This window comes from Stenotrophomonas sp. YJH_SMC_122 (genome assembly GCF_059369535.1).
Genome location: NZ_JCAFST010000012.1, coordinates 1 through 56,816, shown reverse-complemented (window position 1 = coordinate 56,816; position 56,816 = coordinate 1). Strand labels below are relative to the sequence as shown.

Sequence of the window (56,816 nt, the reverse complement as noted above, 5' to 3'; positions counted from 1 at the left end):
CGATCGTTGTCGTGGCGTTCGCGCTGTTCGTCAGCCTGTTCCCGCTCGGCGCGGGCCGCCTTCTGCTCAAGGCACAGGACTGGGCCGCCCTCAACGTCGGCTGGTACTACCTGCTGGCCATGACCCTGTACCTGGTGTTCGTGGTGGGCGTGGCGCTGTCCAAGTACGGTGGCATCAAGCTGGGTGCCGACCATGACGAGCCGGAGTTCAGTTACCTCTCGTGGGCCGGCATGCTGTTCGCCGCCGGCATCAGCATCACCCTGTTCTTCTTCTGCGTCTCCGAGCCGCTGACCCACTACCTGCAGCCGCCGCAGGGCGATCCGGCCGCAGGCGAGGCTGGCGCGCGCCAGGCCATGCAGCTGCTGTTCCTGCACTGGGGCCTGCACGGCTGGGGCGTGTTCGCACTGGCGGCGATGGCGATGGCCTACTTCGCCTATCGCCACAACCTGCCACTGGCCCTGCGCTCGGCGCTGTACCCGCTGATCGGCAAGCGCATCAATGGCCCGATCGGCTACACCGTGGATGCGCTGGGCATCGTCGCGACCGTATTCGGCATCGGCGCCGACATGGGCTTCGGCGTGCTGCACCTCAATGCCGGCCTGTCGCACCTGTTCGACATTCCGCACTCCAACCTGGTGCAGATCATCCTGGTGGTCAGCATGATGGGCGCGGCGGTGGCCGTGGCGGTTTCAGGCGTGGAGAAGGGTGTGCGCTGGATGGCCAACATCAACATGCTGCTGGCGATCGCGCTGGTGCTGTTCATGCTGTTTGCCGGCCCGACGCAGTACCTGTTCAGTACCTTGATGCAGAACCTGGGCGATTACCTGGGCAGCGTGGTCGGCAAGAGTTTCGACGTCTACGCCTACGGCGGTCGCCCGGAATGGCTGGGCGGCTGGACGGTGTTCTACTGGGCCTGGTGGATCGGCTGGGCGCCGTTCGTCGGCCTGTTCATCGCGCGCATCTCACGGGGCCGCACCATCCGCGAATTCGTATTCGGGGTGCTGCTGATCCCGCTCGGCTTCACCCTGGCTTGGCTGTCGATCTTCGGCAACAGCGCGCTGGACCAGGTGCTGCACCACGGCCAGCAACAACTGGCGCAGCTGGCGGTGGATGATCCACCGACGGTGCTGTATGCACTGCTGGATGGCTACCCGTGGAGCCGCACGGTGATCGCCGTGACGGTGCTGGTCAGCTTCATCTTCTTCGTGACCTCCGCTGATTCGGGGGCGGTGGTGTTGTCCACGCTGTCGTCGCATGGTGGATCGCCCGAGGACGATGGTCCGCGCTGGCTGCGCGTGTTCTGGGGCACGGTGATCGCGGTGCTGACCGCCGGGTTGTTGCTGGCCGGCAGCATCGATGCATTGAAATCGGCGGTGGTGCTGGCATCGCTGCCGTTCTCGGCGATCCTGCTGCTGATGATGTGGGGCCTGACCCGCGCCTTCAGTGACGAGTCGCACCGCAAGCGCGCGCTGCAGTACCGGCCCTCGCCGCTGATCGGCGACGACCGCCATCACCAGGGCTGGCGCCAGCGCCTGAGCCAGGCCATGCACTTCCCGGTGCGCGACCAGGTCTACCGCTTCATGGATGACACGGTGAAGCCGGCGATGGAGGCGGTGGCCGAACAGCTGCGCGGGCAGGGTTGGGACGTATCCACCCGCTTCGAGGCCGGCGACATGGAGCTGACGGTCAATCACGGCGAACAGCAGGACTTCCTGTACCGGGTGATCCTGAGCGGCTACCTGACCCCGTCGTTCGCCGCACAGCAGCTGCGCAACCAGCGCTACTACCGCGCTGAAGTGCATCTGTTCGAAGGCAGCCAGGACTACGACCTGGTGGGCTACAGCCGCAAGCAGATCATCAACGACATCATCAGCCAGTACGAACGGCACCTGCAGTTCCTGCACCTGAGCCGGTGATGGTAGTGCCGGCCGCTGGCCGGCAACGCGAACGGGGCGGCGCATCACCGCCGCCCCGTTGCCGAATCAGAACCGGTAGCGCGCACCCAGCGAGACGAACTGCCCGCGCAGGTTGTACTGGCTGATGTCGAAACCGTTGGAGCCACCGGCCGGGTCGAACGGCGGATCCTTGTCGGTCAGGTTCAGCACCGACAGCGACAGCGTGGTCTTCGGAATGCCCTCGTACGCCACGTACAGGTCCAGCTGGTGATACGGCTTGATGCGGTCGCGCAGCCCCGGATTGCTGGTCGCCGTCGCCACGCGCTGGTCGTAGCCGCTCACGTACTGCAGGCTCAGCGTGCTGCTCCAGTCGCCCACCGCCCAGTTCAGCGAGGTGGTGCCGCGGGTGCGCGGCAGCGCGCCGTGGCGGTTGTTGCCGGCGCCGTCATAGGGTGCCTGGCCGGCCACCAGCGGCTGCTTGAAGCTGAGCAGGTGGGTCCAACTGCCGGCGACGGTGAAGTTGCCCCAGCCTTCGGTGCGGAAGGTGCGGTTGGCTTCCAGATCCAAGCCCGAGGTGGTCAGCTCGCCCTGGTTCGCGTACTGGTTGGTGATGAACTGGATGCGTCCCTGTGCATCACGCTGCACGCGGCCGGGGAACAGCGTCGGGTTGTCGACGATGAACTGCGCGCTGTCCGGCTTGACCAGGTTGTCCTGTTCGATGCGGTACCAGTCCAGGCCGATGCTGGTATCGCCATCCGGTGACCACACCGCACCCACGTTGAAGTTGCGCGAGCGCTCGGCCTTCAGGTCCGGGTTGCCGGTGCGGATGTTGGTGACGCCACGGCTGCCGCCGGGCTGCAGCGGATCCAGCGGATCGATCACCGAGCCGTAGCTGACGGTCTGGCCCGGTGCGATTTCCGGCAGCGAGGGGGCGCGGAAGCCACGCGAGAACGAACCACGCAGCAGCAGGCTGTCCAGCGGCTGCCAGCGCAACGCCAGCTTCGGCGAGAACGCCTTGCCGAAGTCATCGTAGTGGTCGCCGCGGCCCGCAACCTGCAGTTCCAGCGTGCGGTGCAGCGGCACGCTCAGTTCGGCGTAGGCGGCGCTGACCTGGCGCTCGCCGTTGACCACGTTGATGGCCGGGCGCAGTTCGGTGCCCGACAGCACCTGCGCACTGGTACGCGCATCCAGCGACTCCTTGCGGAACTCGGCACCCCAGGCGAAGCCGACCGTACCGGCCGGCAGTTCCCACAGCGAGGTCGAGGCCTTTACGTTCAACGCGTGCAGCTTGTACCAGCCCGGACGCTTGGTCTGCAGGCGCAGGGCGTCCAGCGCCCCCGGCGTGCTGGAGGGATCGAGGAAGTTGTAGCTGCCATCGCGCAGGATCTGCTCGAACGCGTAGCGGTTGACGAAGTTGTCCACGTATTCGCGCTGCGCGCTCTGCGAGGTCAGCGCCGCCACTTCCCAGTCCCAGCGCTCGCCACTGCCGCGCACGCCGGCCAGGGCACGGTAGAACACCTGGGTGTTGTCTTTCAGGCGCGGGCCCAGATCGAAGAAGGTGTACTCGAACGGCAGCGGCGTGCTGCCCGGGTTGTTCGGGTGGCCGACCGGCAGCACCGCCGGCACGTCGATCAGGGTGCCGGTGGCCGGGTTGTACGCGCGCAGGCCGGGGCCGACGGTCAGCGGCGCGCTGAAGATCTGGTCGGCCTTGTTGTGGCTGTACAGTACGTCGGCGAACGCTTCGACGCTGTCATTGAAGCGGTAGGTCGCGCTCAACGAGGCCTGCAGGCGCTCGGCACCGGGTTGCAGGGTCTTGAACGGCTGTGCGTTGAAGGCGCAGGCCTGGCCGGGCAGGGTGCTGCCGAAATCGCTGTAGGGGCGCAGTTGGCTGCCGTCGGGGCAGCTGGAGAACGGCTGGGGTGCGCGCGGGTTGGACAGCCAGTTGCCACCGGCGGTGGACCAGCCGGCCAGACGGCCACCGGGCCTGTCGCGGAAATCGCCGCTGCGGGTGTAGGCGCGCTGGTCGGCATCCAGCCGATCGCGCTTGAGCAGGTCCAGCCCGAACAACACGTTCCAGCCCTGCTGTTCGAGGTCACCGAAGCCGGCCAGCAGGTTGGCCTTGCGTTCGTCCAGGCCGCCCTGTGTCGCGGTGCCGAAGCCGCCGCCGACTTCCACGCCCTGGAAGTTCTTTCGCAGGATGATGTTGATGACGCCGGCGATGGCATCGGAACCGTACACCGCCGAGGCGCCATCCTTCAGCACTTCGATGCGTTCGACCGCGCTGATCGGCAGCGCGTTGAGGTCGACGAAGGTGTCCTGGGTATTCAGCGCGAAGCCGAAGTTGGAGACGCGGTAGCCATTGACCAGCACCAGCGTGTTCTTCGGCGACAGGCCACGCAGGCCGATCGAGGCCGAGCCAGCGGCGAAACTGCCGGTGTACTGCTCATCGAAACTGTTGCCGGCATTGGCCGACAGGTTGCGCAGTACGTCGGTGAGGGTGGAGCGGCCGGTCTGCTCGATCTGTTCGCGGCTGACGATCTGCACCGGGTTCGGCCCGGCGGTATCACTGCGTTTGATGTTGGAGCCGGTCACCAGCACGGTGCCGAGGGTGATGTTGTCCTTGCCGGCATCGGCGGTTTCAGCGGCGCCGGCAGCGCCGGCGGTGAGGACCAGCGCAATCGCGCCGGCAAGCAGGTTCAGGGTGGTGCGGTACATGGAAGCGACAACGCCGAACGGGGGAGGAGCCGTCAGTACCGCATGCAGGTACATGCGCCTTCCAATGACGAAAGCGCATTCAGTTATACATCACAGGTTCTTAACGAACGGTGCGAGGAGTGCGGAGCATTGGTGCGCACGCTCCTGTAGAGCCGAGCCTACGCTCGGCTCCGCGCACTGACCGGAAAGCAGCCGAGCGTGGCTCGGCTCTACAGAAGGCAATGCCAGCCCATCAAGGCTGCAGCAGCACCTTGCCGTTGCGGCCCGAGCCTCCTGCGATCTTCACTGCCTCGGCGATGTCGTCCAGCGCGAAGATCTGCTCCACCGGCAGCGTCAGCTCGCCGCCAGCAGCACGCTTCAGCAGTTCGCCGACCAGCCGGCGCTTGTCCTCCACCGCCATCGCCTGGCTGACCTTGCTGCCCCAGAAGCCCTTCACGGTGGCCTCCTTGTAGATCAGGCCGCCGGCAGGAATGTGCATCGGCTCGCCACTCATCACACCGAACGACACCAGCGTGCCGTGGTGGCCGAGCAGGTCGACCAGATCGCCACTGGCGTCGCCGCCGATGGAATCCACTGCGGCCGCGGCCTGTGCTTCGCCAGTGGCTGCGCGCACGCGTTCCTTCCATCCGTCCACCGAGGTGTCGAACACATGATCGACGCCCAGCGCCTGCAACTGCGCGACCGCATCGGCATTGCGCACCAGGTTGGCCACATGCACGCCACGCGCCTTCGCCAACATCGCCAGCGACTTGCCGACCGCGCCGTTGGCGGTGTTCTGCACGATCCACTGGCCTGCTTCGACGTGCAGGAATTCCAGCAGCATCAGCGCGCTCAGCGGCATCGCGATCAACTGTGCGGCCATCTCGTCCGGAATCGCCTCCGGCATCGGAATCACCATGCGTGCCGGTGCAATGAACGCTTCGGCCCAGGTACCGTGCACCGATGCGGCGGCGACGCGTTGGCCGATCTGCAGGCCGTCGACGCCGTCGCCCAGTGCGTCGACCACGCCCAATGCTTCGCTGCCGCCAATCGCCGGCAGCGTCGGCTTGTAGCCATACAGCCCGCGCACGGTCAGCAGGTCGTGATTGTGGATCGAGGCCAGCACAGTGCGGATGCGCACCTCGCCGGGGCCGGGCTCGGGCAGGGCGGCATCGGCAGTGGCGAGGACGTCGGCCGGGTTGCCGAAGGAGGAGTACTGGGCAGCGCGCATGAGCGAGGTTCCGGAGAAAGTGATGTTGTACCGAACTGGGGACGTGCGCCGCGTCGACAAGGTGCTGCGGGTGCAACACGGCATCCTGCGACGGATCGTCGCGGCATGTCGTGATTACCGCATCTTGTGTTGACGGCTTGGAGTATCCCCACTATGTTGTGCCCGTCACTCCCGGTCAGCCGCCGCCGCCGGACATGCAGCAAACGTCCCGCGGCCCGCCCCTGAAGGCTTGCCGTGTCGACGCGGCCGCCACCGTGCGGACGCAGGTCGCCCCCACGGCCCGGATACCGGCCGCAGGCGCAGGCAGATGCCGACGACCTACGTTCCCGTACCCTGGCAATCCACCCGTTCGCCCCGTGCGCCGGTATCGCGTCCAGGGCCGCCATGGCATCGACCGCCAATGCGCGTGCGAGCCTGGAGTTTCACCACCATGACCGACAGTACCTTCCGCGTGGCCGATCCGGCCGGCGCTGGCGACGCCTTGCGCGCCGGTGGCGAGCGCATACCGACCTGGATCACCAAGGAGGCCGGCAACCGCCGCCTGCCGTTCGACGCCGAGCGCCTGCAGCGCAGCATCGATGCCGTGCATGCCGAGTTCCCGCAGCTGGATGTGAGCGATTATCGCCGCGTTGTGCAGGCAATGGTCGAGCGCAAGCCCAGCCTCAGCGCCGATGACCTGGTCGATCTGTTGATCCGCGAGGCCGAATCGCGCGTGGACCTGGTCGCGCCCGAGTGGGAACAGTTCGCCGCGCGCATCTACCTGCGCCGCCTGTACAAGCGTGCCAGCCGCAACCGCTTCTACGATGTCAGCCTGAAGTACGGCTCTTACGTAGGCCTGCAGGAAAGCCTGGCTGACCGCGGCATCTACAGCAACGACATCCTGCGCTGCTATTCGAAGGAAGAGCTGCAGCAGGCCGGTGAGATGATCGATCCGGAACGCGACCGCCTGTTCGCCTACAACGGCTTATACCTGCTGGCCACGCGCTATCTGGCCAGCGACCGCAGCCGCGAGGTCTATGAACTGCCGCAGGAGCGCTGGCTGACCATCGCGCTGTACCTGATGCAGGAGGAAAAGCCGCGCGAACGCCGCATGCAGCTGGTCGGCGAGGCGTACTGGGCGCTGTCCAACCTGTACATGACGGTGGCTACGCCGACCCTGGCCAACGCCGGCAAGGTGGGCGGCCAGCTGTCCAGCTGCTTCATCGACACGGTGGACGACAGCCTGCAGGGCATCTATGACTCCAACACCGATATCGCGCGCGTGTCCAAGCACGGCGGCGGCGTTGGCGCCTACCTGGGCTACGTGCGCAGCAGCGGCGCACCGATCCGTGGCGTGGCCAATTCCTCCGGCGGCGTGGTGCCGTGGATCAAGCAGCTCAACAACACGGCGGTGTCGGTTGATCAGCTTGGCCAGCGCAAGGGCGCGGTGGCGGTGTACCTGGACATCTGGCACCGCGACATCGAAGCCTTCATGGACCTGCGCCTCAACAACGGCGACCAGCGCCTGCGCGCGCACGATGTGTTCACCTCGGTGTGCGTACCCGACCTGTTCATGGAAGCGGTGGAGCGCCGCGCCGACTGGTACCTGTTCGACCCGCACGAGGTGAAGCAGGCCAAGGGCTGGTACCTGCAGGACTTCTACGATGAGAAGCGCGGTTCGGGCAGCTTCCGCGACCGCTATGCCGAGCTGGTGGCCGATGAGCGCATCAGCCGCCGAACGGTGAAGGCCATCGATCTGTTCAAGCGGATCATGCTTAGCCAGCTGGAGACCGGCAACCCGTTCCTGTTCTACCGCGACGAGGTCAATCGCAGGAATCCGAACAAGCACGCGGGCATGATCTATTCCAGCAACCTGTGCACCGAGATCCTGCAGAACATGAGCCCGACGCGGATGATCCAGGAGATCGTCAGCGGCGACCAGATCGTCACCACGCGCCGTGCCGGTGACTTCGTGGTCTGCAACCTCTCCTCGATCAACCTCGGCCGCGCGATCAGTGCACCTGATGACCTGCTGGCCACCGATGTGCTGGAGCGCCTGATCCCGATCCAGGTGCGCATGCTCGACAACGTGATCGACCTCAACGCGTTGCCGGTGCCGCAGGCCACGATCACCAACCGCAAGTACCGCGCCATCGGCCTGGGCACGTTCGGTTGGCACCACCTGCTGGCGCAGCAGGCAATCCAGTGGGAATCTCCGGATGCCGAAGGATTGGCCGACCGTCTCTACGAACGCATCAACTTCCTGACCATCCAGGCCAGCGCGCAACTGGCGAAGGAGAAGGGCAGCTACCCGATGTTCGCCGGCAGCGACTGGCACAACGGACGCTACTTCAGTGACCGGGGCTACAGCGGCGCGGCCTGGGACAGCCTGGCCCGCGAGGTCGCCACGCACGGCCTGCGCAACGGATGGCTGCTGGCCGTGGCGCCGAACATGAGCACCGCGCAGATTGCCGGTTCCACCGCTTCGATCGACCCGATCTACAGCGCGTTCTACTACGAGGAGAAGAAGGACTTCCGGCGGCCGGTGGCAGCACCGGGACTGTCGCTGGAGACCTGGCCGTACTACGAGAAGGGCGCCTACAAGGTCGACCAGTTCGCCAGCGTGCGCCAGAACGCGCGCCGCCAGCGCCATGTCGACCAGTCGATCAGTTTCAACCTGTACGTGCCCAGCACCATCCGTGCGAGCACGCTGCTGGAGCTGCACCTGAGCGCCTGGCGCGAAGGCCTGAAGACCACCTATTACGTGCGCTCCAACGACATCGACATCAGCGAATGCGAGTGGTGCGCCAGCTGACCACCGGCGACCCACGGTAGTGCCGGCCGCTGGCCGGCAACACGATAGAAAGAGAACGAAGGCAGAAGCCCATGGCAACCCCCCTCGAGCGCATCAAGATCCTCGAACCGCGCCATCCCAACCGCAGCACCGGCATCATCAACGGCCAGACCAGCGGCATCCTCAACTGGAACGACATCCCGTACCCGTCGTTCTATCGGGCCTACAAGGAGCTGTCGACCAACTTCTGGATTCCCGACGAGGTGGACATGAAGCTGGACGCGCGCCAGTACGGCGAGCTGTCAGGGCGCGAGAAGAACGCCTACGACTCGATCATCGGCCTGCTGGCCACGCTGGATTCGCCACAGACGCGTTTCATCTACAACGTGGCCGAGTACATCACCGACCCGGCTGCACATGCCAACGCGGCGATCATCGGCCAGCAGGAAGTGATCCACAACGAGAGCTACAGTTACGTGCTGGCCTCGATCACCGACCTGCCGAACCAGAACCGCATCTTCGAGATCGCCCGCACCCACCCGACCATCATCAAGCGCAATGCCCCGATCATGAGCGCGTATGACGACTTCATGCGCGAGAAGACCGCCGAGACCCTGCTCAAGTCGCTGATCCAGTCCTCGATCCTGGAGGGCATCAACTTCTATTCCGGGTTCGCGTACTTCTACAACATGGTGCGGCAGAACCGCATGAACGGCACCGGCAAGATCATCAGCTTCATCAATCGCGACGAGCTGGCCCATACCAAGTTCATCAGCGAGCTGATCCGCGCCATCATCGGCGAAAACCCCGAGCTGCAGACCAATGAATTGACCGCCTATGTGCACCAGTCATTCGAACATGCCATCGAGCTTGAGACGCAGTGGTCGTCGGAGGTGCTGGATGGCATCGATGGCATCGACGTGGACGAGATGACGCGCTACGTGAAGTACCGGGCCAACAAGATGGCCGGCATGCTCGGCATCGAGCGCCTGTACAGCGACACCACCGACAACGTGATGCCATGGATCCGGGCCTACGCCGACAACTTCACCGAGACCAAGACCGACTTCTTCGAGATGCGCAATGCAAGTTACAAGAAGACCAACGTCGACAACGGCTTCGACGATCTCTGAGCCCAGCGCCGCGCTGAGCATCCTGATGGTGGTCGCCTCCTTGAGCGGCAATACCCGCGAGCTCGGCCGGCAGATCGCCGAGCGCTGCCGCGCGGCAGGTCATGCGGTGCACTGGCAGGAGGCCGACGACCTGCGTCAGGCCCCCTCATTGGCGGCCAACGAGGCCGACCTGGTGCTGCTGGGCTGCTGGACCGACAACGCTGGGCGCACGCCAGCGGAGATGAAGGCGTGGGTGGCCGGCATTGCCGAGCGCGGTCAGCAGCCACGCCAGCTGGCGGTGTTCGGTACCGGCGAAACGCAGTGGGGGCAGGAGTACTACTGCGGCGCCGTGCACCGGCTGATCCGCTATTTCCGCAGCGACTATCCGCCGCTCGAGATCGAGCAGATGCCGCATGGCGAGCGTCACGCCGCAGCCATCGACGCCTGGACCGATGCGGTCCTGGCCCACTACTGGAGCAACCACGATGCAGATCATCGACGCCACCACGCCTGAGCAGTTCCAGCAGCTGCTGGCCGAGCACCCGCGGGTGCTGGTGGATTTCCACAAGGACCAGTGCCCGGGGTGCCGGATGCTGGAGATGTCGCTGCACCGGGTGGCCAACAGCGTCGCGGGGCAGGGCACCACGTTGCTGCGCGTGCAGCTGGAGGTGCTGGGTGAGGCGTTCTTCAGGGAACTGGGGCTGCGGCAGACGCCGACGCTGTCTCTGTTCCGTGATGGCGACGAACGCGCGCGCCTGGCCGGGTTCCAGTCGCCGCAGCAGATCGAGGCCGCGATCGCGTTGCATTTGTAGAGCCGAGCATCGCGCTACATTTGTAGAGCCGAGCCATGCTCGGCTGCTGTTCGTGCGGTGTGCGATGAGTCGAGCATGGCTCGACTCTACAAAGGCGTCATTGTCATTTCGCGCTATGCGCCGCTGAAGGCGTCCACCAGCAGCTTCACGTTCAACACCACGATCACCAGCGCGATCACCCAGGCGATTGCGCCCAGCCAGCGCGGGGCCACCAGCGCGCCCATCGTCACCTTGTCGGTCACGATCCGTACCAGCGGGATGATCGCGAATGGCAGCTGCATCGACAGCACCACCTGGCTCAGCACCAGCAGCTTCACCGCGCCCTGGTCGCCGAACAGCAGGATCACCACCACCACCGGAATGATCGCCAGCGCTCGTGTGATCAGCCGTCGCAGCCACGGCGGCATCCGCAGGTGCAGGAAACCTTCCATCACGATCTGGCCGGCCAGCGTCGCGGTCACCGTCGAGTTCAGGCCCGAGGCCAACAAGGCCACGGCGAACAGCGTCGCCGCCGCACCCACGCCCAGCATCGGCGCCAGCAGCTGGTGGGCCTGCTCGATGTCTTCCACGTCGAAACGGCCATTGGCATGGAACACGGCCGCCGCCAGGATCAGGATGCTGGCGTTGATGAACAATGCGAGCGTCAACGCAAGGGTGCTGTCGGTGACCGCCCAGCGCAGTGCGCTGCGGCGGCCTTCATCCGTGCGCGGGTAGGCGCGGGTCTGCACGATGGACGAATGCAGGTACAGGTTATGCGGCATCACCGTGGCACCGATGATGCCGATCGCAATGTACAGCGCGTGCGGATCGGTCACCACCTGAGCGCGCGGAATGAACCCGCCCAGCACCGCCATCACTGGCGGGGCAGCCATCGCGATCTGCACCACGAAGCAGGCGAAGATCACCATCAGCAGCGCGATCACGAACGCTTCCAGCGCGCGGAAGCCGCGGTTCATCAGCAGCAGAACCAGCAGCGTATCCAGCGCAGTGATCACCGCACCCCACAGCAGTGGCAGATCGAACAGCAGCTTCAGCGCGATCGCGGTGCCGATCACCTCGGCCAGGTCGCAGGCGATGATCGCCGCCTCGCACAGCGCCCAAAGTGCCAGGTTCACCGGCTTCGGGTAGCGGGCGCGGCAGGCCTGCGCGAGGTCCATGCCGGTGGCGATGCCGAGCCGTGCCGACAGTGCCTGCAGGATCACCGCCATCAGGTTGGAAATGAGGATGACCGACAGCAGCAGGTAGCCGAAGCGCGAACCACCGGCGAGGTCGGTGGCCCAGTTGCCCGGGTCCATGTAGCCGACCGAGATCATGTAGCCCGGGCCGAGGAAGGCCAGCAGGCGGAACCACCAATGGCCCTTGTCGGGCACCGCGACTGAGGCGTTGAGCGCACCCAGGCTGGCCGGAGTGGAGGCCGAAGGGTCGCGGGGCACCAGGGTGTTCATGGGTCCGAATATAGCTACTGCTATAGTCATTAGCAACGTGAAACAATCGTCTTTATCGTGTGACTGGTCCAGAATTCAGGTTCAACACCGGATCACCCCGGAAGGACAGGCGCAGGCGTGGGCAAGACCGACGATTCGACATCGCTGAAGAGCACCCCCTTGATCGAGGCCGAGCGCCAGGTCGAGAGCTTCCGGCAAGTGCGCGAGGCGCACCGGATGGAGCTGGTGGAAGACTATGTCGAGCTGATCTCGGACCTGCTGGCCGACGGCGGCGAGGCCCGCCAGGTCGACATCGCGACGCGCCTGGGCGTGGCCCAGCCTACGGTGGCGAAGATGCTGCGGCGCCTGGCCCGCGATGGCTGGGTGGTGCAGCGGCCGTACCGTGGCGTGTTCCTGACCCCGGAAGGTGAGGCGCTGGCCCATGCCAGCCGCCAGCGCCACCAGACCGTGGAGCGTTTCCTGCTGGCGCTGGGCGTGGACGCAGACACCGCACGGCGTGATGCGGAGGGCATCGAGCACCATGTCAGCGAGCAGACGCTGGCGTTGTTCGAGGCGTTTGTACGGAAGGCCGAGGGCGGGGCGCCGTAACGGTAGCGCCGGGCCATGCCCGGCGGGCGCGTCGCCGTGTTCATGCCTTTCGCCGGGCATGGCCCGGCGCTACCGTGGTTGGATGGCGCCGTTGGGGCAGCGCGCCTGTTCCTGCGCGCAGGCCCGTTTCGTCCATTCCTTCAACACCGCTTGCAGGCCTTCATAGCGCCGACCTTGCCAGCCATTGGCCAGCACCGTGCCGTCGGCATCGATCAATACCAGATTCGGCGGGGCCAGCCCGGCTAAGGCCTGCAGTGCCGGCATGCGCGCGGCGCGGCGCGGGTCCAGTACCGGCCACGGCATGTCCTGCGCGTGCATGTAGCGGCGAAGCGCGGCCTCGCTCTCATCCAGGCTGATGTAGACCACTTCGGTATCGGCCCCGGCCTCGCGCAACATGTCGCGTACGCTGCGCAGCGTGGGTACGAACGCATGGCACGGTGCGCACCAGTCGGCACCGAAGTACAGCGCGACCAGCTTCGGCGGCGGCGACCACTGCATCGGCCGCAGCGTTCGCTGCTCGGGACGCATCAACGAGGCGGCGACCTGCGTGTGCAGGTCTGCCGCCATCGCCGGTACGGCCAGCAGCAGCGCGCCGGTCAGCAGCAGCGTCCGCAGTGCTTCAGAACGCATAGCGCAGGTTGAGGTACCACGAGCGCGCGAAGCGCGGCCCGTAGACATAGTCGCTGTCCCGCAGCGCCCCCACTTCGAGGTCCTTCTGGCGCTGGTCGAATACGTTCTTGACGCCCGCGGCCACCGACACTTCCTGCTGCGCCTGTGCGCCCAGATGCCGGTGCCAGCGCGCACCGAGGTCGGTGACCAGGAATGACCGCGTGCGGTGCAGCTCGCCCAGCCGGTTGTTCAGCACCGACATCGGCCCGGTATGGCGCAGCGCGACGAAGGTTTCCCACGGTTCGGCCGGCATCCAGCTGAGCTGCGCCAGGCCGGTCCAGCGCGGTGTCTTCAGGTAATCGCGGCTTTCGATCACGGTGTCGCCACCGTCGCCGCTGTCGTCGAAGATGCGTTGCGGCTCGCGGAAGCGCGAGCGGTACCACGAGGCACCGGCGGTCAGGCGCCACTGCGGCGAGGGTTGCCAGCCGAGGTTGGTTTCCGCACCCAGCACGTTCGAGCCGGAGGCGTTGTAGCGCAGCTGGCTCAGCTGGCCGTCATCGCCGCGCTGGATCTCGCCCAGCGCGAAGGTGTCGCGGATGCGTGCATAGGAGGCGGTGGCATCCCAGCTCCACACCGGATCGGCCGGGTCCGAACGCCAGTCGAAGCCGAACAGGGTGGTCAACGCGCGCTCTTCTTTCAGACCGTCCGCGTTGCGCACGCGCACCTGTTCGCCGCCCAGCGTATCGACATGCACATCCTCGACGAAGATCTCCGGCGCACGGAAGCCGGTGGCGATGCCGGCGCGCCACTTCAGGTTCGGCGTGGCCTGCCAGGCCAGCGCGATGCGTGGTGAGAACACCGCGTTGTCCAGTTCCGAGCTCTTGTCCACGCGTGCGCCCAGCACCAGGTCGACGTTGTCGCGCAGGCTCCACTCGTCCTGGATGAAGGCGCCCAGGTTGTGGAAGGTCGCATCCTCCAGCACCGCGAGACGCTGCCCGTCACCGGTACGGTTGTCGTCGCGCAGCGCCTCGTGCTTGTACTGCACACCGAAGGCCAGCGCATGCGCGCCCCGCCGCCAGTTCAACTGGCTGTCGATGTAGTGCAGCGGGTTGTGGGTGCGGCCGTACTGGCGCCACGAACGCGAGGCCGCGCTGCCGGCCACGTCGGGGTCCAGCTGCAACGGGTCATAGCCGGGCGCCGAGGGATCGGTGACCACGTCGCCCAGGCCGCCATAGAAGCTGTCGCGGTCGATGTCGGCGAAGGCATAGGCCAGGCGGAAATCGACGTCGGCAGTGATCTCCTGGTCCCACGACACGCTGCCGCGCCGGTATTTCGTATCCAGCGATTCGGCGATGTTGGCCAGGTATTCGGGCTGGTCCAGGCGGTTGCCGCCGCGGCGGGTTTCATCGGTCACCTGCAGGTCCAGGCGCAGCCGCGTGCCCGGCGTGGGCGCGTACCAGGCCTGCAGCCCGCCGACCTTGAGGTTCTTGCGGGTGATTTCGGTGTAGCCGTCGCCGTTGTAGTCGATGCCACTGTTCCAGTTGCGCTGGGCAATCACCGACAGGCCGGCGTCTGCGTCCTTGGCAACCAGGTCCAGCCGCACGTCGGCGTTCTTCTGCGGCGTACCCTTCAGCACATCCACGCCGGCCTGTACATGGCCACCGCTGCGCACCGGCAGCGGCGGAATCAGGTTGATCACACCGGCAACCGCGCCCGGGCCGTACAGCGCCGAGCCGCCGCCCTTGACCACTTCGATGCGGTCGACGAACCCGGCCGGGATCTGTTCCAGGCCGTACACGCTGCCCAGCGTGGACAGCAGCGGAATGCCATCGAACAGGAGCTGGTTGTAGGCGCCGGGCAGGCCCAGCAGCTGTACTTCGCTGGTGTTGCAGTTCTGGCAGTTGCTTTCCACGCGCAGGCCGTTGATCAGCTCGGCGGCGCGCGAGAAGTCGGTGGCCGCGCGCAGCGCGATGTCTTCCTTGCGCAGCACTTCGGTGCGGATCGGCACGTCCGACAGCAGGCGTTCGCTGCGCGTGGCAGTGCTGACCCTGACCTGCACACGGTCCAGTTCGGTCGGTTTCGGAGTGTCGGCCAGTGCAGGCAGCGGCAGGGTCAGGGCAATGGCGGCGGCCAGCGGCAACCGTCGGAAGCGGTGGGGCATGGAGCACATGAGGGCGTCGTCCTTGGGGGAAGAAAGGCGGCGAGGGCGACCTGGCTGACGCATATGAAAGCAGCGGCTCATGAAGATAGCAAGTGCTATATAAGGAAGCCGCAGCAATTACGACTGGGCGCTGGTCGAGTCAGATTATGGTTGTGTTATAACATTACATAAAACGACCGCAACCCTGCCGGTGGTCATGTCCGCAGGATGGAGTTGCCGTACAGGCGGGGAGGCGGGGTCGGATCGTCAGCCGCGGCGGAATGCGGCGGGCGTGCGGGCGCCGACAATGATCATGCGGATCATCGTGGAGATCTGTTCGACCAGCTCCGGATCCTTCTCCGGCGGCAGATCCATGGCGGTGGCGCCCATCGCGAACACCAGCCGGGTGATGGCCTTGGCCACCAGTTCCGGAGCGTGCAGCACCGCGCCATCCAGTGCGGCCAGGCGCACCAGGTCGTGCTGCAGCTCTTCCTCGAAATAGTGCAGCTCGCGTTCGACCGCGTGCTTGAAGTCGTCCGAACCCACCGCGCCCTCGCGCAGCAGCACGTGCAGCAGCTTGTCGTCGGCGCGCAGCTGTTCCATGAAGGTCTCCACCGAGACCCGCACCACGCTGGTGGCGGTGGAGGTGGCGCGCTGGCGCGCCTCGCCGATGATGGTGCGCAGCGAGCGGCCGGCCGCGTCGATCAGCGCTACGGCCAGTTCGTCCATGTCGCGGAACTGCCGGTAGAAGCTGTTCGGCGCGATGCCGGCCTCGCGTGCCACTTCGCGCAGGCTGAGCGTGGACAGGCTGCGGTGCGGCCCGATCAGCTTCAGGGCGGCGGCCAGCAGATCTTCGCGGCTCACCGTACGGCGGGCCGGGCTGTTGGCATCTTCGGGCGGCGACAAGGCGGTGGCGGCGGCCATGGGGGTTCCGGTGCGGCGAGGCTGAATCATACCCAATCCGGTTCAATATACACATGTATACACAGGTGTATGTGCGCCCGTATAGTGCGCCCATGAGCGCTGTCGTCCGTCCGTCCCTGTTCTCTCCGTACCGCTGGGTCTCGCCGTCGCTGTTCGATTTCTGGGCGGGCCAGCTCAATCCCCTGTGGACCCTGCGCGAGCCGGTGGCCCGCCTGGTCCGGCGCGAGCCGGCCGGCGAGGGCGCGGCGACCCTGGTCCTGCGCACCAACCGGCACTGGGCCGGCATGCGCGCGGGCCAGCACGTCACCCTGGGCGTGGAGATTGAAGGACGCCTGTGGCAGCGCAGCTACAGCCCCACCGTGCTGGGACCGCGCGAACTGGCGATCACCGTCAAGGCGGTCGACGGCGGCCGGGTCAGCCAGCATCTGGTGAACCATGCGCAGCCGGGCGAGCTGTTCCGCCTGGAGGCGGCGTTCGGTGAATTCCAGTTGCCGGCCGCAGCGCCGGTATTGCTGCTGGCGGCCGGCAGTGGCATCACGCCGATGCGCAGCCTGCTGCGCGAAGCCTGCCAGCGCCCGCTGGCCGCGCCGGTGGACCTGTTCTACTGGGAGCGCAGCGCCGCCCACCTGCAGTTCCGTGATGAGCTGCAGGCGTTGGCCGCCAGCCAGCCGAACCTGCGCGTGCACCTGCTGACCACCCGCGAAGGTGATGCGCCTGCCGCACGCATCGATACCCACGATCTGCAGGTGGCAGGCGATGACACCCCGTTGGCGCAGCGCCACGTGCTGGCCTGTGGCCCGGATGGATTCGTTGCCGCTGCGCGCCAACGCCTGGCGCACCAGGTCGCGGGTTTCCAGGCGGAAGCGTTCACTCCGCCGGCGCCGCTGCGTGACGCCAGCAGCGAGGGCGAGGTGTCGCTGACGCTGGCGCGCAGTGGCCGCCAGCTGAGCGTGCCGCGTGGCCGTTCGCTGCTGGAAAGCCTGGAAGCCCATGGCATCAAGCCCAAGCACGGTTGCCGCATGGGCATCTGCAACACCTGCAGCTGCGACCGCGTCAGTGGCGCCACCCGCCACCTGCGCACTGGCGACCTGCAGTCCGAATCGGCACAGCCGGTACGGATCTGCGTGAGCGCACCGACCACCGACCTGACCCTGGATCTCTGAGGACGCCTGCCATGACCCGCGCTACCGACCGTGCCCTGAGTACTGCCGAGATGCATGCCTTCGGTGAGGAACTCGACGCGATCCGCGACCGTGTGATCGGCAGCCTCGGCGCCTCCGACACCCGCTACATCCGCCGCGTGGCCGCCGCCGTGCGCTGGTTCGGCGTGGGTGGCCGTGGCCTGCTGTTCCTGGCGGCGTTTTCGCCGCTGTTCTGGATGCCGCTGCTGTGGCCGGCCGCGATCACCGGCACGCTGCTGCTGGCGCTGTCGAAGATCCTGGAGAACATGGAGCTGGGCCACAACGTGATGCACGGCCAGTTCGACTGGACCGGTGATCCCAAGCTCAATGGCAATACCTACGAGTGGGACATCGTTGCCACCGCCGACAACTGGCGCAAGACCCACAATTTCCGCCACCACACCTACACCAATGTGCGTGGCATGGACGATGACATCGGCTATGGCCTGCTGCGCATCTTCCCGGAACAGCGCTGGAAGCCGTTCTACCTGCTGCAGCCGATCATCGCGCCGATCTTCGCACTGCTGTTCCAGTGGGGTGTGGCCGCCCAGGACCTTCGCCTTGGCCGCTGGCTGAAGGGCCGCATGAGTGCCCGTGCGATGTGGCTGCAGACCCGCCCGGTGGCGCGCAAGATGCTGCGCCAGGTGCTGAAGGACTACGTGTTCTTCCCGCTGCTGGCTGGTCCGTTCTTCCTCACCGTGATGCTGGGCAACCTGGTCGCCAACGGCCTGCGCAACATCTGGACCTACGTGATCATCTTCTGCGGGCACTTCACCGCCGAATCGGAAACCTTCCCCAAGGAGTGCCTGCGCAATGAGTCGCGCGGCCACTGGTACCTGCGCCAGCTGCGCGGTTCGTCCAACATCAGCGGTGGCTTCCTGATCAACGTGCTGTCGGGCAACCTCAGCCACCAGATCGAGCACCATTTCTACCCGGATCTGCCGGCCAACCGCTATGCGGCCATCGCCAAGGAAGTGAAGGACATCTGCCGCCGCTACGGCCAGCACTACAACAACGGCTCGCTGCCGCGCCAGTTCGGCCAGGTGGTCTGGCGCATCCTGCGCCACGCATTCCCGAGCAAGCCGCGCCGCCTGCCGATGCCGGACATCATGTCCGCACCGGCATCGGCCAACGCGGGCTGATCGACTCAGCCCGCCTTCGCCAGGGCCGCCTGCTCGCGGTCCAGGCGGCGCAGGAACACCTGCATTTCCTTGCGTGCCTGCTGGTCGCCCTTGCTGCCGGCCACGCTCAAGCCGCGCTGCCATGCCTCACGGGCCGCCTGTGGCTGGCCACTGGCCAGCCAGGCTTTGCCCAGCAGCTTCCAGGCCGCCGAGTACTGCGGATCAAGCACCACGCAGCGGCCCAGGTGGGTTGCCGCGCGCACCGGGTTGCCGGCATCCAGCCAGCCCTTGCCCAGGCCGAAGCGCAGCAGCGCGCCGTCCTTGCCGGCGGCAAGCATGCATTCCAGAGCTTCGACGTTCATCCGCGCACCTCCACCAGCAGTTCGGCCGGCCCAGGCTGGAACCGGCCGCGATGGAACAGCAGCGGCGCACCGCCGTTCTCGTGCACTTCGATGATGCGGCCAGCCAGAAGCAGGTGATCGCCTACCGGCCACTGCGCGTGGCGCGTACAGGTGAGATGGGCGACCGCACCGGCGATGCGCGGTGGGGCGTTCTCGTCGTCATCCTGCAGTGCCAGGCCGTCGAAGCGGTTGCGGACCTGCGGATCGGCGAAGCGCCGGGCCAGCGCTTCCTGGTCGGCCGCCAGCACGCTGATCGCAAAGCGGGTGGCGCGCTGGAAGGTGGACAGGCTCTGTGCGTGCAACGCCAGGTTCCACAGCACCAACGGCGGCTGCAGTGAGACCGGTACGAACGAGTTGATGGTCAGGCCGACCGGCTTGCCCTGTGCATCGCGCGCGCAGACGATGGCCACGCCGGTCGGGAAATGGCCGAGCAGCCGCCGCAGGGCACGCGGCGGCATCTCGACCGACGGCACCGGGGCCGGGGCGGGGAAGACCCCCGCCCACGGCCCGGCGTACGGCAGTGTCTCGCCGCTCATGAGGCCCGGGCCTGGCGGTAGCGCCGGCCGACCTCGGCCCAGTTGATGATGTTGAAGAAGGCACCGATGTAGTCCGGGCGGCGGTTCTGGTAGTGCAGGTAGTAGGCGTGTTCCCAGACATCGAGTGCGAGAATCGGGGTGTTGCCGGACAGGCCGACGCCTGCACCCATCAGCGGGCTGTCCTGGTTGGCGCTGCTTTCCACCTGCAGGCGGCCATCGCGATCGCTGGTCAGCCAGGCCCAGCCGCTGCCGAAGCGGGTCTGCGCGGCCTTGGTGAAGGCGTCCTTGAAGGCATCGAAGCCGCCAAGGTCACGGTCGATGGCGGCGGCCAGTTCATCATCGGGTGCACCACCGTTGGGGCTGAGCACGGTCCAGAACAGGCTGTGGTTGGCGTGGCCACCGCCGTTGTTGCGCACCGCGCCACGTTGCGCCTCGGGTACGGTATCGAGGTGGGCGATCAGCGCCTCGACGGGCTGTTCGGCGATGCCGGCCTGCTCGATGGCGGCGTTGAGGTTGTTGACGTAGGTCTGGTGGTGCTTGCTGTGGTGGATCTCCATCGTGCGCGCATCGAAGTGCGGCTCAAGGGCGTCGTAGGCGTAGGGGAGCGGGGGAAGCGAGTACGACATCGAAGCAATCTCCGTGGGGAAGGCCAGAAGGCTGGCCGTGGGGAGATCGTTATCGCACCTCAACAATGGTTGAGGTCAAGGGCAGAGGCGATGGACATCGAGGCAGGGCAGTGCCGGCCGCTGGCCGGCAACCCGGCCCGCCCTGATTGCCGGCCAGCGGCCGGCACTACCTTTCACTTCCTCAACTCAACCACTGCTTGCACGCGCCATCTACCTGTTCACCGCACGCCTGCTGCATCCGCTGCTGCAGCCGCGCCAGTGTTTCGGCGCCCTGGTGCTTGCCGCTCCACGCCTTCAACTGCCCGGCCAGGCGTTCGAAGCGCTGGCGGGTGCGCTGGTGGTAGCCCGAAGGCTGCGCTTCCAGTTCCGCGATCAGCGAGGCAGTGGCCTGCTCGATGCGTGGTGCATCGTCCGGTGCCAGCTTCAGCAGGCCCTCCACGTACAGCACGCCCCACTGCACGCGGGTTGCCGGGCCCTGCGCGCCATCGTAGGCGCGCTTCAGCCACGCCAGCGCTCCGGCGGTGTCGCCGCGCTGCTCGGCCAGTTCGGCCAGCTCGGGCATGTAGTAGTACGGCTGTTCGCTGCGCTTCAGTTCGGCCAGCAACAGTGCCTCGGCACCCGCATCATCACCGACCTCGCGCAATGCGTACGCCGCGCTGCTGATCGTCGCCTGGCGTGCGTGCGCATCGGTGGCGGCCGCATCGGCAGCGGCCACGCGCTGCTTGACCCGGTCGACCAGAGCGGCGGGCAGTGCGCCCTTCGGCTGCTGCTGGCGGGCCAGCGATACTTCCGTCAGTGCGCGCGACAATGCGTCGTCGGCGCGGTCGCCGCGCTCGGCATCTGCGCGCTCCAGCGCGACCAGCAGCTGCTGCCCCAGCGTGTTGCGGGTGGCCGGGCCGGCGCTGGCCTGCTTGACCAACGTCGCGCCCGCGTAGCCCAGCAGTTCGCGGTTACGACGGACTTCGGCAGGTTGCGCCAGCACTGCCTGCAGCAGCTCACGCACCTCGGTAGGCGAGCTGGCGGGCGTGTCGGTGGTGGCCAGGGCCAGCAGGGCAAAGCGGCGCTGCAGGGCGGCATCCGGTGCCGCCTTGGACAGCTGGCGCAGTACATCCTGGCTCCTGCGCTCGCCAGCCAGGCGGTTGGCGTCGACTTCCCAGCCGTAGTCGCCCAGCACCTGCCAGTCTTCGGCGGCCAATTTTTCCGGCGTGGCCAGTGCCGTCGCCAGGGTGGCGGCGATGGCGCTGCGGCGCCCGGCCGCGACGGTCAATGCCCGGGTCAGTTCGGCGACGTCGTTGCCACCGGCCACGCGGGTAAGTTCATTGCGCTGCGGGTCCAGCACGATCAGGGTCGGGTAGCCGCGCACCCCGAAGCGCTCGCCCCAGGCCTGTGCCCCTTCCTCGTCGCCATCCAGGTAGACCGGCACGAACTTGCCGGTCAACGCGATGAACGCCGGGTCCTTGAACAGCCCGGCCTTGAGCTGGTTGCACGGCGGGCACCAGACCGCGCCCCAGTACAGCAGCACCGGCTTTCCGCTGTCGGCGGCTTCGGCGAAGGCATCGTCCACATCGCCCTGGCGCCACGCGATTGCCTGGGCCGGCGCAGGTGCCTCGGCGGAGTTGGCGGTGGAAACCGGGGCCGGGGTGCAGGCGCTCAGCGCCGAAGCCAGCAGCAACATGGAAAGCGCGACGCGCATCGGCAGCATCTCGAAGGGCAAGGTGACAGGGCATTGTAGGAACGCGCAGGGAACCCGCTGATTCAGTTTGCTTATGACGGGCATGCGGCGGGGCATGACGCCCCCCGGGCATTGGCCGGGTTCCGTGCCTTCAGGCGGCTGCCCGCACCATCTGCTGGTACACCAACCCGTTGAACTCGCCGACATCACCGTCCAGCTCGAAGCCATAGCGCAGGTAGGTAGGCACTGCGTTGAGCGAGGCGCGCACGGTCAGCACCGGGGTGCGCAGGTGCGGCAGCACGGCTTCGAACAGGGCATGGCCGACGCCCTGGCCCTGGCAGCCGGGATCGACGAACAGCATCGCCAGGTGGCGGCCTTCCTTCAGCTCGACCACGCCGACGATGCGGTCGTCCTGCTCGGCCACCAGGATGTGGTTGTCGCCCTGCAGGCGTGCAGCGAACGCGTCGGCGGCGGCGACACTGCCGAAGGTGGCGATGCCGGCCGCGCTGAGCGAGGGCGCGACCGCCGCAGTGAATGCGGCCAGGCATACCGCGCTGATCGCGGGCAGGTCATCAATGTGGGCGGGGCGGATCCTCGGCATGCAGCGTTCTTCCTGTGGTGCGTGGCGTGTCATCGTCGCCCGGTGCCTGCACGCTAAGCTGGTCGCATGAGTGAATTCAATCCCGCCTACGCTTCGTTGTTTCCGCAACAGGGATTGAGCCTGGGCCTGATGACGCCGGTGGCGTCGCAGGGGCTGGCCGATCCGCATGAGGCGCGGCGCATCGCGCGGTTGGCCGACGATCTTGGTTTCGGCGCGTTATGGGCGCGCGATGTGCCGCTGATGGTGCCGCAGGGGCCGGACGCGACAGCAAGTGCATTGGACGATCCGTTCCTGTGGCTGGGCATGCTGGCCGCTGCGACCGAGCGCATCGTGGTCGGCAGCGCGGCCATCGTGCTGCCATTGCGGCAGCCGCTGCAGGTGGCGAAGTCGGCGTTGAGCCTGGACCGGATCGGCGGCGGGCGGTTCGTGCTGGGGCTGGGTTCGGGTGATCGCCCGGAAGAATTCGCTGCGTTCGGCGAGGATCTGGAGGGCAGGGCAGCGACGTTCCGCGAGCGCTGGTCGCTGCTGCGCGCGGCGCTGTCACGGGAGACCGATGAGCGGACCGCCGTACTGCAGGCGACCGGTGGCTTCGACGTACTTCCGGCGCCGGCAACCCGCGTTCCGATGCTGGTGGTGGGTACCGCACGGCAGAGCCTGCAGTGGATCGCGCGCGAGGCCGAAGGCTGGGCCACCTATCATCGTGAGGAGGCCGCGCAGGAGGGGCGCATCGGCCTGTGGCAGCAGGCGCTGGCGCAGCGCGGCGGACCAGGCAAGCCATTCGTGCAGTCGATGCTGCTGGATCTGCAGGCGGATCCGCAGGCGCCAGCCGAGCCGCTGCCGCTGGGCCTGAGGGTCGGCCGCGATGGCCTGCGTGACTATCTGCTGCGCGTGCATGCGCAGGGCGTGGCGCATGTGATGTTCAATCTGGTCGACAACGGGCGGCCGATGGACGCGGTGCTGCGCGAGATCGGGGAGCAGGTGCTGCCGCATATGCTCCGGTAGGTGTCCACCTTGGTGGAGACGCTCCATCGTTGCCAACGCTGCGCTTGCCGGTGTGCTGGAGGTCCGCATCTGCGTATCATTCGCATTTGATACCCCGCTGCCGGAGCCCCGTGTGACCCAACGTTCCCCCATGCACCCGAGCGGACGCCTGTTCGCCGCGGTCGCTTTCATCGAGGCCGTGACCTGGGCCGGCCTGCTCCTCGGAATGTGGATGAAGTACGGCCCGATGGCCAACGTGGCGCTGGTGAAGGTGTTCGGGCCGCTGCACGGCGTGGCTTTCCTCGTCTATGTGGCGGTGACGCTGTTTGCGGCGGTGCGCCTGCGCTGGCCGTGGTGGGCCAGTGTCCTGGCGCTGCTGGCAGCGATCCCGCCGCTGGTGACGCTGCCGCTGGAGTGGTGGTTCAAGCGCCGTGGCCTGCTCGGCCTGCGTGCAATGCGCTGAACCCACTGTTGCGTGCCCATTCAAGAGAATGGGTATCAAATGCAAATACGAGCCGTTATCATTTAAGGACGGCATCTGGCCCTGAGCAGGGCGGTGCCGGGTGGGACGCGCAGGCGCGTCCGGCCAATTCTTCCCTGTTACGGCTGGTGTTTCATGCACGCACGTCCCGTCGTTCCCGGCTTGCCGGCGCTGGTGTTGGCTGCCCTGATCGGCACCATGGCGATGATGTCCTTCGTCGCCGTGATCGGCCCGGTGGTCCGCATGCTCGGTTTGTCCGAGTGGCATGCCGGGCTGTCGGTCACCGCCGCAGGCGTGTTGTGGATGCTGGCCGCGCGCCCCTGGGGCCAGCTCAGCGACCGCATCGGCCGCAAGCGTGTGCTGATGCTGGCGATGAGTGCCTACACCGTGGTCTACATCGCGCTGGCGGTGTTCATCGACGTGGCCCTGCAGGCGGTGCCGCCGGTGCTGGTGTCAGTGCTGGTGCTGGTTGCTGCGCGCGGCCTGATCGGCCTGTTCTACGCAGCGGTGCCTCCTACCGCGGCCGCGCTGATCGCCGACAAGGCGCCGACCGGGCAACGTGCGAAGTTCCTCGCCCGCCTCGGCAGCGCCAACGCATTGGGCATGGTGCTGGGCCCGGCTGCCGCGGGTTGGCTGGCCTATACGAACCTGTCGCTGGCGCTGTATGTAGCCGCACTGTTGCCACTGCTGGCGTTGGCGCTGCTGGCCTGGCGACTGCCGGCCACACCGCCTGTGATGGGCGTTTCCGCCCGGCACCGCGCGCCAATGAGCCGCCTCGACCCGCGCCTGCGCCTGCCGCAGCTGGCGGCGTTCATCGCCATGGTCTCGGTCACCATCGCGCAGGTCACGGTCGGCTTCTTCGCGATTGATCGCCTGGGCCTGGATGCGGCGGCCGGCGCGCGCATGGCCGGCATCGCGCTGACGGCGGTCGGCGTTGGCCTGATCCTGGCGCAGGCGCTGGTGATGAAGCTGGAGGTGCATCCGCGGCGCTGGATCGTCCTCGGCGCCGTGATCTCCGGCATCGGCTTCGCCTCGGTGGCGGGCGTGCAGCAGGGCTGGCAGTTGCCGGCGGCATATGCGCTGGCAGCGTTCGGCATGGGCTTCGTATTCCCCTCGTTCCAGGCGCTGGCCGCCGACGCGGTGGAAGCACACGAGCAGGGCGCCGCCGCCGGCACCGTCGCGGCAGCGCAGGGCCTGGGCATGGTCGCCGGGCCGATGCTCGGCACGCTGTTGTATCGCGGCGGGCCCAGCCTGCCATACCTGCTGGTCGGCGCGTTGCTGCTGTTGCTGTTCGCGCTGGCTGCAGTGCATCGGATGAAGGAGACCCCATGAACGATTCCCTGATGCAGGGCGCGTGGCCGGAGGCTGCGCCAGCGCCGCAGGAGAGCAGCGACGACGCGTCGCTGTTCCTGCTGCAGCACTCTGGCCAGCACGTGCACGCACGCGGTTGCCGCGCCACGCTGCCGGCCGGTGCGCTGGCGACGTTGGCAGAACGTGTTTCGGTGTTCTTTGCCCAGCAGCGCGGCGGCCCGGGCCTGCTGGTTGGCGCGGTGCCGTTCGAGCCGCGTGCCGACGATGCGCTGTACCAGCCCGAGCGCCTGCTGCCGGCGCTGGCACTGCAGCCGCAGGCCGCGCCAGCGCTGGATGGTGCCCTGCAGGCCGAGCCTGCGGCGCAGGCGTACGCGGCGTCGGTGGCTGCCGCGGTGCAGGCACTGCGCGCGCCCGAACTGGACCTTCAGAAGGTGGTGCTGGCGCGCAGCCTGCTGGCACGCACCCACCGGGCGCTGTCTCCGGACGTGCTGCTGGCACGCCTGGGCGCGGATCCTTCGGTGGCGACCTACGCAGTGCCGTTGCCGGTGGAGCTGGGCCAGGCCCCGGCCTGGCTGGTGGGGGCGACCCCGGAACTGCTGCTGCGCAAGCGCGGCGCCGAACTGTTGTCTCATCCGTTGGCGGGCTCTGCGCGGCGCAGCGCCGATGCCGCCGAAGACGAGCGTGCGGCGCAGGACCTGCTGGCCTCGACCAAGGACCATGACGAGCACCGTCATGTGGTCGAGGCGATCGTCGAGGGTCTGGCGCCGTATTGCAGCCACATCGATGCGCAGCCGCGGCCGGTGCTGCATGCCACCGCCAGCATGTGGCATCTGGGTACACGCATCCATGCCACGCTGAAGGATCCGCACACGTCGGCCGCCGAGCTGCTGGCGCAGCTGCACCCTACGCCGGCGGTCTGCGGTACGCCGCGGTTGGCGGCGCTGCAGTGCATCCGCGAGCTGGAAACGGTGCCGCGCGGCTTCTATGCCGGTGCCGTGGGCTGGTTGGATGCGCAGGGTGACGGCGACTGGTATGTGGCAATCCGCTGCGCACGCCTGCAGGGAATGCAGCTGCGCCTGTTCGCCGGCGCCGGCATCGTTGCCGACTCGCAGCCCGAGGCCGAGGTGGCCGAGACCGCAGCGAAGTTCGCTGCCCTGTTGAACGCGCTGGGTGTCCATGAATCCGCGCCCGCCATCGAGCCTGCCGCATGAGTACCTCCACTGACTCTTCCCGCCTGCCACTGCAGCAGGTGTGGCCGGATGACCTGATGGCGCGCTATCGCGAGGCCGGTCATTGGCGTGGCGAGACCTTCCCGGCGTTCCTGCGCGAGCGGGCAGAGCGTTTCGCCGATGACATCGCGGTGGTCGCCGGCGACGTACGCCTGAGCTACGCGCAGCTGTGGCACGAGGCCGGGCGAATCGGTGCCGGCCTGCTGGCGCTCGGCCTGCAGCCAGGGGAGCGGGTGCTGGTGCAGCTGGGCAACACGGCAGGCTTCATCACCACGGTCTGCGGCCTGTTCCGCGCCGGGCTGGTGCCGGTGTACGTGTTGCCGGCGCACCGCATGACCGAGCTGGTGCACTTCGCCAGCAAGGCCGAAGCCAGTGCCTACATCACCACCGCACTGCACGATGGCTTCGATCATCGCGGGCTGGCGCGAGCGCTGCAGGTCGAAATGCCGGCGGTGCGCCATGTGGTGATCGACGGCGAGGCGGCGGAGTTCATCGCGCTGGAGGCGCTGCAGGGCGATCGCAGCCGGCTGCCGGCCGATCCGGACCCGCAGTCGGTGGCGTTCCTGCAGATTTCCGGTGGGAGCACCGGGCTGTCCAAGCTGATTCCACGCACGCACGACGACTACATCTATTCGTTCCGTGCCAGCAATCAAATCTGCGGCATCGACCGCGACAGCGTCTATCTGGTAGCGCTGCCGGCCGCGCACAATTTCCCGATGAGCTCGCCCGGCTTCTTCGGCGCGTTGTACGCCGGCGCCCGCGTGGTGTTCAGTCCCGGCCCCGGGCCGGATGCGGCCTTCCCGCTGATCGCCCGCGAAAGGGTGACCTGCTGCGGCCTGGTGCCGCCGCTGGCGCTGCTGTGGGCGCAGGCCGCCGCCACCAGCAAGCATGACCTGTCGAGCCTGCAGGTACTGCAGGTGGGCGGTGCCAAACTGGTGCCGGAAGCCGCACGGCGGGTGATCGACGGCCTTGGCTGCACGCTGCAGCAGGTGTTCGGCATGGCCGAAGGCCTGGTCAACTACACACGGCTGGATGATCCGGAGGACCTGATCGTGGCCTGCCAGGGCCGGCCGATCAGTCCGGACGACGAAGTGCGCGTGGTCGATGACCATGACCAGCCGGTGGCCGAAGGCGAGGTGGGGCATCTGCTCACCCGTGGCCCGTACACCATCCGTGGCTACCATAACGATGCAGTGGCCAATGCGCGCTCGTTCACCGACGACGGTTTCTACCGTACCGGTGACCGCGTGCAGCAGCTGCCCGGGGGCTACCTGGTGGTACAGGGGCGTGCGGGTGACCACATCAACCGGGCGGGCGAGAAGATCTCTGCCGAAGAGATCGAGGACCACTTGCTGGCATATCCGGGCGTGTTCGATGCGGCCGTGGTCTCGATTCCCGACGAGTACCTGGGCGAGCGCAGCTGTGCCTTTGTGATCCCGCAAGGCGAACCGTTCAAGGCGCCCGCACTGAAGGCCTGGATGCGCGGGCGCGGCCTGGCTGCGTTCAAGGTGCCCGACCAGGTCGTGTTCGTCGACAGCTTCGATACCACCGCGGTCGGCAAGGTCAGCCGCCGCGAACTGCGCGCGCAGCTGCGTGCGCGTCATCTGCAACAGACAGGAGGAACGCGCTGATGGCGCTGCCCCGTATCACCGACTACCCCTTGCCGACCGCCGCTGAGCTACCGCAGGCGCGCGGGCCGTGGCGTCCCCGGCGCGATCGTGTCGCGCTGCTGGTGCACGACATGCAGCGTTATTTCCTGGCCGCATTCGACGCCGGCAATGCACCGCTGCGACCGGCCGTGGACAACATCGCACGCCTGTTGGCGCATTGCCGCGCGCACGGCATTCCGGTGTTCTACACCGCGCAGCATGGTGACCAGGACCGTCGAGACCGTGGCCTTCAGGCCGACCTGTGGGGGCCGGGCATGCGTCGCAGCGCCGACCATGAACCGATCATCGAGGCGCTGGCACCGCAACCGGGCGAGCACGTGCTGGTGAAGCACCGCTACAGCGCATTCCAGCGCAGCAACCTGGAGACGCTGATGCGGGTGCGTGGACGCGACCAGTTGCTGGTGACCGGCGTGTACGCCCATATCGGCTGCACCGCGACCGTGGTGGATGCCTTCCAGCGTGATATCGAGGCCTTCATCGCCGCTGATGCGGTGGCGGACTTCTCGCGCGCCGATCACGATCAGGCGCTGCATTGGATCGCGCGTACCTGTGGCGTGCCGATGACCACCGACCACCTGCTGGAGGTGCTGTGATGGCCGCGACCGGTGAAGTGCTGGATCTTGAGCGGATGCGTGCCGACGTGGCGCGCGTGCTGGAGTGCACGCCGGCCGAGATCGGTGACGACGACAACCTGATCGACCTGGACCTGGATTCAATGCGCATGCTCGGCCTGGTCCTGGCCTGGGGCAACACTGGCCTTCCGCTGGAGTTCTCGCAGCTGGCCGAGCACACCACGCTGCGCCAGTGGTGGGGTGTGGTGCAGCAACTGCAGGCCGCGCAGAACGCATGAACACCGCAGCGCTGGCCACGCCGGTGGCGTTGACCGAGGCCCAGGCCGGGCTGTGGTTTGCACAGCGGCTGGCACCGGACAATCCGTCATTCAATACCGCGCACGCGGTATGGATCGACGGCCCGCTGGAGGTGGCCGCATTCGTCGCAGCGGCAGACCAGGCTGCGCGCGAGGCGGAGGCCTTCGCATTGCGCTTTGCCGAAGGGGCCGATGGCCAGCCACTACAGTGGCATGACCCGGTACACGTGCCGCTGCTTTCGGTACGCGATGTTTCCGCCGAGCCGGATCCCGCCGCTGCGGCGCGCAGCCTGATGCACACCGACCGGTTGAGCCCGGTTGATCCCACCCGCGACCGGATCAGCCAGCAGGTGCTGCTTGAACTGGGCGGGCAACGCTGGGTGTGGTACCTGCGGGTGCATCATCTGGCCGCCGATGGCTACGGCATGGCGCTGTTCACCGATCGCGTGTGCGCGTTGTACGCCGGCCGCAGGGGTGAGCCACTGCCAGGACTGGCCGGTGTGCTGGCCGATGATGCCGCCTACCGTGCCGATCCGCGCCGCGCGCTGGCCGGGCAGTGGTGGCGTGAGCAGATGCAGGGCGCACCGGCAGGCGCAGGCCTGGCCGGCACGCTCGCGGCCAGTGACGACGCGCTGCGCCGGGTGCAGTCGCTCGATACGGCCTTCCGTGAGCAGTTGCTGCAGGCCTCGGTACGTTGGCTGCAGCCCTGGCCGGATGTGCTGGCCGCGTTGTCGGCCGAGTACCTGCGGCGGATGAGCGCTGCCGATGAAGTGGTGCTGGGCGTGCCCTACATGGGGCGGCTGGGCAACGCGTCGGCGCGGGTGCCGGCGATGGTGATGAATGTGTTGCCGCTGCGCGTGGCGGCCGGCGAGGGCAGCGTCGAGGCCTTTGCCCGGGGCCTGGGTCGCCAGCTCAGCCAGGGCCGCAGGCACGGCCGTTACCGGGGCGAGCAGCTGCGCCGGGACCTGGGCCTGGTCGGCGCGCAGCAGCGCCTGCACGGTCCGCTGGTGAATGTGCAGCCGTTCTACAGGCCGCTGGCGCTGACTGGCGTGCAGGCGGCGCTGGAGGTGCTGTGCACCGGGCCGGTGGATGACCTGGCGCTGGGCTTCCGTGGCGATGGCCAGCATCTGCTGGATCTGGAGATCGAGGCCAATCCCGCGCTGTACAGTCGCGAGGATGTCGAGGCGCACGCGGCGCGGCTGCTGCATTTCGTGTCGGCGGCGCTGCAGGCTGACGATATCGCCGCCATACCCCTGGCGACGCCCATGGAGGCGCAGCAGGTGCTGCACGGTTTCAACGCCACCGCGCACGCGCTCCCGGAGACGACCCTGGTCGCGTTGCTGCAGCAGGGCATGGATCGGGACCCGCACGCGCCAGCGCTGGTGTTCGGCGACACGACGCTGCACTACGCAACGCTGGAAGCGCGCAGTTTCGCGCTGGCGGCACAGTTGCGGGCGATGGGTGTCGGCCCGGGCAGCGTGGTGGCGGTGGCATTGCCGCGTTCGCTGGCGCTGGTGGTCGCGCTGGTCGCGGTGCTGCGCGCAGGCGCCGCCTACCTGCCGCTGGATCTTGCCCATCCCGACGAGCGGCTGGCGCGCATCTTCGCCTCGGCGCAACCGGTGTGCGTTCTGGCTGCGGCGGAGGTTTCGGCGCGCACGGCCGGCGTGCCGGTGCTCGCGCCGGAGCAGTGGACCGCGCTGAGCTTCGCCGCGCCGTGGGCCGATCCTGCGCCCAGCGACGCAGCGTATGTGATCTATACCTCCGGCTCGACCGGGGAACCGAAGGGCGTGGTCATCGAACACCGCGCCATCGTCAACCGCCTGCTATGGATGCGCGAGCAGTACGGCATCCGCGCCGATGACCGCGTGCTGCAGAAGACCCCGGCCACCTTTGATGTCTCGGTCTGGGAGTTCTTCCTGCCGTTGCTGTGCGGGGCCACGCTGGTGGTTGCCGGGCCCGATGCGCATCGCGACCCCACTGAACTGGCGCGCCTGATCCGTGGCCATGGCATCACCACGGTGCATTTCGTGCCGTCGATGCTCGATGCCTTCCTCGCTGCACCGGCCTCCGAAGGCCTGCAGCTGCGACGGGTATTCACCAGTGGCGAGGCGCTGGACGCCGCGTTGCGCGACCGCTTCCACGCGCGCGTGAACGCCGAGCTGCACAACCTGTATGGCCCGACCGAAGCGGCCGTGGACGTCAGCTATTGGCCGGCGTCGGCGCAGGATCGCTCGCGGCCGGTGCCGATCGGGTTCCCGGTCTGGAACACCCGCCTGTACGTGCTGGACGCCCGGATGCAGCCGGTGCCGATAGGCGTGGCCGGTGACCTGTACCTGGGCGGCATGCAACTGGCACGTGGCTATCTCGGTCGCGACGACCTGACCGCCGAGCGCTTCCTCGCCGATCCGTTCCTGCCTGGCGAACGCATCTATCGCACCGGCGACGTAGCTCGTTGGCGCCGCGATGGTGCGGTCGAGTACCTGGGCCGCAGCGACCATCAGGTGAAACTGCGCGGCGTGCGCATCGAACTGGGTGAGATCGAGGCGGCTTTGCGCGAACTGCCGGGCATGGAGCGCGTGGAAGTACTGCTGCGCCAGGACGCGCCCGGCGATGCCCGGCTGGTGGCCTATGTGCCAACCGCGCTTGCCGACCCCGTCATGCTGCGCATCCACCTGGCCACGCGCGTACCGGATTACATGGTGCCCTCGGCGTTTGTCGGCGTGGACCACTGGCCGGTGACCGCCAACGGCAAGCTCGACCGCAACGCATTGCCGAAGCCACCCCAACGTGAAGTTGCCGGCTTGGCGCCGCGCACGCCGTTGGAACAGGAGCTGGCGTTGCTGTTCGCCCAGGCACTCGGGCGTCAAGCGCCGGTGGCGGTGGATGCGGATTTCTTCAGTCTCGGCGGTGACTCGCTGTCGGCGGTGCACCTGCTGCTGGCCATCGAGCAGCGCTGGCGCTGCGATCTGGGTTTGGGTGCCTTGTTCGCGCAGCCCACCGTGGCTGCGCTGGCGGTTCGCCTTGCCGAGCCGCCCGCGCTGGCCGATCACGCACTGGGGCCGGTAATCGCGCTGGCCGCGACCGAAGCGGGCGGGTCCACGCCGCTGTTCGTGCTGCACCCGGCCGGTGGCATCGCCTGGAACTACCGCACCCTGGCCCGGGCACTGCAACCCGCCCGCCCGGTGTATGGCCTGCAGTCGCCGGCACTGGACGCGCGGCTGCCACTGCCGAGCAGTATCGAGGCGATGGCCAACGATTACGTACAGCGCGTGGTCGCACTACAGCCGAAGGGGCCGGTGCATTTGCTGGGCTGGTCGGTGGGCGGCATCCTGGCCCAGGCGATGGCGGTGCGGCTGCATGAGATCGGCCGCGACGTCGGCGAGCTGGTGCTGCTGGACGCCTATCCCAGCGAGTGCTGGCGGGCCGAGCCGGAACCCGATCCCATCGCTGCATTGCGGGCACTGCTGGCGATTGCCGGTCATGACCCGGATGCGCATCCGGAACTGGACAGCCGGGAACGCATTCTCGCGTTCCTGCGTCGTGGTGGCAGTGCACTGGGGAGTCTGCCGGATGTGGTGCTCGATGGCGTGGTGCGCGCCGTGACCGGCACCAATCGACTGATCCGTGAACATATCCACCGGCCGTTCGATGGCACGCTGGTGCATGTGCGTGCGGGCCGGGATCACCAGGCGCGGCCACAGTTGCAGTCGGCGTTGTGGCGGACACACGCGCGCAGGGTGCAGTCGTTGGAACTGCCGTTCCTGCATGCAGAACTGACTGGCCGCGATGCGGTGGCGCAGCTGGCGCCGTGGTTGTCGGCGCGGTTGCGCCAATGGGACGAGCAACAGGAGATCGCAGCATGCAGTTGACCGGCTTTGAAGGTCGCGTGGCACTGGTGACCGGCGCCGCCGGCGGCATCGGCGAGGCACTGGTACGGTTGCTGGCCGCGGCCGGTTGCACCGTGGTGGCGACCGATCGCGAGGCACCGCGCGTGTCAGATACCCGGGTGACGTCGTTTGCACTCGACGTAACCGACAGCGCCGCGGTGGACGCCCTGGTGGACCAGGTCGAGTCCAGCATCGGGCCGATCCTGTTGGCCGCCAGCGTGGCCGGCGTACTGCATGTGGGCGGTGTCACCGAGACCGGCGACGACGACTGGCGCCGTGTATTCGCGGTCAATGCCGATGGCGTGTTCCATGTCGGCCGTGCGCTGGCGCGGGTGATGTCGCCGCGCCGGCAGGGCGCAATCGTTACCGTCAGCTCGAATGCGGCTGGCGTGCCGCGGCACGGCATGGCGGCGTATGCCGCGTCCAAGGCCGCCGCCACGATGTTCACCCGCTGCCTCGGGCTGGAGCTGGCGCCGTTGGGCATCCGCTGCAACATCGTCGCCCCGGGGTCCACGCTGACCCCGATGCAGACCGGCATGTGGCAGGACGAGCACGGCGCCGAACGGGTGATCGTCGGCAGCCTTGAGACCTACAAGGCCGGCATTCCACTGCGCAAACTCGCCACGCCGGAAGACATCGCGCACTCGGTGATGTTCCTGCTCTCCGAGCAGGCCGGGCACGTAGCGATGAGCGACCTGTACGTGGACGGTGGCGCCACCCTGCGCGGCTGAGGTCCTCAGAGCCGAACCCATGACTCGGCTGATTCAGAAGGCAGCCGGTGTAGCTGTGAATGCCAACCCGGCGTGGCATGGGCATTCTTGAATCTGTTTGTTCAGCAATGCTGTTCGATCAGACCGATGATGTGACCGAGTAGGCCATCTAATGAAGTGAATTCTTCGTAGACATTATCGAACGCTACTTTGTCACGGACCTGGTACCGCCCTGTTGCGAATTCAAAGACGTAGCAATCCATATCGCTCTCTCCGAGTTCTACATAGCCGCCCATGGATCCCTGGTCGCAAGCGAGAAGGTTCATTTCCACCAAAGCAAGCGCTGACCCGCCATCGCGGTATGAGCGTGAAGTGCTCGAGTAGAGGAAGACTCCTGCTGCCGCCAAGCCATCGTGGCGTGAAAGAAAGCCCAGATAGGACTCCGGCAGGGTGATACCTAGCGTAGAAAGCACCAAGCTCTGGAGCGCGTCGACGTGAGAACGTCCAAGTGGAGGGCCAAGGTACATCTCGGCTTCGTTGAGATTCGCGCGGAGCTTGAGAAGTCTGGCTTCTACTGAAGGCTGCATTTGTTGAGATTGAATTCGTGTGCAATGAGGGCAGTCAGACACTGTGGAATTCTTCATTCGACGTCAATGGTAGTCGCCCCAAGCTGTTCAAGTTGGTCAACCATTGACGTGGTTGGCTCGCGGTAGCGATTGGACAGCAGCGCTGCTGGGAGTCGATAAGCGCCAAGCAATGTTGGCGTAACCAGCAGCGTGGATCAGGATTGTCGTGTCCAAGGGGCGCCGAACGAGGTCGGCGTAATGTGTTCAACCCGCGCTGCGCGGCTTGCGTGTCCGTTTCGGCTTTGCGGTCTCACCGCCGCTGGCGGCGCTGTCCTGCAGCGCCTGCAGCCAGGACAAGGTGTCCACATAGTCGATGAAATGCCGCAGGTAGCCGGGGCTGGTGGCCTGCATCGTGTCGAGCATGCGTTGCACCAGCACCGCCGAGTTCAGCGGGCCGCCATCGGCCGGGGCCTCGGCGCGCAGCGAGCGGCGCACCTGCAGTTCGCTGCGCAGCTCCGACCACTCGCGCTGCACCTGCTGCAGCATCGGCACCTGCGGGTAATGCGGCAGCGAGCGCGACCCCGCATCGAGGTCACGCACCAATGCGCGCAGGCCTTCCAGGGCGGGCGGCTTACTTGCCATCCGCCGCCTTGGGCTTGGGAATCGGCGCGATCTCCACGCGGCGGTTGCGTGCGCGGCCTTCCTCATTGGCGTTGGAACTGACCGGCTGCTCGCTGCCGAACGCGGCGGCGAACACGGCATCAGCGGGTACGCCGTCGGCAATCAGGGTGCGGGTCACGGTCAGCGAACGCTGCGCGGACAGCTCCCAGTTGTCGGCGAAGCGGCGGTTGCCTTCGCGCACCGGCGCATCGTCGGTGAAGCCGCTGACCATCAGGATCTCCTCGCGGCTGCCCAGGTAGGCGGCCAGCGGCGCGGCCAGGCTGCGCAGCAGCTCCTGGCCTTCCGGCTGCAGCTGGTCGGAGTTGAGCGCGAACAGCACGCTGCCGCTGATGCCGATGCGGCCGTCGACCAGCGTCACGCGACCGGCAGCCAGCGGGCCAGCCAGTGCCTGTTCGAGCGTCTGCAGGCGCTTGGCTTCGGCCTGGCGCTGCTTCACTTCCTGGTCCAACCGCTGCGACAGCTCCAGCTGCACCGCGACAACACCTACCAGTATCAGCACGAACGCACCCAGCAGCACCGACATCAGGTCGCCGAAGGCGGCCCAGATCGGGGCGTGCGAGCCGCCGTCAACCTCCAGCTCGTCGCTCATGCGCTGCCGGCCTTGCCGCGGCGTGCGGCCAGCTGCTGCAGTTCTTCCATCACCTGCTTCTGCGACAGCAGGCTGAGGTCGACCACCTCGCGCGCCTGCGCCACGTAGTAAGCCAGCTGCTCATCGCTGCGGGCCAGCGAGGCATCCAGCGCGCCACCGATCTGTTCCAGGCGGCCGGACAACTCGGTGGAGGCGTTGCCGAACTGCGCGACGGCCTCGCCGAAGGAGGCGGCCAGCTGGCTGACTTCACCTGCGCTGCCGTTGAGCGCTGCGGCAATGCCATCCAGCTTGCCGGTCTCTGCGGCGATATGGTCGGTAAAGCGATTGCCAACGCGCTCCAGCAGCTCGGCCGAGCCACCGACCAGCGCGTCCACGGCGGTGCGCTGTTCGTGCGAGGCATGGTTGATCGCATCGAGCAGGGTCTGCACGGTGGCCAGCAGGCGGCCGCGCTCTTCCAGCATCGCGTTGTCGCGCACCAGACTCTCGGACAGCGTGCTGCGCAGCTCGTTGATGACGTCGGCAGCAGCTTTCGGTGCCGCCGCCGCGGTCTGCAGCAGGGCGGAAACTTCAGCCAGCGTGGCGCTGGCCTGCGCGCGACCGTTCTCGCCGATCTGCTGTGCGGTGGCCGCCAGCGTGTCGCAGACCTGCTGCTGCTGCGCGGCCAGGCGTTCGCCGTTGGCCTGCAGGCGCTCGGCCAGGTCGCTGGAAAGGTGCTGCAAGGCATCGCTCCAGCGCTGCAGGCGCTGTTCGTCGCCGGCCTGCAGCTGCGCCTGCAGCGCGGCGTGGGCCTGCTGCAACTCGGCGCTGACCGCGTCCCAGCGCGCCTGGCGCTGCTGCTCGCGGCTGTCCAGGCTGGCCTGCAGCTCGGCATGCGCGGTCGCGGCGGCGGTCTGCGCGGCCTGCCACTGCTGCGAGCGCTGCGCTTCATGATCCTGCAGCAGTGACTGGCTGGCGCTGTGCTGCTGCTCCAGTGCCTGCAGCAGCGCCTGCGCACGCGCATCCAGATGTTCGCTGGCGGCGATCAACGCCTGCTGCTGGCGCTCGACCAGCGCGCTGTTGAGGGCCTGCTGCTGCTCGGCGGCGGCACGCAAGGCGTCTGCATTGCTCTGTGCATCGGCCTGCAGGCGCTCGCCGATACGCGTGACCAGTGCTTCGGCGTGCGTGCCCTGACCATCGCTGAAGGCCTGCAGGTGCTGGCGCAGTTCGCTCACCAGCGCCTGCTGCGCCTGGGTCTGTTCACTCACCACCTTGGCCCAGCTGGCTTCGGTGGCGACCCGGCTGCGTTCGAAACCGTCGCTCAGCCCCGCCAACTGCTGTTGCACGGCCCGCTCGACACGGGCATGCAGCGCCTCGCCGTGCTGGGCCAGGCCCGCCAGCGTGGTTTCCGCCATCGGCCGCAGCGCGCCACCGATGGCTGCGGCGCTGGCTTCGGCCCCTTCGCGCAGCGACTGCTGCAGCGACAGGGCCAGCCGTTCCTGCAGGGCCTGGCTCTGGGTCAGGAACTCGGCCTGGCCGGACAGCAGGCGCTCGTTTGCAGCCGTGCTGTGCCTTTCAAAGGTCTGCGTCATCGCCTGCAGGCGGTCGACCAGCGCCGGCAGCGCGGCGGACTGTGCCTGCAGCAGGCGCAGCGATTCGGCGCGCTGCCAGGCCTGCGAATGCGGGTGCAGGTCGCCGGCAATGGCGCGGTCCAGCTGCTGCACGGCCTGCAGGCGATCGCGGCGCAGCAGCGCCGCCAGCAGGCCGAGCATGGCCGAGCTGGCCACACCGGCGATCGAGGTACCGAAGGCCACCGCAAGGCCCTGCACCGGCGAGGCCAGCGAGCCGCGGATGGCAGCCATGTCGGTGGCGCTCTGCAGGGCCAGGCCGGTGCCGCGCAGGGTATCCATCATGCCCAGCAGGGTGCCGAGCATGCCCAGCAACACCAGCAGGCCGACCAGGTACGGGGTCAGCACCGGCGCGGGCAGGGCAGTGCGCTCGCCTTCCACGCGCAGGCGCACGGCGTTGCGCAGGCCCACCGGCACGCGCTCCAGCCAGGGGGCAAGGCTTTCCTTCGCGCTGGACAGGTCGTTCAGTGCGGCGCGCAGGCCGTTGCTGGCCTGGCGGTAGCGGTACAGCTCGACGCCGCCGGCGATGTAGCAGGCCGCGATGATCGCCGCCACCGCTGCACCCAGCGGATGCACCGACACATAGCCAATGCCGATCCAGCACACGGCCAACAGGCCGACAAGGAAAACAATGACATGGAAAGCAGTTCTGGACATGGTGTTCCGGTCAGTGGGAGCGCAGGGCGTCTTGCAGCCCTTGGATCGGGTGGAAGCGCAGCTGCAGCTCAGCCAGCAGCAGCGTGCGCATGTCGTGGCGGAAGGCCGCGCGCCAGCCGGGCTGGCCGTGCACGCGTTCAAAGCGGGCGCCGAGCACCGTCGGCGCGATTGCCAGCAGGCTGTGCTCGCGCGGGGTGAGGGTCTGTTCCATCACCGCATCTACTTCGGCCAGCCGAGCCAGGTCGGGCGACGCCTGCACCAGCTGGTCGCGCAGTCGGCCGCGCAGGCGCCCGGTGGCGGTCTGGATGGCCTGCTGCAGCACCCGGTAGCGCTGGCGCAGCGAAGCGAAGTTGGGTGCGGCAGCGGCCTCGGCCAGGTCCAGCAGGCGCTCGGCCTCGGCGTCCTCGCGGATGGAGGCCAGCAGGCTGGCATGGGCCTGGGCGCAGTCGGCCAGTACATCCTCGACCCCCTCGGCAGCCTCGCCGGGGTCGGGCAGGCGTCCGCCCAACGCGCCGGACAGGGCCACGGCACGGCTCCAGTCCACCCACTGGCCGAGGCGATCGGTCAGGGCGGGACTGCTGGCCGGCATCGCGCCGTCGCTGAGACGGGCGAGCAGGCGGAGGAACTCCGGTCCACCCAGGACCGGCTGCGCTGCGTTCGCCATCAAGGGGTGAGGGGCCAAAAACCGTTGATTTTACAACCAGATGACCCCGGCTGGATGAAGGCGGGGCCTGGGTGGCGGTACCCGCAGGCGCGACAAGGCTTAGAATGTCCGGCTGCATCCATCCGTTCGACCCCTGGAGTACCCCATGACTGTTGCGCAGTTCTACCCGATCGGCACCCCCGGACAGCCCTGGGGCGACGCGGAACGCGCACAGTGGCGGGCCCGCCAGCAGCGCCAGCGCAGCTACCACGATGACGTGGTGGCCGCGCTCGAGCGCCTGGACGATAGCTTCGATGTGATCCAGTACGGCCAGCTGGACTATGCGCCGGACCATTACCCGCTGTTCGCGGTGGTCAACCACGACTGGAACCCGGCGCTGCCGACCGCGCTGATCACCGGCGGCGTGCATGGCTACGAGACCAGCGGCGTGCATGGCGCCCTGCAGTTCCTGGAACAGCAGGCCGAGCGTTACCTGGGCCGGCTGAACCTGATCGTGGCGCCGTGCGTCAGTCCGTGGGGCTACGAGCGCATCCAGCGCTGGAACCCGGATGCCATCGACCCCAACCGCAGCTTCCGTGACGGCGGCCAGATCGAAGAGGCCGCTGCGCTTATGCGCTGGGTGGCTGAGCGCAAGCCGAACCTGCTGGTGCACCTGGACCTGCACGAAACCACCGACAGCGACCTGCACGAGTTCGACCCGGCGCGTTGCGCCCGCGATGGCAAGCCGTTCGAGCGCGACACGATTCCCGATGGCTTCTATGTGATCGGCAACAGCGAAGACCCGCAGGCCGAGTTCCAGAAGGCCCTGATCGCCGCAGTGGCGCCCGTCACCCACATCGCCCCGGCCGATGCCGAAGGCAACCTGGTCGGCCTGCCGCTGCAGTCGCCGGGCGTGGTCTGGGGCGAGTCGCGTTCGATCGGCGCCTGCGCCGGCTTCACCGACGCGCGTTTTGCCACCACCACCGAGGTCTACCCGGACAGCCCGCGCACCAACCCGCAGGAATGCAACGACGCCCAGGTGGCGGCGGTGTGCGCCGGCCTGGATTTCGCCCTGGCGGCGCAGTAGCGCGCCACGTTGCGGGCAGCGATCGGCATCAGCCGGCGCTGCTTCTTCACCGGCGTGGCGGCCACAGCCGGCGAACCCGACGCGCGGCATCCGGCAAACACATCCAGATCGCGTTCGTACACGACGCTGCTGACGCCAAACAGGCCCAGCAGCGAGTGGAAGACGTTGTCGTGGCTGTGCGCCCGGTGCAGGGCATTCCCACGCAGGCAGGCCGTGTCCAGGCCCGCGTTGCGGCCGAAGCCCGCTGAGAACCACATCACCAGCGGCACCTGGGTCTGCTCGCGCGGTGCGATGAAGTAAGGCGTACCGTGAAGGTACATGCCGCGTTCGCCGAGCGACTCGCCATGGTCGGACACATAGATCAGCGCGACATCGCGCTGGTCCGAATAACCCTGCAGCAGGTCGATGGTCTCCGCCAGCACCCGGTCGGTATGCACCAGGGTGTTGTCATAGGTGTTGACCAGTGCCTCGTTGCTGCAGTGCTGGATCTGGTTGCTGTCGCAGGTCGGGCTGAAGGCCCGCGACGCTGCGGGATACCGTTCAAAGTAGGTCGGCCCATGGCTGCCGAGTTGATGCAGCACGACCAGGGCATCGCCGTGGATGGCGTCGATGCGTGCGCCGAGCTGATGCAGCAGCACGTCGTCGTAGCAGGTGCCGTCGGCGTTGACGCACTGGCCGGCCACCTTCAGCGCAGGCATGTCCTCGGTCGGCACGCGCTCGCACACGCCCTTGCAGCCGCCATTGTTGTTGTTGCGCCAGAGCACGCCGACGCCGCTACGCTGCAGGATGTCGAGCACGTTCTCCTCGGTCGCCGCGCGGACGTCGTCGTATTGCTGGCGGGTCATCTGCGAGAACATGCAGGGCACCGAGATCGCCGTTGCGGTGCCGCATGAGGAAACATCACTGAAGCTGATGACGCCTTCCTTGCGCGAGAGCCGGGGATTGGTCGCGCGTGGGTAGCCGTTGAGCTGGAAGTTCTGTGACCGCGCGGTCTCGCCGACGACCATGACCACCAGCTTCGGGCGCGGGCCCGGAATGCGCCGCGCGTCCGTGCCGATCGGGCGCAACGGTTGCTGGCGGGTGCTGTAGAGGCTTTTCAGGTAACCGTGGGTATGGCGCATCACGTTCAACGGCAGCGCCTGGTCGCGGATGTAGCGGTTATTGCGCAGCAGTGAGGAGTAGTCCTTGTAGAACGCAAAGCCGATCACCAGCAGCATCACCAGCGACGCCAGGACGTTGGCCGGCCACACCAGCAGGGAACGTATCGAACCGGCCCCGCTGGTGGTGCGCACCAGGGCCAGCCCGGCAGCGGGCAGCACGCCCAGCGCCAGCAGCGTGAGCAGCAGCGGCAGCGACAGATAGGCGTTCAGTTCGGCCTGGTTGGTCTCGAACACGTTCTGCACCATGCTGCGGTCGATCAGCACGTTGTAGTGCAGCATGAAGTAGCTGCAGGCGGCGCTGACGACGAGGAGCACCACCAGCAACGGCTTGCGCACGAAGGGTAGCGCCAGCAGTGGCGTCAGCATCAGATTGAACAGGCAGAACAGCAGCAGCGGCAGGGTGGCCAGGAACAGGATGCTGCGCACACCGTTGAGATCAATCAGCCCCCACAGCGTCTTCCAGAGGGCGATGTTTCCAATCGTGGCGAAGAACAGTGCGGCGGCCCAGACCAGAACGATTGGATGGGACCGTGGAAAACGGAGGCATTGGCGCACGAGCAGGTTCCGCGGAACAGGAGTGCGCGCAGTATCGAAACGGCTTTATCAGGAAGTTGTCAGCCTGGCCGGGCTAGCCCAGCAGGATCACGCCCCACACCGCGCCGACCATCAACAATGCGGTGGTCTGCGCGGCGCTGCCCATGTCCTTGGCGTTCTTGGACAGCGGATGCTGCTGCAGCGAGATGCGATCAACCACGGCCTCGATTGCCGAGTTGAGCAGTTCCACCAGCAGGCTGATGAGGCAGACCGCCAGCAACAGCGCGCGCTCGGTCGTGCTGATGTCCAGCACGAAAGCTGCAGTGATCAACAGCGCGTGCAGGAGCAGGAGCTGGCGAAAGGCGGCCTCGCCGCGGAAGGTCGCGATGAAGCCATCGCGCGAATGGATCAGGGTGTGGAAGATGCGGCTCAGGCCGGTCTTGCCGTGCGGATACTTGCCGCTGTGTTTGGGATGCTGCATGGCGTTTTCAAAGTCGGGGGCAACCCCGAGCATGTGCACGCCGCTGTCAGGAATACGTCAGATGCGGGCCGCAGGCCAGTGCAGGGCGAACCGGCAGCCGTGCTCCGAGGACTGTACTGTCATCGTCCAGCCAAGGTGTTCGACGATGCGCTGCACGATGGACAGTCCCAATCCTTCACCGCTGAGCGGTGCCCCGGGCACGAATCGTTGGAACTGCTGCGGGTCGATGCTGGAGGGCAGGCCGGGGCCGGTGTCTGCGATGATCAGTGCAGTGGTGTCCAGGGTGATCCGGACCTTTCCCTGTTCGGTGTATTGGCAGGCGTTGCGCGTCAGGTTCCAGATCACGCTGTGTACCAGGTCCGGATTGGCGTGCATTGTCACCTCTCGACCGGGATCAACGATGATGCCGACCGGCTTGCCGGCCAGCCAGGCCTGGCAGCGCTCCACGCAGGACTCGATCAACGGACGCAAAGCCACCTCGCTGCGCGGGACTGAGCCGGGGGAACGTGAGAGCAACAGCAGGCAGGACAACTGGCGCTGCATCTCCTGGGTGGTACGCAGGATGCGCTCCGCGCTGGGAACCAGGTGGCTGTCAGGAGGAAGCTGGCAGGCAAGGGTTTCCGCAGCACCGCCGATGATGGCCAGCGGCGTACGCAGCTCATGGCTGGCATCGCCGCTGAAGCATTGCTCGCGGTGCAGGAAACGCTCCAGTTCATCACTATGCCGGGCAAAGGCGCGGGCCAGAACGCCGATCTCGTCGCGTGCGTCCTGGCAGGGAAAGGGTTTCCGCCCGCTCTGCACAGCATCGGCCAACTGCGTGATGGGCGCGATGACGTGCGACGCCACCTTGCGACCGATCAGGAAGGCGCCGAGCACGCAGATCGAAATGACCAGCGCTGCAAAGGCGTTGATCAGGTATTCCAGGTAGCCATAGGGTGCAGCGTCCTGCAGCAGGTAGTAGCGTTGGCCGCCACTGTCGAACACACGCAGGTGCCACTCGTTGGGTGCTGCTTCGCCGTGGTAGCCCAGGCCGTACTGGCGCAGGACCATCGGCACGCTATCGTGGTCGTACAGCTGGCTGCCCGAGGGCAGGGCGGGGCGTTCGCCACGGGCTAGTGCTGCCTGCAGCTTGTGCACGGCACTGTCTTGGGTCTGCGCGATGACCGCGGCCCTGACCTGGTCGTAGTCCACCTGTTCGGCCAGGACGATGAAGCCCATGGCGCCGGCCATCAGCAGCACGAACGAGATCGTGATGCGGGTACGCAGGGTCAGGCGGCGGTAGAGAGCGGCAGGGGTCACGCCGGCATGCGCCAGCCGACGCTGTGCACCGTGGCGATCAGCGTGGTGTCGAAACTGCGTTCCACCTGCAGGCGCAGCTCATGGATGTGGGTACGCAGCGCGCCGCTGTCCGGTGGCTCGTCGCCCCAGACCAGGTATTCCATCTCCTGCTTGCGGACCACGGCGGGTGCCGCGCGTACCAGACACACCAGGAGCTTGTGCGAGGTGGGCGTCAGCGCGATGCAGCGTCCCTGCCGCCACGCCTGCGGCGAGCGCGTATCTACCTGCAGGTCCTTCCACGCCAGTACGCTGTCGACCTGGCGGCCCTGCGCGCGTCGCACCAGGGCCTTGATCCGCGCATCCAGCTCCTTCAGCGAGAAGGGTTTGACCAGATAGTCATCCGCGCCCAGGGCCAGGCCCTGCACGCGGTCTTCGACTGGGTCACGCGCGGTCAGCATCAGGATCGGCACCGGGTTCTGGAACTCCTGGCGCAGCTTCTGGCACAGCGTCATGCCGTCCAGGCGCGGCAGCATCAGGTCCAGCAGGATGGCATCGTAGTCGTGTTGCGTGGCCCGGCGCAGTCCGCTGGCCCCGTCGCGGGCGTCGTCCAGGACGTAGCCCAGCGGTTCAAAGAAGGCATACAGGTTGGCAACCAGCTCGGGGTTGTCTTCGATGATCAGCAGGCGGGTCATGGCATGCGTCCTTGCGCGTGGCCGAACTCTGCCCGATCCCTTGCCGGATGCCAATGCCTTGGCTGAATGAATCGTGGGTGCGACTGGTCCGCACCCGATTCCGTTCAATCAGCGGGGCTGCGTGAATCGCGTATTGAATGGATTACCGAAAAGAGGCCTGCGATGAGCCAAGCAGCGAGCAGCGCGCTCTGGAACCCAGTGGTTCGCATCATTCACGTCGGCCGCGGCATGGAGGGAGCGCGGAGGGGCCCACAGCAGGACCCCGCCGCCCTCCACATTCAGCGATGCAGCGCGTCGATGATCAAGCCGGTCGCGATCTCCACCAACAGGTACTCGGTGTCGGACTGGCGCACCCAGCGCTGGCCGCGACCCGGATTGCGCAGGTCATAGCGCGCGTAATCGTCTACCCAGTAGCGGCGGTCCACTTCGGCCCAGGGCAGGCGGTCGCCACGACGCCAGGCCTTCTTCTGCCAGCCCGGCGGCGGCGCATCGCGGTTGTGCGGGCCGCCTGCATGCGGCGGCGGGCCGTTGCCGCGGGCGTGGTGCGGCGGATCGGCGAAGGCGGGGGCCGCAGCCAACGCGGTGGCGGTGGTCAAGGCGATGGCAAGCAAACGTGTGGTCTTCATGGAGATGCCTCCGTCATGGCCGCGGCATGCGGCGCTGTGGCGGGAATATAGGGCAATCAGTGTGAATGAATACGGGTGTGGGAGGCACTTTTCTGAACAGACGGCGCGGCCTGCAGTTGCTGCCAAGGTACGGGGTCACGGGGCCCCGCCCTGGGCCGAGTCCGTCGCGGCCCAGCCTCCGCCCAGCGAAAGGAAAACGTCCAGCTCGCGGTCGACCCGCTCCGCGCGCGAGACGGCCAGTGCCGACTCCGCATCTGCCAGCGCGGCCTGTGCCGAAAGCAGGTCGAGAAAATCGATCCTGCCGAAACGGTAGAGCTGCTGCGCCTGCCCGGCGGCCCGCGCTGCGTCCCCACGCGCCTGTGCCAGGCTGCGCTCGCGTTCAAGCTCCTGCGTGCAGGCAGAAAGCGCGGTCTCGGTCTGGCGCAGTGCCTGCAGCACGACGCCGTCAAAGGATGCCAGAGCGGTATCTGCATTGGCACCGGCCGCTGCGATGCGGGCTTTGGCCGCGCGGCGGTTGGGCCAGTGCCATGACAGCAGCGGCCCGACGCTCGCCCCGAAACTGTCGGCGGAAAGCAGCTGCCCTCGCATGCCCGCTGTGCCCAGGGAGGCGCCCAGGGTGACCCGCGGATAGAGTTCTGCGGTCTCTACGCCGATCATCGCCGTGGCCGCGGCAAGGCTCCGCTCGGCGGCACGTATGTCAGGGCGCCGCTGGAGCAGCTGCCAACCCTCACCGACCGGCAGCGACTGCTCCAGCGCCGGGGCGCGCGGGCACGCTTCGACGTCCCTCGGATAGTCTGCCGGCACCCTGCCCATCAGTGCGGCCAGTTCGAACAGTGCGGCCTGGCGCTCCGCCAGCAGGTGCGGCACCGCCGCCGCGCTGCGGTTGACCGCAGCACTGGCACGGCTGACATCGAAGTCCGTTCCACGCCCGCCTGCCGCCAGGCGACGGGTTGCCTCCAGCGTGGCGCGCTGTATCGCCAGCACCTGCCGGGTTGCAGTGAGCGTGTGATTGCTTGTGCAGATCTGGAGATAGGCACGGGTGACAGCAGCAGCGACGACCACACGGACCTGGTCGCGTGCCGCAGCGACGGCCTCCGCGTCCGCGTTGGCGGCTTCGATGCCGCGGCGGATGCCGCCTGCAAGATCCAGTGGATAGGAGAGGTGAAGGCCCAGCGCATAGGACTGCGGCGCGGCCGACGACTGGGTGTAGCCACCGGCATGGGTGAGCGTGCCCGATGCATCCACGTCGGCCTGCACGGCACTGCGCGCGCGATACTCCAGCACGGTAGCGCTGGCGCGCCGAAGATTGGCATCGGCGGCGCGCAGATCGGTATTGGCCGCCAGTGCTTCGCGCACGTAGCCGTCAAGCTGGGGGTCGCCATACAGCTGCCACCACCGATCCGGTGGCGCGTCGTGGTTGAACGATGCGTCCTGGCCCGAGACGAATGGCCGCGCTGCGCGTGGCGTGGCCGCGACGGCATTCGCAGGCAGGTGATAGTCGGGGCCGGAGACGCAGGCCGTCATCGGCAGCAGCAGGGCAAGCAGCCCACCGCGTAGTGTTCGCAGGCTCATTTGCAGGCTCCCTGTGCCGAGGGCGTGATGGTCACACTCGCAGTGCGACCGACGATCAGGCGGGTATCCGGCGGCGCATCTTCAATGCGGATGCGTACCGGGATCCGCTGTGCCAGCCTCACCCAGGTGTACGTCGGCGCCACGGCGGGTAGCAGGTTGTGCGTGCTGGAGCGCTGATCGTCGGCAATGCCAGCGGCGATCGTGTCCACGTGCCCGCGCACGTCGTGGTCGTCGCCCATCAGCCGTGCCACGGCGGCATCGCCTTCGGTGATGCAGCCCAGTTTGGTTTCCTCGAAGTAGCCTTCAATGCGCAGGCTGCGGGTGTCGATCAGCGCCAGCGCCTGCGCCCCTGGCTGCAGGTAGTCGCCGGCATGCAGGTCCAGGTTGGTGACGATGCCATCGGTACTCGCGCGCACCTCGGTGCGTTGCACGTTGAGCCGGGCAACGCGCTGTTCAGCCCGTGCCTGCGCCAGGGCGGCCAACTCGGTATCGACCTTGGCGGCATTGCGTTCGCGTGTTTCCGAGGCGACAAGGTTGCCCAGTGCGTTGTCCCGCGTCGATTCGCGGCGGGCCAGCGCCAGCGTGGCGCGTGCACTGCTGACCGCTGCATCGGCCTTCTCAAGTGCGGCAGCGAAGCGCGGCTGGTCCAGCACCAGCAGCAGCTGTCCGGCGCTGACCCGCTGGTTGTCGTGCACCAGCACCTGGGTGACCAGCCCGCCCATGTCCGACGCAACGCGCACCACATCGGCGCGCACCCGTCCATCGCGCGTCCACGGGCGTGTTTCGTAACGCTTCCAGATGGACAGTGCGGCAACGACAGCAATCGCGAATACAACCAGCGTAGCGCTCCAGCGCCCGATGACGGCAAGCAGGTGTTTCATTTCATTTCTCGAGCAGGGGCGAAAGCCGGATCATCAGCTCCGCCAGGATCAGGAACAGGGACAGGCCCACCAGTGGTCGCGCGGCGAACAGGCGGTACAGGCCGAGACTGGCGAGCAGGCGCGAGGTCAGCATCGACAGCGCCAGCGCGGCGGCGGCCACGGCGAGCAGGCCGGGGATCAGCACGCCATCAATGGAAAGATCAGAAAACATGAGGTCAGTGCCGATGGGTGAGAGCAGGCGCCAGCAGGTCGCGGCGCAATCCGCAGAGCAGGTGCGACAGATGCTCACGATCATCCCCGCTGCTGGCCGTCGCGGCCTCGCGCATGCGGTCCAGCAGTTCAAGGAGATGGATGTCGACACTGCGTGGCGCACGAGTGCGCATCCTGAAATGTGCGGCGATGCGCTCGACCAGCGCGGCGTGAAGCGACTGGGTGCGCGGATCGCCCAGGCGCCTGCCCAGCGCGCGGAGTTGGCTGGATGCACGTGCCGCACGAGCGTCCGCAAACAGCGTTCGCAGGTCGTGTGCTGCGCTGGCATGGCCCTGCAACCTGGGAGCGAGCAGTCCGATTCGATCCAGCATGCGGCTGAGCCAGGCGCGGGTCACATCCCCCTGTCCAGCGGCGTGTCGTGCGATATCCCGACGGATCGAACGCTCCAGCCGTGCGCGGTTGCGGCTCGCATCGGCGGTCTGGAACAGCTGCATGCTGCACAGTGCCACCGTCGTACCGACGAACAACGCAACGCTGTTGTTGAGTGCGCCGACGATGTTCAGCGCGTTGGTAGCACCCAGGCCGGCGATGAGCGGGAAGGTCAGCACTACGCCCAGCGTGGCCATGATGTAGGGCGGCCGGGCCAGGAACGATCCACACAGCAGCAGCACCGGCGCGAGCGCGGCGACCAGGCCGGCGATACCCGACAGCGAAGGAATGATCACCAGGGCGTACACAAGACCGACGGCGACACCGAGGGCGGAGCCGACCAGATAGCGCATGACATGCGGCGCAGGCGCTTCGATCGTGCCGAACAGCACGCACGCCGTGCCGATGATGGACACCGCCGTGGCGCCCTCCGACCAGCCGGTAACGATCCACAACACGCAGCTCAGCAGGATGCCGACGAACGCGCCCAGCGCGCTGCGCAGGGCAAGCCGATGATCACGGTGAAGTACCGCACCCTGCGCATGTCGCGCAAGGCGAGCAGGTACATGCAGGCGCCAGTCGGGGCGGGCGGTGTGCAGTTGCGCCTGCAGCACGCGGCAGTCGGCGTGGGCCAGGTCGAGCTCGGCCTGTTGCGCGACCAGGCCGGCCCGCAGCAGATCGCGCCAGCCCCTTGCATCCATTGCGCTGGCCTGTGGTGAACGCAGCCGGGCGATGGAATCTTCCACCGCGCTGGACAGCATCAGGACGTCCAGCATCCGGTCATGCAGGGCACGCAGGATCTGCACCTGGGCCACGCCTTGGGCACCGTCGAAGGGCAGGTGGATCGACAGCACATGCAGTTCGAGCAGGTCAGCTGCCACTTTCGAGCGGTCCGTCGCCAGCACCGTGTCCGATGCACCGGCGCACATGTCGCGTGTCCATCGTTCCGCGTCATCCAGCACGGCAGCGACCCGTGCGTGCACGCGCGACGAGACGCTGCGCGGCATCACCAGCGCATGGACCAGCGTTGCGGCAAGGATGCCGATGGCGATTTCCTGCACCCGCGTGATGGCGATGGTGAACACCTCTCCGGGCACCATCACCGCAGGAAAACCAATCAGACTGGTGGTATAGCCGGCCAGCAGGAACGCGTACGCACGTGGCGTGCGGTCGAGCATCGCCAGGTACAGGCACAGCGCCATCCACGTGGCGAGCGTGGCGCTCAGCACCAAGGGCGCATTGGCGAAACGTGGCACCAGCGCGACGGTGGCGATGGCCCCGCCGACGGTACCGAGCAGGCGGAACAGGCCGCGGCTGAGTGTCGCCCCGGACAGAGGCTGCGATACCAGATAGACCGTGCCGATCACCCAGAACGGGCGATTCAGGCCGATCCTTAGAGAGACATACAGCCCCAGCGACGCGGCGAGCAGGCATTTGAGCGAGAACAGCACCGCCTCCTGATCGGTCCTGAGGGCAGGGCTTTTCAACCGGGCGAATGCCTGGAACACGTGGGGACGGGCAGGAGTGGGGGAGTGCATGCGGCTCATGCTAGTGATCGGCCGCACTGGCGAATTTCGCTACAATGACAATCAATCGCTAAAACCGGTCAATGTGAGAATGGCTCGCATTTCGCTCCCCGGCTTTGACCTGGACCCGGACGAGACCGATCGCCCGGCGGTTGCCAGCCGCCTGCAGGTGGCCGAGCACGACGCGGAAATTCCGGTGCATGAGCATCGAAAGGGCCAGCTGATTCTTGCGCTGCATGGGGCGGTGACCTGCGAAGTCGCCAATGCGCTGTGGATCGTGCCGCCCCAGTGTGGCGTCTGGATTCCGGGCGGCATGCCGCACAGCAACCGCGCCACCGCCAACGCGCGCCTGTGCTATCTGTTCGTCGAGCCCGGCGTCGTCGATCTGCCCATGCAGTGCGTGACGCTGGCCATCTCGCCGATGCTGCGCGAGATGATCCTGCACCTGGCCGACGCGCCGCTGGACTATCCGGATGGCAGCCACACCGACCGGCTGGCGCGGGTGTTGCTGGACGAGCTGGTACAGATGCCGGCCGAGCATCTGTCGCTGCCGGTCAGCCATCACCCGAAGGTGCGGGCGTTGGCGGCGGCGCTGTCGGCGGATCCGGCAGACCGCAGCACCATCGGCCAGTGGGCCGTGCGCCTGGCCCTGGGCGAGCGGACGTTGACCCGGCTCATCGAACGGGAAACGGGATTGTCCTTCGGGCGCTGGCGGCAGCAGCTGCACCTGCTCATCGCCATTCGTGAACTCGCTGCGGGTGCACCCGTACAACGCGTTTCCGAGACGCTGGGCTATGAGTCGGTGACGGCCTTCATCACGATGTTCAAGAAAGCGCTTGGCCTTTCCCCGGCGCGGTACTTCGCGGTGCGCCTGCGCGGGCAGTAGCGGGGAACAACGGGCGAAGCCGTTGCCTGGAACGGCTACTTCGAGGTGTCGGAGACCGATTGAATCGCGGCCACCACCGCAGCAGGGTCCTCGCGCTGGAGGGTGTGGCCGGTTGCCAGGTAGCGGTGCGAGCCGCGCGTGAAGCCCGGGAAGAGCAGGGCGTGTGTGGGAGATTGTGCTGGTAGTTTTGTGAGCTATGAACACGGACTCACTGTAGAGGAAGTCATGGGAGCCGGGCGTAGGCCGCTGAATGGCCGCGGATGCTTGAATCTGTGACCGGTTACGCGACTCCACACTTGAATGTGCAAGCGTCCTCGACGATAAAGGCGGCATGTGGCACTTTCGCATTCCGGACCAGGGACGATCCGATGCATGACGCGGGGCACAGCTCCGCGTTCTCGTTCCTGCCGGCGCTGTGTTCGTCCAGGAAGGAGAACAGGGATGTTGGAACGACTGAAGACCATTTCGTGTGCCGTGCTGGCGATCATCGCCGTTGACTGCTTCGCCCCTGCTGTGGCGCAGGCGCAGGAAAGCAAGATTACCTGGCGCATTTCGCAGCCCGGCGGCAATTCGACGCAGTACAAGACCCAGCAGCAGGCGGTGCAGGCGATCAAGAGCCTTCCCGCACCCAGCTCATTCCCGCCGGAGTTCCAGTTCGGCTGGCAGTCTGTCGACAAGATCAAGTCGAAAGTTGTGGACTTGAACGGCAATACGTCGATCACCTACTGGATGGGAAAAGCGCAACCCTCGGATCCAGACTGGACCTATCTGAGCACAGCGGAATTTACCAGTGAAGAGGCCATGGTCGCGAGCTATCTCGCGGGCGTCCAGGCCGCCAATCCTGTCTGTCCGGGGGCTGCTGTAACTCCAAATGGAGACTGGTTCTCGGGTGTGCCCGAAATGGAGGGCGTGGTCGAGTCCAGGTACTATCAGATCACGCGTATGATTGGGCAGAACACAGCCGAATCGCCCTGCACGCCCCACGTGAGTCAGGCGGCCTTCGGCCGCAAGCGCCGCCTTGATTGCCCTGTTCCGCTTACGCAGTGGTCCAACAAGCACAACGCCTGCGTCAACGAGGACTTCGTTGCGACCATCACCTCGAAGTCGCAGAAATGCGACAAGGACGGCGGCAACGGTAGCTGCCCCATGTCCCGCAACGATACAGCGGCGAACATGAGTCCGATTCCCGACAAGGACCCGGCCTCCAACGGCGGTACCTGCGACGGCAATGTCGGCAACCCATGTGATGTCAAAACGGGCGAGAAGTACGAGATCGCGCCGGACTTCGATCTGGGCTGGATCGCGCTGACGCGGTTCTATCACTCTGGCATCTCCACGTCCTCCGGTGGCTTCGGCTATGGCTGGACCCATTCGCTGGGCGCCCACCTGGCACTGGACGGCGTTGACAGTGTGGGCATCATTGAAAGCACCGGTTTCCAGCGTGCATTCAAGAAGATCGGCCAAGCCTATGAGGCGGACGACGACAGTGGTGACCGTCTGGTCCAGAACGGCAACTGGACACTGTACTCGGCGGGCTCCATCTCGACCTTCGGCGCGGACGGACGTCTGACCGCCAAGCGCTTCCCGGATGGCACGTCGCTGACCTACATCTACGACGACAACGACCGCCTTGCGGCGGTCACCCACAGCAGTGGCCGCACACTGGAGTTCGTCTATCAGTCCAATGACTATGAGGCGCTGATCAGTTCGGTGCTGGTCGAGGGCGTTGCGCTCGCCACCTATACCTACACGCCGCAGAACCAGGTCGCCACGGTGACCTATGCGGGTGGCGGTGTACGCACGTATCACTACGAGAACCAGGACTTCCCCCAGCACCTGACCGGCATCACCGCCGAAGACGGGCGTCGCTACAGTACCTTTACCTATGATTCCATCGGCCGTGTTATCTCCAGTCAGCACGCTGGCGGTGCCGATGGCGTGACGCTCGCCTACAGCCCCAACGGCGGTGCAGTCGTGACTGACGCGCTTGGGCGGCAGACCGACTACACCCTGACACCCGGCGGCGACACCGCGCCGTCGCGCAAGGTAACCGGCCTGAGTGATTCGCAGGGAACTGTCAGCCGGACCTACTACGACCAGAGTGTCGACTTCCGCCGGCGCCTGGATACCTACACTGATCGTCGCGGCATCCAGACCAAGCACACCTATGCGCAGGGCACCGATCCGGTGAGCGGTCGTGCCGTCAGCATCCATACCGTGACCGAAGCGTTCGGCCTGCCCGAGCAGCGGGTGGTGACCACCGCGCGCGACGTCGAAACCAATGCGGTACTGACCACCCGGATCGGCAATCGTGAAACCCGCACGTCCTTCAATGCCCAGCGCCAGCCGATAACCAACACGGTGACCGATATCGCGTCCGGTCAGACCCGCATCACCAGCTACACCTACTGCGAAGCCGCGGACGTGGCTGCGGCAGGGAGCTGCCCGGTGGAAGGGCTGCTGAAGAGCGTGGATGGCCCGCGCACGGATGTGGTTGATGCCGTTACCTACACCTACTACCCGGCGGACGACGCGGGATGCGCGACCAGCGGTGCCTGCACCTATCGCAAGGGCGACCTGCGCAGCGTGACCAATGCGCTGGGCCAGACGGTCGAGACCCTGGCCTACGACGCACTCGGAAGGCCGTTGTCGGTCAAGGACGCCAACGGCGTGGTGACTGATTACACCTACCATCCCCGCGGCTGGCCGACCTCCATCACCGTGCGCGGTGCGACCACGGCCGAGGATCGGGTCACCCAGCTGAGCTACTGGCCAACCGGCCAGGTGCAGAAAATCACCGAGCCGAATGGCAGCAGCGTGTCCTACTTCTACGATGCTGCGCTGCGCTTGACCGACATCGAGGACAACGCGGGCAACACGATTCACTACATGCTGGACAACGCCGGCAATCGCCTCAAGGAAGACACGCTCGATGCAGGCGGCACGCTACGTCGCACCTTGGCGCGGACGTTCAACACGCTCGGCCAGCTGACCGCACTGAAGGACGCAGGCAATCACGCTACCGGCTTTGCCTACGATGCCAACGGCAACCCGCAGACGGTGACCGACGCCCTGCAGCGCGTGACCAGCCAGCAGTACGATCCGCTGAACCGCCTGGCCCAGACCCTGCAGGACGTGGGTGGCGTGGCCGCCGAGATCCGCAGCCAGTACAACGCGCTGGACCAGGTCACGCAGGTCACTGACCCGAAGGGTCTGCATACCACCTACGCCTACAACGGTTTCGGTGATCTGACCGGCCAGGTCAGCCCGGACAGTGGCGCCAGCAGCTTCACCGTGGACGCCGCCGGCAACCGCAAGACCGCCACCGATGCGCGCGGCGTCACCGCCACCTATCACTACGATGCGCTCAACCGCCTGATCGGCATCGCCTATCCGGACCCCAATCTGGACGTGGGCTACAGCTATGACGTGGCGCCGGCCGCCTGTGCCGCCGACGAGCGCTTCGCCAAGGGCCGCCTGGGGCAGGTGCTGCACGCCAATGGCAGCACCCAGTACTGCCATGACCGTTTCGGCCAGGTCACCCGCAAGGTGCAGACCGTCAATGGTGTGGCCACCACCCTGCGCTATGCCTACAGCAAGTCGGGTCGCTTGACCGCATTGACCTACCCCGACGGCAGCGTGGCCGACTACGTGCGCGATACCCAGGGCCGCATCAGCCAGATCGGCCTGACCCGCCCCGGCCAAGCGCGCCAGATCGTGGTGAACAACGTGACCTATGCGGCCTTCGGCCCGGCGACCGGCTGGACCTATGGCAACGGCCGCCAGCTGCAGCGTCCGCTGGATCTGGATTACCGCCCGCAGGCGGTGCATGACCCGGCCGCGGGCGGACTGTCGCTGGGCTACGGCTACGACCCGGTCGGTTCGATCACCGAGCTGAAGAACGGCACAGGCTCGACGGTGCTGGCCAAGTACGCCTACGACGCGCTGGGTCGCCTGACCCAGACCCAGGACGGCGCGACCGGCACGCCGATTGAAAGCTATGCGTATGACGCCACTGGTAATCGGACCGCGCTGACCACCTCGGCAGGCACCGCCAGCTACACCTATCCCGCAACCAGCCACCGCCTGACTGCGGTGGACGGCGAAGCGCGCAACCATGACGCAGCGGGCAACACGACCAGCATCGGCAGCAAGACGTTCACCTACAGCGATGCCAACCGCATGAACGCGGTGAAGCAAGGCAATGCCGTACTGGAAAGCTACGCCTACAACCACCGCGGTGAGCGCGTGCTGCGTACCCCGGTTGGTGGCGCAGCACAGATCACCCTGTACGATGAGGCCGGGCAGTGGCTGGGCAACTATTCCGCCACGGGCCAGGCACAGCAGCAAGCCATCTGGCTGGACAACTACCCGGTGGCGCTGATCAGCGTGCCAAGCGCAGGTGTGCCGGAGTTGGCCTACATCCAGCCGGATCATCTGGGTACGCCGCGTGTGGTGATCGACGCGGCGCGCGATGTGGCGATCTGGGAGTGGAGCAACAAGAGCGAGGTGTTCGGCAACCAGATTCCGAGTGCCGATCCGGATGGCGATGGTGTGGCGTTTGAACTGGCGCTGCGCTTCCCGGGGCAGCAGGCGACGGATGCGAGTGGGTTGTTCTACAACTACTTCCGTGACTATGACCCGGCGTCGGCCAGATACGTGGAGAGCGATCCCGTTGGGTTGAACGCCGGCATCAGTACGTATGGCTACGTGATCTCGAACCCCGCCCGATTTACTGATCCGCTTGGGCTGACGACGACGCTAATAACGACATACGATTTCGGTATTGCAAACCATTCGGCGATTCATGTTTCGATACCTGGCAAGCCTGATTTCCTGTACGACCCTTCCGGCACCTACGCACCTGGTGGTCGTCGAGGAACCGGTGGGCTATTTGAGGGGCGCGATGCTAGCTTGGCCAGCTACAAAAAGTATCAGGTGGGAACTGGTAGCCGAGTTGAATTAACGGTAATCCCTTTGACTCCGGAGCAAGAGTTAACTCTCATTGCGAACGCGGAGGAGTGGGGGGATGCACGTGGCTTCTGGTGTGCGAGCCACGTGTCCGGCGCGTTGGATGGAATGTGTGGGATAAAGCAAACACTCTTCCCGGGTGTTCTTCACAAGAGTGCAAAGGCGGCAGAATGTCCAGTCAAATGAAGGATAGGCTTATCTCATCATTGATATGCTTCACTCTATCTGTTTCTGTGAATTCTGCGGGATGGATATGGATATCCGCTTTCATGAAGATAGGAGCGATGCGAGTTCCATACGTACTGCTTCTCTCACTACTTCTTTCGGTTACATTCTATGCGCTCTCTCGATGCGAAAGTATGCGCCGCATCCCGCGAAGTTTAGTGGTGGGGGTGATCGCTGGTCTTGTACTCGGGGTCGTGGCTGTCACTTCTTCCAATCTGGCAATTGATGGGGGGGGGCGCTTGCTTCTACAGAGCCTTGAGAGATTCGGAGCAACGGCGTTGGTAGCAGACCTTTGGCCGTCGCTATTACTTGGAAGCTGGCTTGTGGGGGCGGTCGCATTTTGCGGGGCGTCGGTTTACTTAAGGCGAGCGTTCCTGGGGACGCCATGAATAATCGCCGCAGAGCCTTGGATTTCGACCGCGCTGAATTGATCCTATGCCTGCGGCGCCACCGGTAATGGCCGCGCTGACCACCTCGGCGGGAACTACCAGCGGGAATACGACGCTGCGACCGGACGCTATACGCAAGCGGATCCCATAGGCCTGTCCGGCGGCATCTCCGCCTACGGGTACTCGAGTGCCTCTCCGCTTCGCGCGGTTGACCCACTTGGGCTTGAGCCTGTGTTCGACACAAGTACGTGTGGCGGACAACTGGGAATGGTGACTTGTGATGGCAATGGAGGGTTCCTGGTCAGTGTCTGCAATTCGGGCTGCGACAAGATATGCACCGTTATGCATGAGCGAAACCATAAGGCGTTACTGGAAAAGAGGGTTCCTAATGCCTGCGTGGGTAGGCCCAAAGGTGCAAGTCCATTCCCAAAGAACTGGGAATATGGTGGGATCGAGCATCGGCAGCTGGCAAATCGCCTCGGACGATCATCTGGACAAATGAACCGTACGGGGAGTTGCTCGCAGATGTGCGGGAGCTATCGTCCGGGTGGAAGCTTCCCCTACTGATGACTCGGACGCCTCAAATGCACGCTGCCAAGCTGCTCCCAATCGTGACGCTGTCAATCACACTTTCTGGTTGCATGGAAGTTGCCAGCACCGAGTATGCAGACCGCAACCAAGCCGTCTCAAGACAAGCAATCGGTGAATCGAAGTGGTTGCCTTCATGGTTGCCTGAGGACGCAGTCAACATACGCGAGTCGCACGACATGGACACAAATGAATCGTGGCTGGTTTTCCGCCTTACCAGTGGGGTTCTTGCTTTGCCCGAAGACTGCAGGCTAGTGAGCAGGCCGGAGATGTCCGACGCGCGAGTCATGCGGAGATTTCCTCAGTTTGCCCGCAACGCGTGGTCGCGAGCGTCAAGCTATGGCGGCAAGTTCTATCTGTGTCCGGAGGGAAATGCTGGCCGCTGGGTCATGCGCGATGAAGAGCTGGGCCTTGTTTACAGCGGAATAAAGTTATAGGTGGCTGGGCGGTCTCACCTAGTAAGCGAAATGCGTGAGTGGCACGTGGCGATCTCCTTTCCCGGTGCCTGGTTCGGCACTTTCCGGCCGAGCGTCGTGTGGGTTCGGGTATGTGTCAAACCGACCTTGCCACTGGTCCGTGTTCACGAATGGGAGGGCCGTGTAAGAAGATCGGATGGTCCGGCAAGCTTCAAGCGCCCTGGCGTTCGGCAGGAAGATTGCTGGGCCGCGGTGACGACTCTGCGGGAGGACCTATGGGATATCGGCTCCATGGCCTACTGTGGCTGCAGCGCAGGCGGTGGAGCTGCCTGAGAAGACCGAGCGGAGATGTACTTGTAGATCATGATTTTGGGCTCTGCGGCGGCGTTGGCCGCCACACTTTGCATATTGGAGCCTTGATGAAGGTGAGGATCCTGACAGCACTACTTCTGATTGGAGTCGGACTTGGATTCTCTTGCGGCGCATTGATCTGGCCCCCTGAAAACGGACGCCATGAAGCCGTTTCAGGCGGCAGCCCGGAGCTGCCGGGCATAGTTGTTAGGCGAGTGGTAGCCCAGCGCCGAGTGTAGCCGGGCTGGATTGTAGAAGCCGTGGATGTAAGCAGCG

46 protein-coding genes and 2 pseudogenes (1 of these 48 running past the window's edge) are annotated in these 56,816 nt (G+C 66.6%); 22 read left to right on the top strand and 26 right to left on the bottom strand.

The genetic code is table 11. From position 1 onward, the window contains the following. On the top strand, positions 1-1,916 hold the 3' portion of the coding sequence (gene betT / locus AC5P66_RS15825) for a choline BCCT transporter BetT (RefSeq protein ID WP_099495830.1). Its footprint begins 64 nt before the window's first position; 1,916 of the gene's 1,980 nt are visible here — the last part of the coding sequence; the start codon falls outside the window, past its left edge; the stop codon is at positions 1,914-1,916. Between the two features lie 66 nt (positions 1,917-1,982). Here betT and AC5P66_RS15820 read toward each other — a convergent pair whose 3' ends face one another. Together AC5P66_RS15820 and AC5P66_RS15815 are read right to left on the bottom strand one after the other, a co-directional pair. Beyond that, the gene (locus AC5P66_RS15820) at positions 1,983-4,610 is read right to left on the bottom strand and encodes a TonB-dependent receptor (RefSeq protein ID WP_495216502.1); all 2,628 of its coding nucleotides are present in this window, start codon (positions 4,608-4,610) and stop codon (positions 1,983-1,985) included. Positions 4,611-4,842: 232 nt separating this feature from the next. Beyond that, entirely contained in the window at positions 4,843-5,820 is a 978-nt protein-coding gene (locus AC5P66_RS15815; RefSeq protein WP_099495831.1) for a zinc-binding dehydrogenase, read from the bottom strand. A 430-nt stretch (positions 5,821-6,250) separates the two neighbouring features. On the opposite strand from AC5P66_RS15815, the gene AC5P66_RS15810 reads away from it, so the two are divergent. The 4 genes from AC5P66_RS15810 to AC5P66_RS15795 all read left to right on the top strand — a co-directional run bounded on the left by AC5P66_RS15810 (position 6,251) and on the right by AC5P66_RS15795 (position 10,517). Beyond that, a complete protein-coding gene (locus AC5P66_RS15810) occupies positions 6,251-8,614 on the top strand; it encodes a ribonucleoside-diphosphate reductase subunit alpha (protein WP_099495835.1) in 2,364 nt (787 codons plus the stop codon). 71 nt (positions 8,615-8,685) lie between these two features. After that, positions 8,686-9,726: a ribonucleotide-diphosphate reductase subunit beta gene (locus AC5P66_RS15805; protein WP_099495832.1), complete on the top strand. Its 1,041-nt coding sequence runs from the start codon at positions 8,686-8,688 to the stop codon at positions 9,724-9,726. Between the two features lie 25 nt (positions 9,727-9,751). Then, on the top strand, positions 9,752-10,219 hold the full coding sequence (locus tag AC5P66_RS15800) for a flavodoxin (protein WP_080354738.1): 468 nt from the start codon (positions 9,752-9,754) through the stop codon (positions 10,217-10,219). After that, the gene (locus AC5P66_RS15795) at positions 10,191-10,517 is read left to right on the top strand and encodes a thioredoxin family protein (protein ID WP_049414983.1); all 327 of its coding nucleotides are present in this window, start codon (positions 10,191-10,193) and stop codon (positions 10,515-10,517) included. The genes AC5P66_RS15800 and AC5P66_RS15795 overlap by 29 nt, the downstream gene beginning before the upstream one ends. 113 nt (positions 10,518-10,630) lie before the next feature. Here the strand turns inward: AC5P66_RS15795 and AC5P66_RS15790 are convergent, their stop codons facing one another. Beyond that, entirely contained in the window at positions 10,631-11,962 is a 1,332-nt protein-coding gene (locus tag AC5P66_RS15790; protein WP_099495981.1) for an Nramp family divalent metal transporter, read from the bottom strand. A 117-nt stretch (positions 11,963-12,079) separates the two neighbouring features. Between AC5P66_RS15790 and mntR the strand changes: the two genes are divergently transcribed. Next, positions 12,080-12,550: a manganese-binding transcriptional regulator MntR gene (mntR, locus tag AC5P66_RS15785; RefSeq protein ID WP_005413716.1), complete on the top strand. Its 471-nt coding sequence runs from the start codon at positions 12,080-12,082 to the stop codon at positions 12,548-12,550. A 69-nt stretch (positions 12,551-12,619) separates the two neighbouring features. Here the strand turns inward: mntR and AC5P66_RS15780 are convergent, their stop codons facing one another. The 3 genes from AC5P66_RS15780 to fabR all read right to left on the bottom strand — a co-directional run bounded on the left by AC5P66_RS15780 (position 12,620) and on the right by fabR (position 16,223). Continuing rightward, entirely contained in the window at positions 12,620-13,180 is a 561-nt protein-coding gene (locus AC5P66_RS15780) for a thioredoxin-like domain-containing protein (RefSeq protein WP_049414981.1), read from the bottom strand. Beyond that, positions 13,170-15,320, bottom strand: coding sequence for a TonB-dependent receptor plug domain-containing protein (locus AC5P66_RS15775; RefSeq protein ID WP_241896207.1), 2,151 nt, complete (start codon positions 15,318-15,320; stop codon positions 13,170-13,172). The genes AC5P66_RS15780 and AC5P66_RS15775 overlap by 11 nt, the downstream gene beginning before the upstream one ends. A 246-nt stretch (positions 15,321-15,566) precedes the next feature. After that, entirely contained in the window at positions 15,567-16,223 is a 657-nt protein-coding gene (fabR, locus tag AC5P66_RS15770) for an HTH-type transcriptional repressor FabR (protein ID WP_049439070.1), read from the bottom strand. Between the two features lie 92 nt (positions 16,224-16,315). On the opposite strand from fabR, the gene AC5P66_RS15765 reads away from it, so the two are divergent. Beyond that, the gene (locus AC5P66_RS15765) at positions 16,316-17,386 is read left to right on the top strand and encodes a ferredoxin reductase (RefSeq protein WP_180880158.1); all 1,071 of its coding nucleotides are present in this window, start codon (positions 16,316-16,318) and stop codon (positions 17,384-17,386) included. 11 nt (positions 17,387-17,397) lie between these two features. Continuing rightward, positions 17,398-18,546, top strand: a complete 1,149-nt coding sequence (locus AC5P66_RS15760) for a fatty acid desaturase family protein (RefSeq protein ID WP_005416924.1) — start codon at positions 17,398-17,400, stop codon at positions 18,544-18,546. Between the two features lie 5 nt (positions 18,547-18,551). On the opposite strand, the gene AC5P66_RS15755 is transcribed toward AC5P66_RS15760, so the two are convergent. The 5 genes from AC5P66_RS15755 to AC5P66_RS15735 all read right to left on the bottom strand — a co-directional run bounded on the left by AC5P66_RS15755 (position 18,552) and on the right by AC5P66_RS15735 (position 22,361). Beyond that, the gene (locus AC5P66_RS15755; RefSeq protein ID WP_049414974.1) at positions 18,552-18,887 is read right to left on the bottom strand and encodes a tetratricopeptide repeat protein; all 336 of its coding nucleotides are present in this window, start codon (positions 18,885-18,887) and stop codon (positions 18,552-18,554) included. Further along, positions 18,884-19,462, bottom strand: coding sequence for a flavin reductase family protein (locus tag AC5P66_RS15750; RefSeq protein ID WP_049414972.1), 579 nt, complete (start codon positions 19,460-19,462; stop codon positions 18,884-18,886). Before AC5P66_RS15750 ends, AC5P66_RS15755 begins: the two co-directional genes overlap by 4 nt. Then, positions 19,459-20,088 carry a superoxide dismutase gene (locus tag AC5P66_RS15745; RefSeq protein ID WP_049414971.1) on the bottom strand — a complete coding sequence of 210 codons (630 nt, stop codon included), beginning with the start codon at positions 20,086-20,088 and terminating at the stop codon, positions 19,459-19,461. The genes AC5P66_RS15750 and AC5P66_RS15745 overlap by 4 nt, the downstream gene beginning before the upstream one ends. A gap of 181 nt (positions 20,089-20,269) precedes the next feature. Beyond that, positions 20,270-21,790 (bottom strand): thioredoxin family protein, encoded by a 1,521-nt coding sequence (locus tag AC5P66_RS15740; protein ID WP_495216501.1) that lies wholly within the window; start codon positions 21,788-21,790, stop codon positions 20,270-20,272. 121 nt (positions 21,791-21,911) lie between these two features. Next, positions 21,912-22,361: a GNAT family N-acetyltransferase gene (locus AC5P66_RS15735; RefSeq protein ID WP_049439074.1), complete on the bottom strand. Its 450-nt coding sequence runs from the start codon at positions 22,359-22,361 to the stop codon at positions 21,912-21,914. Between the two features lie 66 nt (positions 22,362-22,427). On the opposite strand from AC5P66_RS15735, the gene AC5P66_RS15730 reads away from it, so the two are divergent. The 9 genes from AC5P66_RS15730 to AC5P66_RS15690 all read left to right on the top strand — a co-directional run bounded on the left by AC5P66_RS15730 (position 22,428) and on the right by AC5P66_RS15690 (position 33,519). Beyond that, a complete protein-coding gene (locus AC5P66_RS15730) occupies positions 22,428-23,363 on the top strand; it encodes a TIGR03571 family LLM class oxidoreductase (RefSeq protein ID WP_099495985.1) in 936 nt (311 codons plus the stop codon). Positions 23,364-23,493: 130 nt separating this feature from the next. Further along, complete coding sequence (locus AC5P66_RS15725) at positions 23,494-23,805, top strand: DUF3817 domain-containing protein (protein WP_099487962.1); 312 nt, start codon at positions 23,494-23,496, stop codon at positions 23,803-23,805. A 153-nt stretch (positions 23,806-23,958) separates the two neighbouring features. Continuing rightward, positions 23,959-25,155: an MFS transporter gene (locus AC5P66_RS15720; protein ID WP_049414963.1), complete on the top strand. Its 1,197-nt coding sequence runs from the start codon at positions 23,959-23,961 to the stop codon at positions 25,153-25,155. After that, positions 25,152-26,345, top strand: a complete 1,194-nt coding sequence (locus AC5P66_RS15715; protein ID WP_099495986.1) for an isochorismate synthase — start codon at positions 25,152-25,154, stop codon at positions 26,343-26,345. Before AC5P66_RS15720 ends, AC5P66_RS15715 begins: the two co-directional genes overlap by 4 nt. Beyond that, positions 26,342-27,994 carry a (2,3-dihydroxybenzoyl)adenylate synthase gene (locus AC5P66_RS15710; protein ID WP_099495987.1) on the top strand — a complete coding sequence of 551 codons (1,653 nt, stop codon included), beginning with the start codon at positions 26,342-26,344 and terminating at the stop codon, positions 27,992-27,994. Before AC5P66_RS15715 ends, AC5P66_RS15710 begins: the two co-directional genes overlap by 4 nt. Continuing rightward, a complete protein-coding gene (locus tag AC5P66_RS15705; protein ID WP_049438812.1) occupies positions 27,994-28,626 on the top strand; it encodes an isochorismatase family protein in 633 nt (210 codons plus the stop codon). The genes AC5P66_RS15710 and AC5P66_RS15705 overlap by 1 nt, the downstream gene beginning before the upstream one ends. Beyond that, on the top strand, positions 28,626-28,883 hold the full coding sequence (locus AC5P66_RS15700) for a phosphopantetheine-binding protein (RefSeq protein ID WP_049414955.1): 258 nt from the start codon (positions 28,626-28,628) through the stop codon (positions 28,881-28,883). Before AC5P66_RS15705 ends, AC5P66_RS15700 begins: the two co-directional genes overlap by 1 nt. After that, on the top strand, positions 28,880-32,770 hold the full coding sequence (locus tag AC5P66_RS15695) for an enterobactin synthase subunit F (protein ID WP_099495988.1): 3,891 nt from the start codon (positions 28,880-28,882) through the stop codon (positions 32,768-32,770). The genes AC5P66_RS15700 and AC5P66_RS15695 overlap by 4 nt, the downstream gene beginning before the upstream one ends. Then, entirely contained in the window at positions 32,761-33,519 is a 759-nt protein-coding gene (locus tag AC5P66_RS15690) for a 2,3-dihydro-2,3-dihydroxybenzoate dehydrogenase (protein WP_049414951.1), read from the top strand. Before AC5P66_RS15695 ends, AC5P66_RS15690 begins: the two co-directional genes overlap by 10 nt. Positions 33,520-33,620: 101 nt before the next feature. On the opposite strand, the gene AC5P66_RS15685 is transcribed toward AC5P66_RS15690, so the two are convergent. The 5 genes from AC5P66_RS15685 to AC5P66_RS15665 form a co-directional block, all read right to left on the bottom strand. Further along, entirely contained in the window at positions 33,621-34,142 is a 522-nt protein-coding gene (locus AC5P66_RS15685) for a YrhA family protein (protein WP_241896208.1), read from the bottom strand. A gap of 186 nt (positions 34,143-34,328) precedes the next feature. Further along, positions 34,329-34,706: a DUF2894 domain-containing protein gene (locus AC5P66_RS15680; protein ID WP_099495990.1), complete on the bottom strand. Its 378-nt coding sequence runs from the start codon at positions 34,704-34,706 to the stop codon at positions 34,329-34,331. After that, positions 34,696-35,334 carry an OmpA family protein gene (locus AC5P66_RS15675; RefSeq protein ID WP_021204244.1) on the bottom strand — a complete coding sequence of 213 codons (639 nt, stop codon included), beginning with the start codon at positions 35,332-35,334 and terminating at the stop codon, positions 34,696-34,698. Before AC5P66_RS15675 ends, AC5P66_RS15680 begins: the two co-directional genes overlap by 11 nt. Further along, positions 35,331-37,595, bottom strand: a complete 2,265-nt coding sequence (locus AC5P66_RS15670; RefSeq protein WP_099495991.1) for a DUF802 domain-containing protein — start codon at positions 37,593-37,595, stop codon at positions 35,331-35,333. Before AC5P66_RS15670 ends, AC5P66_RS15675 begins: the two co-directional genes overlap by 4 nt. Positions 37,596-37,605: 10 nt before the next feature. Further along, complete coding sequence (locus AC5P66_RS15665) at positions 37,606-38,259, bottom strand: DUF3348 family protein (protein WP_049413072.1); 654 nt, start codon at positions 38,257-38,259, stop codon at positions 37,606-37,608. A gap of 145 nt (positions 38,260-38,404) precedes the next feature. On the opposite strand from AC5P66_RS15665, the gene AC5P66_RS15660 reads away from it, so the two are divergent. Then, the gene (locus AC5P66_RS15660; RefSeq protein ID WP_032962492.1) at positions 38,405-39,325 is read left to right on the top strand and encodes a M14 family metallopeptidase; all 921 of its coding nucleotides are present in this window, start codon (positions 38,405-38,407) and stop codon (positions 39,323-39,325) included. On the opposite strand, the gene AC5P66_RS15655 is transcribed toward AC5P66_RS15660, so the two are convergent. The 9 genes from AC5P66_RS15655 to AC5P66_RS15615 all read right to left on the bottom strand — a co-directional run bounded on the left by AC5P66_RS15655 (position 39,229) and on the right by AC5P66_RS15615 (position 48,639). Continuing rightward, positions 39,229-41,040, bottom strand: a complete 1,812-nt coding sequence (locus tag AC5P66_RS15655) for a phosphoethanolamine transferase (RefSeq protein ID WP_263467726.1) — start codon at positions 41,038-41,040, stop codon at positions 39,229-39,231. The genes AC5P66_RS15660 and AC5P66_RS15655 overlap by 97 nt on opposite strands. 73 nt (positions 41,041-41,113) lie before the next feature. After that, positions 41,114-41,500, bottom strand: a complete 387-nt coding sequence (locus tag AC5P66_RS15650; protein ID WP_099495993.1) for a diacylglycerol kinase — start codon at positions 41,498-41,500, stop codon at positions 41,114-41,116. A gap of 57 nt (positions 41,501-41,557) precedes the next feature. Beyond that, positions 41,558-42,799 (bottom strand): sensor histidine kinase, encoded by a 1,242-nt coding sequence (locus AC5P66_RS15645; protein ID WP_049440591.1) that lies wholly within the window; start codon positions 42,797-42,799, stop codon positions 41,558-41,560. Continuing rightward, a complete protein-coding gene (locus AC5P66_RS15640) occupies positions 42,796-43,470 on the bottom strand; it encodes a response regulator transcription factor (protein WP_099495994.1) in 675 nt (224 codons plus the stop codon). The genes AC5P66_RS15645 and AC5P66_RS15640 overlap by 4 nt, the downstream gene beginning before the upstream one ends. 278 nt (positions 43,471-43,748) lie before the next feature. Beyond that, complete coding sequence (locus AC5P66_RS15635) at positions 43,749-44,096, bottom strand: RcnB family protein (protein ID WP_021204235.1); 348 nt, start codon at positions 44,094-44,096, stop codon at positions 43,749-43,751. Positions 44,097-44,231: 135 nt separating this feature from the next. Further along, entirely contained in the window at positions 44,232-45,668 is a 1,437-nt protein-coding gene (locus tag AC5P66_RS15630; RefSeq protein ID WP_495216491.1) for an efflux transporter outer membrane subunit, read from the bottom strand. Then, positions 45,665-46,549, bottom strand: coding sequence for an HlyD family secretion protein (locus tag AC5P66_RS15625; protein WP_099495996.1), 885 nt, complete (start codon positions 46,547-46,549; stop codon positions 45,665-45,667). Before AC5P66_RS15625 ends, AC5P66_RS15630 begins: the two co-directional genes overlap by 4 nt. Position 46,550: 1 nt before the next feature. Continuing rightward, positions 46,551-46,760 (bottom strand): DUF1656 domain-containing protein, encoded by a 210-nt coding sequence (locus AC5P66_RS15620; protein WP_099487924.1) that lies wholly within the window; start codon positions 46,758-46,760, stop codon positions 46,551-46,553. A 4-nt stretch (positions 46,761-46,764) separates the two neighbouring features. After that, positions 46,765-48,639 carry an FUSC family protein gene (locus AC5P66_RS15615; RefSeq protein ID WP_099495997.1) on the bottom strand — a complete coding sequence of 625 codons (1,875 nt, stop codon included), beginning with the start codon at positions 48,637-48,639 and terminating at the stop codon, positions 46,765-46,767. Between the two features lie 166 nt (positions 48,640-48,805). Between AC5P66_RS15615 and AC5P66_RS15610 the strand changes: the two genes are divergently transcribed. Beyond that, a complete protein-coding gene (locus AC5P66_RS15610) occupies positions 48,806-49,600 on the top strand; it encodes an AraC family transcriptional regulator (RefSeq protein WP_262256969.1) in 795 nt (264 codons plus the stop codon). A 35-nt stretch (positions 49,601-49,635) separates the two neighbouring features. Here AC5P66_RS15610 and AC5P66_RS15605 read toward each other — a convergent pair. Beyond that, positions 49,636-49,764: pseudogene (locus AC5P66_RS15605) on the bottom strand (alpha/beta fold hydrolase); the annotation flags it as partial. Positions 49,765-50,041: 277 nt separating this feature from the next. On the opposite strand from AC5P66_RS15605, the gene AC5P66_RS15600 reads away from it, so the two are divergent. The 3 genes and pseudogenes from AC5P66_RS15600 (at position 50,042) to AC5P66_RS15590 (ending at position 56,210) form a co-directional block, all read left to right on the top strand. Further along, the gene (locus tag AC5P66_RS15600; protein WP_099495999.1) at positions 50,042-54,757 is read left to right on the top strand and encodes an RHS repeat-associated core domain-containing protein; all 4,716 of its coding nucleotides are present in this window, start codon (positions 50,042-50,044) and stop codon (positions 54,755-54,757) included. 521 nt (positions 54,758-55,278) lie between these two features. Then, positions 55,279-55,752: pseudogene (locus AC5P66_RS15595) on the top strand (RHS repeat-associated core domain-containing protein); the annotation flags it as partial. Further along, entirely contained in the window at positions 55,752-56,210 is a 459-nt protein-coding gene (locus AC5P66_RS15590) for a YbbD-related protein (protein WP_478482730.1), read from the top strand. The pseudogene AC5P66_RS15595 and the gene AC5P66_RS15590, both read left to right, overlap by 1 nt. Positions 56,211-56,816 lie beyond the last annotated feature (606 nt).

What these genes read in the sequence shown, in the direction of transcription:
- AC5P66_RS15820 (WP_495216502.1), bottom strand. Translation starts at nt 4,610, where the DNA reads ATGTACCGCACCACCCTGAACCTGCTTGCCGGCGCGATTGCGCTGGTC.
- AC5P66_RS15815 (WP_099495831.1), bottom strand. Translation starts at nt 5,820, where the DNA reads ATGCGCGCTGCCCAGTACTCCTCCTTCGGCAACCCGGCCGACGTCCTC.
- AC5P66_RS15810 (WP_099495835.1), top strand. Translation starts at nt 6,251, where the DNA reads ATGACCGACAGTACCTTCCGCGTGGCCGATCCGGCCGGCGCTGGCGAC.
- AC5P66_RS15805 (WP_099495832.1), top strand. Translation starts at nt 8,686, where the DNA reads ATGGCAACCCCCCTCGAGCGCATCAAGATCCTCGAACCGCGCCATCCC.
- AC5P66_RS15800 (WP_080354738.1), top strand. Translation starts at nt 9,752, where the DNA reads ATGGTGGTCGCCTCCTTGAGCGGCAATACCCGCGAGCTCGGCCGGCAG.
- AC5P66_RS15795 (WP_049414983.1), top strand. Translation starts at nt 10,191, where the DNA reads ATGCAGATCATCGACGCCACCACGCCTGAGCAGTTCCAGCAGCTGCTG.
- AC5P66_RS15790 (WP_099495981.1), bottom strand. Translation starts at nt 11,962, where the DNA reads ATGAACACCCTGGTGCCCCGCGACCCTTCGGCCTCCACTCCGGCCAGC.
- AC5P66_RS15780 (WP_049414981.1), bottom strand. Translation starts at nt 13,180, where the DNA reads ATGCGTTCTGAAGCACTGCGGACGCTGCTGCTGACCGGCGCGCTGCTG.
- AC5P66_RS15775 (WP_241896207.1), bottom strand. Translation starts at nt 15,320, where the DNA reads ATGCCCCACCGCTTCCGACGGTTGCCGCTGGCCGCCGCCATTGCCCTG.
- fabR (WP_049439070.1), bottom strand. Translation starts at nt 16,223, where the DNA reads ATGGCCGCCGCCACCGCCTTGTCGCCGCCCGAAGATGCCAACAGCCCG.
- AC5P66_RS15765 (WP_180880158.1), top strand. Translation starts at nt 16,316, where the DNA reads ATGAGCGCTGTCGTCCGTCCGTCCCTGTTCTCTCCGTACCGCTGGGTC.
- AC5P66_RS15760 (WP_005416924.1), top strand. Translation starts at nt 17,398, where the DNA reads ATGACCCGCGCTACCGACCGTGCCCTGAGTACTGCCGAGATGCATGCC.
- AC5P66_RS15755 (WP_049414974.1), bottom strand. Translation starts at nt 18,887, where the DNA reads ATGAACGTCGAAGCTCTGGAATGCATGCTTGCCGCCGGCAAGGACGGC.
- AC5P66_RS15750 (WP_049414972.1), bottom strand. Translation starts at nt 19,462, where the DNA reads ATGAGCGGCGAGACACTGCCGTACGCCGGGCCGTGGGCGGGGGTCTTC.
- AC5P66_RS15745 (WP_049414971.1), bottom strand. Translation starts at nt 20,088, where the DNA reads ATGTCGTACTCGCTTCCCCCGCTCCCCTACGCCTACGACGCCCTTGAG.
- AC5P66_RS15740 (WP_495216501.1), bottom strand. Translation starts at nt 21,790, where the DNA reads ATGCTGCCGATGCGCGTCGCGCTTTCCATGTTGCTGCTGGCTTCGGCG.
- AC5P66_RS15735 (WP_049439074.1), bottom strand. Translation starts at nt 22,361, where the DNA reads ATGCCGAGGATCCGCCCCGCCCACATTGATGACCTGCCCGCGATCAGC.
- AC5P66_RS15730 (WP_099495985.1), top strand. Translation starts at nt 22,428, where the DNA reads ATGAGTGAATTCAATCCCGCCTACGCTTCGTTGTTTCCGCAACAGGGA.
- AC5P66_RS15725 (WP_099487962.1), top strand. Translation starts at nt 23,494, where the DNA reads ATGCACCCGAGCGGACGCCTGTTCGCCGCGGTCGCTTTCATCGAGGCC.
- AC5P66_RS15720 (WP_049414963.1), top strand. Translation starts at nt 23,959, where the DNA reads ATGCACGCACGTCCCGTCGTTCCCGGCTTGCCGGCGCTGGTGTTGGCT.
- AC5P66_RS15715 (WP_099495986.1), top strand. Translation starts at nt 25,152, where the DNA reads ATGAACGATTCCCTGATGCAGGGCGCGTGGCCGGAGGCTGCGCCAGCG.
- AC5P66_RS15710 (WP_099495987.1), top strand. Translation starts at nt 26,342, where the DNA reads ATGAGTACCTCCACTGACTCTTCCCGCCTGCCACTGCAGCAGGTGTGG.
- AC5P66_RS15705 (WP_049438812.1), top strand. Translation starts at nt 27,994, where the DNA reads ATGGCGCTGCCCCGTATCACCGACTACCCCTTGCCGACCGCCGCTGAG.
- AC5P66_RS15700 (WP_049414955.1), top strand. Translation starts at nt 28,626, where the DNA reads ATGGCCGCGACCGGTGAAGTGCTGGATCTTGAGCGGATGCGTGCCGAC.
- AC5P66_RS15695 (WP_099495988.1), top strand. Translation starts at nt 28,880, where the DNA reads ATGAACACCGCAGCGCTGGCCACGCCGGTGGCGTTGACCGAGGCCCAG.
- AC5P66_RS15690 (WP_049414951.1), top strand. Translation starts at nt 32,761, where the DNA reads ATGCAGTTGACCGGCTTTGAAGGTCGCGTGGCACTGGTGACCGGCGCC.
- AC5P66_RS15685 (WP_241896208.1), bottom strand. Translation starts at nt 34,142, where the DNA reads ATGAAGAATTCCACAGTGTCTGACTGCCCTCATTGCACACGAATTCAA.
- AC5P66_RS15680 (WP_099495990.1), bottom strand. Translation starts at nt 34,706, where the DNA reads ATGGCAAGTAAGCCGCCCGCCCTGGAAGGCCTGCGCGCATTGGTGCGT.
- AC5P66_RS15675 (WP_021204244.1), bottom strand. Translation starts at nt 35,334, where the DNA reads ATGAGCGACGAGCTGGAGGTTGACGGCGGCTCGCACGCCCCGATCTGG.
- AC5P66_RS15670 (WP_099495991.1), bottom strand. Translation starts at nt 37,595, where the DNA reads ATGTCCAGAACTGCTTTCCATGTCATTGTTTTCCTTGTCGGCCTGTTG.
- AC5P66_RS15665 (WP_049413072.1), bottom strand. Translation starts at nt 38,259, where the DNA reads ATGGCGAACGCAGCGCAGCCGGTCCTGGGTGGACCGGAGTTCCTCCGC.
- AC5P66_RS15660 (WP_032962492.1), top strand. Translation starts at nt 38,405, where the DNA reads ATGACTGTTGCGCAGTTCTACCCGATCGGCACCCCCGGACAGCCCTGG.
- AC5P66_RS15650 (WP_099495993.1), bottom strand. Translation starts at nt 41,500, where the DNA reads ATGCAGCATCCCAAACACAGCGGCAAGTATCCGCACGGCAAGACCGGC.
- AC5P66_RS15640 (WP_099495994.1), bottom strand. Translation starts at nt 43,470, where the DNA reads ATGACCCGCCTGCTGATCATCGAAGACAACCCCGAGCTGGTTGCCAAC.
- AC5P66_RS15635 (WP_021204235.1), bottom strand. Translation starts at nt 44,096, where the DNA reads ATGAAGACCACACGTTTGCTTGCCATCGCCTTGACCACCGCCACCGCG.
- AC5P66_RS15630 (WP_495216491.1), bottom strand. Translation starts at nt 45,668, where the DNA reads ATGAGCCTGCGAACACTACGCGGTGGGCTGCTTGCCCTGCTGCTGCCG.
- AC5P66_RS15625 (WP_099495996.1), bottom strand. Translation starts at nt 46,549, where the DNA reads ATGAAACACCTGCTTGCCGTCATCGGGCGCTGGAGCGCTACGCTGGTT.
- AC5P66_RS15620 (WP_099487924.1), bottom strand. Translation starts at nt 46,760, where the DNA reads ATGTTTTCTGATCTTTCCATTGATGGCGTGCTGATCCCCGGCCTGCTC.
- AC5P66_RS15610 (WP_262256969.1), top strand. Translation starts at nt 48,806, where the DNA reads ATGGCTCGCATTTCGCTCCCCGGCTTTGACCTGGACCCGGACGAGACC.
- AC5P66_RS15600 (WP_099495999.1), top strand. Translation starts at nt 50,042, where the DNA reads ATGTTGGAACGACTGAAGACCATTTCGTGTGCCGTGCTGGCGATCATC.
- AC5P66_RS15590 (WP_478482730.1), top strand. Translation starts at nt 55,752, where the DNA reads ATGACTCGGACGCCTCAAATGCACGCTGCCAAGCTGCTCCCAATCGTG.